This window comes from Actinosynnema sp. ALI-1.44, assembly GCF_001984155.1.
Classification (GTDB): Bacteria; Actinomycetota; Actinomycetes; order Mycobacteriales; family Pseudonocardiaceae; genus Kibdelosporangium.
Genome location: NZ_MTQO01000040.1, coordinates 56,803 through 114,473, shown reverse-complemented (window position 1 = coordinate 114,473; position 57,671 = coordinate 56,803). Strand labels below are relative to the sequence as shown.

General features: G+C 67.9%; 49 protein-coding genes (1 of these 49 running past the window's edge). 28 read left to right on the top strand and 21 right to left on the bottom strand.

The window, feature by feature from the left end:
- Positions 1-223 precede the first annotated feature (223 nt).
- Together ALI144C_RS14575 and ALI144C_RS14570 are read right to left on the bottom strand one after the other, a co-directional pair.
- Entirely contained in the window at positions 224-1,711 is a 1,488-nt protein-coding gene (locus tag ALI144C_RS14575; protein ID WP_076987624.1) for an FAD-dependent monooxygenase, read from the bottom strand.
- On the bottom strand, positions 1,708-2,304 hold the full coding sequence (locus tag ALI144C_RS14570; RefSeq protein WP_076987747.1) for a TetR/AcrR family transcriptional regulator: 597 nt from the start codon (positions 2,302-2,304) through the stop codon (positions 1,708-1,710). The genes ALI144C_RS14575 and ALI144C_RS14570 overlap by 4 nt, the downstream gene beginning before the upstream one ends.
- Before the next feature lie 110 nt (positions 2,305-2,414).
- Between ALI144C_RS14570 and ALI144C_RS14565 the strand changes: the two genes are divergently transcribed.
- From ALI144C_RS14565 to ALI144C_RS14535, 7 genes are all read left to right on the top strand, one after another.
- The gene (locus tag ALI144C_RS14565) at positions 2,415-3,530 is read left to right on the top strand and encodes an acyl-CoA dehydrogenase family protein (RefSeq protein WP_076987623.1); all 1,116 of its coding nucleotides are present in this window, start codon (positions 2,415-2,417) and stop codon (positions 3,528-3,530) included.
- Positions 3,530-4,546, top strand: coding sequence for a s-methyl-5-thioribose-1-phosphate isomerase (locus tag ALI144C_RS14560; protein WP_076987622.1), 1,017 nt, complete (start codon positions 3,530-3,532; stop codon positions 4,544-4,546). Before ALI144C_RS14565 ends, ALI144C_RS14560 begins: the two co-directional genes overlap by 1 nt.
- Positions 4,543-5,256, top strand: coding sequence for an acireductone synthase (mtnC, locus tag ALI144C_RS14555; protein WP_076987621.1), 714 nt, complete (start codon positions 4,543-4,545; stop codon positions 5,254-5,256). The genes ALI144C_RS14560 and mtnC overlap by 4 nt, the downstream gene beginning before the upstream one ends.
- Complete coding sequence (gene mtnB / locus ALI144C_RS14550) at positions 5,253-5,843, top strand: methylthioribulose 1-phosphate dehydratase (RefSeq protein WP_076987620.1); 591 nt, start codon at positions 5,253-5,255, stop codon at positions 5,841-5,843. Before mtnC ends, mtnB begins: the two co-directional genes overlap by 4 nt.
- Positions 5,840-6,415 carry a 1,2-dihydroxy-3-keto-5-methylthiopentene dioxygenase gene (locus tag ALI144C_RS14545; RefSeq protein WP_076987619.1) on the top strand — a complete coding sequence of 192 codons (576 nt, stop codon included), beginning with the start codon at positions 5,840-5,842 and terminating at the stop codon, positions 6,413-6,415. The genes mtnB and ALI144C_RS14545 overlap by 4 nt, the downstream gene beginning before the upstream one ends.
- A 155-nt stretch (positions 6,416-6,570) precedes the next feature.
- Positions 6,571-9,405: a glycosyl hydrolase gene (locus ALI144C_RS14540; protein WP_076987618.1), complete on the top strand. Its 2,835-nt coding sequence runs from the start codon at positions 6,571-6,573 to the stop codon at positions 9,403-9,405.
- A 65-nt stretch (positions 9,406-9,470) separates the two neighbouring features.
- Entirely contained in the window at positions 9,471-10,079 is a 609-nt protein-coding gene (locus tag ALI144C_RS14535) for a ScbR family autoregulator-binding transcription factor (protein WP_076987617.1), read from the top strand.
- Here ALI144C_RS14535 and ALI144C_RS14530 read toward each other — a convergent pair.
- A complete protein-coding gene (locus ALI144C_RS14530; RefSeq protein ID WP_076987616.1) occupies positions 10,016-10,657 on the bottom strand; it encodes a TetR/AcrR family transcriptional regulator in 642 nt (213 codons plus the stop codon). The two genes, ALI144C_RS14535 and ALI144C_RS14530, sit on opposite strands and share 64 nt — an antisense overlap.
- Entirely contained in the window at positions 10,617-11,405 is a 789-nt protein-coding gene (locus ALI144C_RS14525) for an AfsR/SARP family transcriptional regulator (RefSeq protein WP_076987615.1), read from the bottom strand. Before ALI144C_RS14525 ends, ALI144C_RS14530 begins: the two co-directional genes overlap by 41 nt.
- A 145-nt stretch (positions 11,406-11,550) precedes the next feature.
- Here ALI144C_RS14525 and ALI144C_RS14520 point away from each other — a divergent pair, with 145 nt between their 5' ends.
- From ALI144C_RS14520 to ALI144C_RS14510, 3 genes are all read left to right on the top strand, one after another.
- Entirely contained in the window at positions 11,551-12,063 is a 513-nt protein-coding gene (locus ALI144C_RS14520; protein WP_076987614.1) for a phosphoribosyltransferase, read from the top strand.
- 123 nt (positions 12,064-12,186) lie between these two features.
- Positions 12,187-12,657, top strand: coding sequence for a nucleoside deaminase (locus tag ALI144C_RS14515; RefSeq protein ID WP_076987746.1), 471 nt, complete (start codon positions 12,187-12,189; stop codon positions 12,655-12,657).
- Positions 12,654-13,631 (top strand): isopenicillin N synthase family dioxygenase, encoded by a 978-nt coding sequence (locus tag ALI144C_RS14510; protein ID WP_076987613.1) that lies wholly within the window; start codon positions 12,654-12,656, stop codon positions 13,629-13,631. The genes ALI144C_RS14515 and ALI144C_RS14510 overlap by 4 nt, the downstream gene beginning before the upstream one ends.
- A gap of 16 nt (positions 13,632-13,647) precedes the next feature.
- Here ALI144C_RS14510 and ALI144C_RS14505 read toward each other — a convergent pair whose 3' ends face one another.
- Positions 13,648-14,766, bottom strand: coding sequence for an amidohydrolase family protein (locus ALI144C_RS14505; RefSeq protein ID WP_076987612.1), 1,119 nt, complete (start codon positions 14,764-14,766; stop codon positions 13,648-13,650).
- Positions 14,767-14,826: 60 nt separating this feature from the next.
- On the opposite strand from ALI144C_RS14505, the gene ALI144C_RS14500 reads away from it, so the two are divergent.
- From ALI144C_RS14500 to ALI144C_RS14490, 3 genes are all read left to right on the top strand, one after another.
- The gene (locus ALI144C_RS14500; protein ID WP_083753024.1) at positions 14,827-16,107 is read left to right on the top strand and encodes a glutamine synthetase family protein; all 1,281 of its coding nucleotides are present in this window, start codon (positions 14,827-14,829) and stop codon (positions 16,105-16,107) included.
- A gap of 122 nt (positions 16,108-16,229) precedes the next feature.
- Positions 16,230-17,999, top strand: coding sequence for an AMP-dependent synthetase/ligase (locus tag ALI144C_RS14495; protein ID WP_076987611.1), 1,770 nt, complete (start codon positions 16,230-16,232; stop codon positions 17,997-17,999).
- Between the two features lie 318 nt (positions 18,000-18,317).
- On the top strand, positions 18,318-19,886 hold the full coding sequence (locus ALI144C_RS14490) for a TROVE domain-containing protein (protein WP_083753023.1): 1,569 nt from the start codon (positions 18,318-18,320) through the stop codon (positions 19,884-19,886).
- Between the two features lie 39 nt (positions 19,887-19,925).
- Here ALI144C_RS14490 and ALI144C_RS14485 read toward each other — a convergent pair whose 3' ends face one another.
- Genes ALI144C_RS14485 through ALI144C_RS14475 form a run of 3 tightly spaced genes read right to left on the bottom strand, consistent with a single transcriptional unit; the run spans position 19,926 to position 23,468 of the window.
- Positions 19,926-21,275 carry an 8-oxoguanine deaminase gene (locus tag ALI144C_RS14485; protein ID WP_076987609.1) on the bottom strand — a complete coding sequence of 450 codons (1,350 nt, stop codon included), beginning with the start codon at positions 21,273-21,275 and terminating at the stop codon, positions 19,926-19,928.
- A 10-nt stretch (positions 21,276-21,285) separates the two neighbouring features.
- Positions 21,286-22,314 carry an LLM class F420-dependent oxidoreductase gene (locus tag ALI144C_RS14480; protein WP_076987608.1) on the bottom strand — a complete coding sequence of 343 codons (1,029 nt, stop codon included), beginning with the start codon at positions 22,312-22,314 and terminating at the stop codon, positions 21,286-21,288.
- Complete coding sequence (locus tag ALI144C_RS14475) at positions 22,311-23,468, bottom strand: CaiB/BaiF CoA transferase family protein (protein WP_076987607.1); 1,158 nt, start codon at positions 23,466-23,468, stop codon at positions 22,311-22,313. The genes ALI144C_RS14480 and ALI144C_RS14475 overlap by 4 nt, the downstream gene beginning before the upstream one ends.
- An 83-nt stretch (positions 23,469-23,551) precedes the next feature.
- Between ALI144C_RS14475 and ALI144C_RS14470 the strand changes: the two genes are divergently transcribed.
- From ALI144C_RS14470 to ALI144C_RS14460, 3 genes are all read left to right on the top strand, one after another.
- Entirely contained in the window at positions 23,552-24,634 is a 1,083-nt protein-coding gene (locus ALI144C_RS14470) for an alcohol dehydrogenase catalytic domain-containing protein (protein WP_076987606.1), read from the top strand.
- Positions 24,635-24,852: 218 nt separating this feature from the next.
- Positions 24,853-26,223 (top strand): WS/DGAT/MGAT family O-acyltransferase, encoded by a 1,371-nt coding sequence (locus ALI144C_RS14465; RefSeq protein ID WP_076987744.1) that lies wholly within the window; start codon positions 24,853-24,855, stop codon positions 26,221-26,223.
- A 117-nt stretch (positions 26,224-26,340) separates the two neighbouring features.
- A complete protein-coding gene (locus tag ALI144C_RS14460) occupies positions 26,341-29,904 on the top strand; it encodes a S8 family serine peptidase (protein WP_143230643.1) in 3,564 nt (1,187 codons plus the stop codon).
- Between the two features lie 40 nt (positions 29,905-29,944).
- Here ALI144C_RS14460 and ALI144C_RS14455 read toward each other — a convergent pair whose 3' ends face one another.
- The 6 genes from ALI144C_RS14455 to ALI144C_RS14430 form a co-directional block, all read right to left on the bottom strand.
- Positions 29,945-31,141, bottom strand: coding sequence for an acyl-CoA dehydrogenase family protein (locus tag ALI144C_RS14455; RefSeq protein ID WP_076987604.1), 1,197 nt, complete (start codon positions 31,139-31,141; stop codon positions 29,945-29,947).
- Positions 31,138-32,424 (bottom strand): acyl-CoA dehydrogenase family protein, encoded by a 1,287-nt coding sequence (locus ALI144C_RS14450; RefSeq protein WP_076987743.1) that lies wholly within the window; start codon positions 32,422-32,424, stop codon positions 31,138-31,140. Before ALI144C_RS14450 ends, ALI144C_RS14455 begins: the two co-directional genes overlap by 4 nt.
- Positions 32,425-32,574: 150 nt before the next feature.
- Positions 32,575-34,263, bottom strand: coding sequence for a 3-oxosteroid 1-dehydrogenase (gene kstD / locus ALI144C_RS14445; RefSeq protein ID WP_076987603.1), 1,689 nt, complete (start codon positions 34,261-34,263; stop codon positions 32,575-32,577).
- Positions 34,264-34,342: 79 nt separating this feature from the next.
- Positions 34,343-35,392, bottom strand: a complete 1,050-nt coding sequence (locus tag ALI144C_RS14440; RefSeq protein WP_076987602.1) for an alpha/beta fold hydrolase — start codon at positions 35,390-35,392, stop codon at positions 34,343-34,345.
- Between the two features lie 85 nt (positions 35,393-35,477).
- Positions 35,478-37,016 (bottom strand): succinic semialdehyde dehydrogenase, encoded by a 1,539-nt coding sequence (locus ALI144C_RS14435; RefSeq protein WP_076987601.1) that lies wholly within the window; start codon positions 37,014-37,016, stop codon positions 35,478-35,480.
- On the bottom strand, positions 37,013-37,873 hold the full coding sequence (locus ALI144C_RS14430; RefSeq protein ID WP_076987600.1) for an SDR family oxidoreductase: 861 nt from the start codon (positions 37,871-37,873) through the stop codon (positions 37,013-37,015). The genes ALI144C_RS14435 and ALI144C_RS14430 overlap by 4 nt, the downstream gene beginning before the upstream one ends.
- A 62-nt stretch (positions 37,874-37,935) precedes the next feature.
- Here ALI144C_RS14430 and ALI144C_RS14425 point away from each other — a divergent pair, with 62 nt between their 5' ends.
- From ALI144C_RS14425 to ALI144C_RS14405, 6 genes are all read left to right on the top strand, one after another.
- Entirely contained in the window at positions 37,936-38,568 is a 633-nt protein-coding gene (locus tag ALI144C_RS14425) for a TetR/AcrR family transcriptional regulator (RefSeq protein ID WP_237774141.1), read from the top strand.
- Positions 38,569-38,645: 77 nt separating this feature from the next.
- Positions 38,646-38,987 carry a twin-arginine translocation signal domain-containing protein gene (locus tag ALI144C_RS59025; protein ID WP_441297559.1) on the top strand — a complete coding sequence of 114 codons (342 nt, stop codon included), beginning with the start codon at positions 38,646-38,648 and terminating at the stop codon, positions 38,985-38,987.
- Positions 38,876-39,115 carry an alpha/beta fold hydrolase gene (locus tag ALI144C_RS59020; protein WP_441297558.1) on the top strand — a complete coding sequence of 80 codons (240 nt, stop codon included), beginning with the start codon at positions 38,876-38,878 and terminating at the stop codon, positions 39,113-39,115. Before ALI144C_RS59025 ends, ALI144C_RS59020 begins: the two co-directional genes overlap by 112 nt.
- Before the next feature lie 47 nt (positions 39,116-39,162).
- A complete protein-coding gene (locus ALI144C_RS58665; RefSeq protein WP_143230642.1) occupies positions 39,163-39,348 on the top strand; it encodes an alpha/beta fold hydrolase in 186 nt (61 codons plus the stop codon).
- Positions 39,349-39,450: 102 nt separating this feature from the next.
- Complete coding sequence (locus ALI144C_RS14410) at positions 39,451-40,779, top strand: FAD-binding protein (protein WP_076987597.1); 1,329 nt, start codon at positions 39,451-39,453, stop codon at positions 40,777-40,779.
- A gap of 3 nt (positions 40,780-40,782) precedes the next feature.
- On the top strand, positions 40,783-42,015 hold the full coding sequence (locus ALI144C_RS14405) for an SAM-dependent methyltransferase (protein ID WP_076987741.1): 1,233 nt from the start codon (positions 40,783-40,785) through the stop codon (positions 42,013-42,015).
- Positions 42,016-43,031: 1,016 nt separating this feature from the next.
- On the opposite strand, the gene ALI144C_RS14400 is transcribed toward ALI144C_RS14405, so the two are convergent.
- From ALI144C_RS14400 to ALI144C_RS14385, 4 genes are all read right to left on the bottom strand, one after another.
- Positions 43,032-44,195 carry an acyl-CoA dehydrogenase family protein gene (locus tag ALI144C_RS14400; protein WP_076987596.1) on the bottom strand — a complete coding sequence of 388 codons (1,164 nt, stop codon included), beginning with the start codon at positions 44,193-44,195 and terminating at the stop codon, positions 43,032-43,034.
- A complete protein-coding gene (locus ALI144C_RS14395) occupies positions 44,192-46,144 on the bottom strand; it encodes an acetyl/propionyl/methylcrotonyl-CoA carboxylase subunit alpha (protein WP_076987740.1) in 1,953 nt (650 codons plus the stop codon). Before ALI144C_RS14395 ends, ALI144C_RS14400 begins: the two co-directional genes overlap by 4 nt.
- A 5-nt stretch (positions 46,145-46,149) precedes the next feature.
- Positions 46,150-47,763, bottom strand: a complete 1,614-nt coding sequence (locus ALI144C_RS14390) for a carboxyl transferase domain-containing protein (RefSeq protein ID WP_076987595.1) — start codon at positions 47,761-47,763, stop codon at positions 46,150-46,152.
- A 127-nt stretch (positions 47,764-47,890) separates the two neighbouring features.
- The gene (locus ALI144C_RS14385) at positions 47,891-48,679 is read right to left on the bottom strand and encodes an SGNH/GDSL hydrolase family protein (protein WP_076987594.1); all 789 of its coding nucleotides are present in this window, start codon (positions 48,677-48,679) and stop codon (positions 47,891-47,893) included.
- A 151-nt stretch (positions 48,680-48,830) separates the two neighbouring features.
- Here ALI144C_RS14385 and ALI144C_RS14380 point away from each other — a divergent pair, with 151 nt between their 5' ends.
- Complete coding sequence (locus ALI144C_RS14380; RefSeq protein ID WP_076987739.1) at positions 48,831-49,433, top strand: SACE_7040 family transcriptional regulator; 603 nt, start codon at positions 48,831-48,833, stop codon at positions 49,431-49,433.
- A gap of 43 nt (positions 49,434-49,476) precedes the next feature.
- Positions 49,477-50,295: an SAM-dependent methyltransferase gene (locus ALI144C_RS14375; protein WP_076987593.1), complete on the top strand. Its 819-nt coding sequence runs from the start codon at positions 49,477-49,479 to the stop codon at positions 50,293-50,295.
- A 136-nt stretch (positions 50,296-50,431) separates the two neighbouring features.
- Here ALI144C_RS14375 and ALI144C_RS55440 read toward each other — a convergent pair whose 3' ends face one another.
- A complete protein-coding gene (locus ALI144C_RS55440; protein ID WP_168211250.1) occupies positions 50,432-50,596 on the bottom strand; it encodes a hypothetical protein in 165 nt (54 codons plus the stop codon).
- Positions 50,597-50,692: 96 nt separating this feature from the next.
- Between ALI144C_RS55440 and ALI144C_RS14365 the strand changes: the two genes are divergently transcribed.
- Together ALI144C_RS14365 and ALI144C_RS14360 are read left to right on the top strand one after the other, a co-directional pair.
- Positions 50,693-52,831 carry a GGDEF domain-containing protein gene (locus ALI144C_RS14365; protein ID WP_076987591.1) on the top strand — a complete coding sequence of 713 codons (2,139 nt, stop codon included), beginning with the start codon at positions 50,693-50,695 and terminating at the stop codon, positions 52,829-52,831.
- A 93-nt stretch (positions 52,832-52,924) separates the two neighbouring features.
- On the top strand, positions 52,925-53,410 hold the full coding sequence (locus ALI144C_RS14360; protein ID WP_076987590.1) for a hypothetical protein: 486 nt from the start codon (positions 52,925-52,927) through the stop codon (positions 53,408-53,410).
- Between the two features lie 94 nt (positions 53,411-53,504).
- On the opposite strand, the gene metX is transcribed toward ALI144C_RS14360, so the two are convergent.
- Both metX and ALI144C_RS56670 read right to left on the bottom strand, forming a co-directional pair.
- Entirely contained in the window at positions 53,505-54,575 is a 1,071-nt protein-coding gene (metX, locus tag ALI144C_RS14355) for a homoserine O-acetyltransferase MetX (RefSeq protein WP_076987589.1), read from the bottom strand.
- On the bottom strand, positions 54,572-55,873 hold the full coding sequence (locus ALI144C_RS56670) for a bifunctional o-acetylhomoserine/o-acetylserine sulfhydrylase (RefSeq protein WP_076987588.1): 1,302 nt from the start codon (positions 55,871-55,873) through the stop codon (positions 54,572-54,574). Before ALI144C_RS56670 ends, metX begins: the two co-directional genes overlap by 4 nt.
- Before the next feature lie 111 nt (positions 55,874-55,984).
- Between ALI144C_RS56670 and rdmE the strand changes: the two genes are divergently transcribed.
- Together rdmE and ALI144C_RS14340 are read left to right on the top strand one after the other, a co-directional pair.
- Complete coding sequence (gene rdmE, locus ALI144C_RS14345; protein WP_076987587.1) at positions 55,985-57,505, top strand: aklavinone 12-hydroxylase RdmE; 1,521 nt, start codon at positions 55,985-55,987, stop codon at positions 57,503-57,505.
- 10 nt (positions 57,506-57,515) lie between these two features.
- A protein-coding gene (locus tag ALI144C_RS14340; protein ID WP_076987738.1) for an SGNH/GDSL hydrolase family protein crosses the window boundary here: on the top strand, positions 57,516-57,671 show its beginning. Its footprint extends 717 nt past the window's final position; 156 of the gene's 873 nt are visible here — the first part of the coding sequence; it begins with the start codon at positions 57,516-57,518; its stop codon lies beyond the right edge, outside the window.

Here is a 57,671-nt window from a genome sequence, read left to right as displayed (position 1 = left end):
CTGTGGAGATCGTGGTGTCACAGCCAAACCCTTCATGGGGATCGTGGCGAGAAACTGCCCACGAAGCACATCCGGGCGGGGCTGCGATGACAATCACACAACTGGCCTATTCCGCTCAGTCCACATTGGTCTGTTCGGCGTAGCGACCGGGATCGTGACGCGCCGGGGATCTCAATCTGGCAACAGCCGCTCCACCCGGGCACGCACGGTGACCGACTGAGTGCTATTTCGTAGCGGTCTCCAGGATTCGCGGACTGCCGAACCACGCGGCCAATTCCTCACGAAGTCCACTCAGGACACCGTCACCCGCCCACGCGACATACCCGTCAGGACGGACAAGAAGCACATCCGCATGCGCATACGTGGATTCGAGCTCGACCACGTCCACCCGATCGGCCCATTGGGCCGCGATGCCCTCGAGTGCGGGGTTCCGGGCGAGATCCAGCAACAGCGGGCGCGCTGGGGACAGCAGGGCCGCGGCGCCGTGGTCCGGCAGGAACCGGCCCACCAGTGGGTGGTTCGTGCCCGTTGGGTAGCGGATGTCCGCCCCGGCCATGGTTTCCGCGATGTGCGTCGCGACGTCCGCACTGGCCATCAGCTCGGTGAAGAACGTCCGCAGTGCGGTCACTTCCGGCCCCGGCCTGGTCATCGCCGCCTGGGCCTGCGTGTGCAGGACGACTCGTTCGGCGGCTGGGCGGCGTTCGGTCTCGTAGGTGTCGAGCAGGCCGTCCGGTGCCCAGCCGTGCACGTGTCCGGCAAGTTTCCAGCCGAGATTTGCCGCATCCTGCAATCCCAGGTTCAGCCCGGGGCCGCCGATCGCGGAGTGCACGTGCGCCGCGTCACCGATCAGGAAGACGCGGCCGTCCCGGTAGCGCTCGGCGATCCTGGTGTTGCCACCGGAGGTCCGGCGCAGCTGGTGCGGGCCCGCCGAGTCCGGCGGCTCGACGAGCACGTCGGCACCGAGCACCCTGCGGACGCTCTCGCGCATCTCGGCCAGTGTCATCGGAACGTCGTCAGCGGGTTCCCACTCGAGGGTCGTCACCATCGGCTTGCCGGGTTCCAGTTCGATGTGGACGAAACCACCGCGTTCGGTCCGGACGAACTCCCACGGCGGGATCCGGCCGTGTCCCGGTACCTCCAGGGCCCCGTCGACGAGGCCGGGCAACGACACGTGCGCGACTCGGGTCACCCCCTTGTCGGTGTGGACACCGGGAAAGTCGATCCCGGCGAGCTTGCGGACCGTGCTGCGGCCGCCGTCGGCGCCGACGAGGAACTCGGCACCGAGTGAGTACTCGCCTTGCGGCCCAAGCACTCGCACATCGACACCGGATTCGTCCTGTGCGAACCCGGTGACCTCGTGGCCACGCCTGATCTCCACACCGAGTTCCAGCGCCCGCTCCTCGAGCACCTGCTCGATCCGGTGTTGCGGGACGGGAAGAATGGTCAGCGGGTGATCAGGGACCGCACTGAGGTCCAACGGCAGCATGCTGAACAGGAAATGGGGTGTCCTAAAGGGAGTGTCACCGCCGCCGAGCCGCTTGTGCAGACCGCGGTGGTGCAGCAGCCGCACCACCTGGCCGACCATGCCGTTGGCCCTGAGTTCACCGCTTCGTTCAGTCAGTCTCTCCAGCACGACCGGACGTACCCCGGACAGTGCCAGCTCGCACGCGAGCATCAGGCCGTTCGGCCCCGCTCCTGCGATCACGATCATGGTTCTCCTCCTCGGACCAGATATCCGAGCGCTTCACGGATCAACGGCCCCAGCGCAACCGGCGGATCGGCGTTTATCCACTGGGTCTGTGCGACGGCACGCGCCGCGGCGACCGAACCGGCGACCACGCTCGGATACATGTCGCGGTCGACGTCCATGCCGAGGCGGTCGGCGATCGCCTCGGCGAGCGCACGCGTCATCACCGCGTCGGCCTTGAGGAACTCGGCCGCCAACGACGGCGAACTGACGAACCTCCGGACGCCCTCGGTCCACTCCGCGCTGGGAGGTGTTTCCGTGCCTTCGACGTTGTAGATGGCGAGCACCGCGTGCTCGATCGACTCCCAGAACGGCTCGTCCGGCGGGCGTCCCCGCAGGATGTCCCCGATCTGCACGATCCGGTCGACCTCACGCCAGACGATCGCCTCGTACTTGCTGGCGAAGTAGTTGTTGAACGTTCGCGGCGACACACCCGCTGCCGCCGCGATGTCCTCCACCAGCACGTTTTCCAGGCCGCGTTCGGCAGCGAGCCGCACGGCTTCCCAGCTGAGCGCCTCCCGCGTGGCCCGTTTCTTGCGCTCTCTCAACCCTGACACCACCCGAGCCTGCCAGAAAGGTGCGCAGTCCGCAAGTTTTCGCGTCACGCAAGTTCTGTCAGGTGGACAGGCGGGACACGCGCGTGCCCAGGCCCAGTACCGTTTCGGCCATGACGGACTGGATCGGCTTGGCCGAGGAAGTCGCCGCGCGGCTGAAGGCGGACGCGGTCGAGCGGGACCGGGCGAACCGGCCGCCTGCCGCCGAGGTGGAGCTGCTGCGCTCGTCCGGCCTGCTGGCCGCCGACGACACCGCGACCGACGCGGTGACCAGGATCATCTCGGCGGCGGACGCGTCGATCGGCCACCTGATCGGCTACCACTACCTCCACCTGTGGCGCGCGCAGCTGTTCGACAACCCCGCCGCCGCCCAGCGGATGCGCGCGGACGCGAACTGGTTCTGGTCGGGTGTGAGCAACCCGCTGGACGCCGCACTCCAGCTGACCCCGAACGGCGACGGCTACACCGTCAACGGCCGCAAGACGTTCGCCACCGGCGCCAGCGTCGCCGACCGGCTGGTGGTCTCGGCGACCAGGGTGGACAACGGCGACAAGCTGACGTTCACCGTCGACGCCAAGGCGCCCGGCATCTCGTACCCGTCCGACTGGGACAACACCGGCCAGCGGCTGACCGCGAGCGGTGGCATCGTGTTCGACGACGTCGAGGTCGACGGCCAGGACGTGCTCGGCGCCCAGCCCGCCGATTCCATCAGACTTTCCCTTGCAGCGCTTGGCTTTCAACTCGCTCTGACGCAGATCCACGTGGGTATCGCGGCCGGGGCGCTCGCCGAGGCCGCCGAGTACACCCGTGGCCAGGCGAGGCCGTGGATCCTGTCCGGTGTGGAATCGGCGTCGACCGACCCGTACATCCTCGCCGGATACGGGGAACTCGTCGCGTCACTCGAAGCGGCCGCGACCCTGGCCGACCGGGCGTCGGACTCGTTGCGCCAGTCGGTGGCGGCGGGCGCGGAGCTGACCGCCGAGCAACGGGCCAGTACAGCGGTGACCATCTCGTCGGCCAAGGTGTTCTCCACCCGCGTCGCCAACGAGACCACAACCAAGATCTTCGAGTTCATGGGCGCACGCGCGACCGCGACCAAGTACGGCTACGACCGGTTCTGGCGCAACGCGAGGACGCTCACGCTGCACGACCCCGTGGTCTACAAGGCACGCGAGATCGGCGCGTACTTCCTCACGGGCGAGCACCCGCCGTTCACGGGATACAGCTGATGACGACCCCGGTACTCGCGGACAGCGTCAAGCTCACCGTCGACGGTGTGCAGATCCTGGACCGCCGCAGCTTCCCGTTCGCGCGGGAGTGGGTGCTGTGCCGCACCTCCACCGAAGTGGCCAAGGCCATCGAGGACATGGTCACCCAGTCCTCCGGCCCCTACTTCGCCGCGCTGTACGGCATGGTCCTCGCCGCCCGCGAAGCCGCCGGGTTACGCCCGCACGCCGCCTTCGCGTACATGGAACAAGCGGGCGTACGCCTGACCAACGCCCGCCGCACGAACAACCACTTACGCAAGGCCGTGCACGCCGTCTTGTCCACGGTGTCCGGTTCCGGCGAATCGCTGGTTTCCTCGGCCATGGCGGGTGCACAGGCCGGAGACGACCTCTACCGCGGCCGCAGCCGCGCACTGGGCACGGCCGCCGCTGCGCTGCTGCCCGACGACGGCGGCGTGATGACGCACTGCTGGGCCGACCTGTACCTGGTGGACCTGGTGTCCGCGGCTCAGCGAGACGGCAAACGCCTGCGCTTCTTCTGCACCGAGACCCGTCCGTACCTGCAAGGCGCCCGGCTGACGGCGGAGACACTGGCGGAGATGGGCGTGGACACCACGTTGATCTCCGACGGGATGGGCGCGGCGGTGCTGCAGTCCGGCGAAGTGGACGCGCTGGTGACCGCGGCCGACCGGGTCACGATGGCGGGTGACGTGGTCAACAAGGTCGGCACCCTGGGGCTGGCGGTGGCCGCGGCGGCGTTCAACGTGCCGTTCCACGCCATGGTGCAGGCCCCCGACCAGGAGGCGCGGACCGCCGACGACGTCCCGATCGAGTACCGGCCGGGTGAGGACGTCCTGCACACCCTGGGCATCCGCACAGCGAGTGAGAAGGTGCGCGGCCTCTACCCCGCGTTCGACGTGACACCACCGCGGTTCGTCACCACGATCGTGACCGACCGGGGTCCGTTCGAGCCGCACCGGATCGCCGAGTACTACCACGAAGGAGAGCAGAACCAGTGACCGCGCTGACCGCACGGTGGGTCGTCGTCGACATCGAAGGCACCCTCACCCCGACCAGCCAGGTGCACGTCGTGCTGTACGACTACGCGCGTCCCCGCCTCGGCCCGTGGATCGACGCGAACGGCGACGATCCCGTTGTCGTCGAGGCCGTCGCCCAGATCCGTCTGCTCGGCGAACTGCCCGACTCGGCGGGAACGCCGGACATCGTCGAGGTCCTGCACGGCTGGATGGACGCGGACCAGAAGATCGCGCCGCTCAAGACCCTGCAGGGCCTGATCTGGCAGCGCGGGTACGCCGAGGGCGACCTGGTCACCGAGCTGTTCCCGGACGTCACCCCGGCTCTGCGCGCGTGGCACGACAAGGGCCTCGACCTGGCGGTGTTCTCGTCCGGCTCGGTCGCGGGCCAGGTGGCGGCGTTCTCCCGGACGTCGGACGGCGACATCACCACCCTGTTCTCGCAGCACTTCGACACCGTGAACGCGGGCCCGAAGCGGGAGGCCCCGTCCTACCGCGCGATCGCGTCCGCGCTGGACGCGTCACCGGAGCGGATCGTGTTCCTCTCCGACGTCCCGGCGGAGTTGGACGCGGCGGCGGAGGACGGCTGGCAGACGGTGGGGCTGGCCAGGCCGGGCGAGCCGTTCGGCGACGCGGACTTCGGCAGCCACCTGGCGGTCAAGTCGTTCGCGGAGATCACGGTGGACCTGGCGTGAACCTGGGAGAAGCCGGGGCGCTGCTGGCGGCGGAGTGCGCCAGGTACACGGCGCTCGGCTGGATGCGCGGAACCTCGGGGAACCTCTCGGTACGGCTGGGCGACGACCCGCTGCGCCTCGCGGTGACGGCCAGTGGCCTGGACAAGGGCGAACTGACGGCGTCGGACGTCGTGGAGATCGACGAGAGGGGCGCCCCGGTCCACCCCGACTCACCGACCCCGTCAGCCGAGGCGGGCCTGCACGGCAGGATCGCGGCGGTGTCCGGTGCGGGTGCGGTGGTGCACGTGCACGTCCTGGCGCCGGTCCTGGCGGCCGAACGCTGGCCGGGCGGCGTGCAACTGCGGGACCTGGAAATGCTGAAGGGCTTCGGACGTGCGGCGCACGACGACCTCGTGACAATCCCGGTAGTGCCCAACAGCCAGGACATGGTGGCCCTCGGCGACGCGTTCGAAGCGGGTTACCGCGCGGACACCCCAGCCCTCATCGTGGCGAGGCACGGCCTCTACGTGTGGGGCGATGACCTGCACCATGCCAGACACCGGACAGAGTGCCTGGAATGGCTGACGAGGTTCATAATCGAGTCATGACGCTGCTGACCGTATGGCCCGACACGGACGCATCGACGGTGCTGGTCCGCACCGAGGACGCGGAGGAGATCCAGGGCGAGCTCAAGCAGCTCGGTGTCCGCTTCGACCGCTGGCCGGTCGTGACGGGCCTCCCGGCCGAGCCCACCTCGGAAGAGGTGTTGGCCGCGTACAGCACCTACGTCGAGAGGGTGAACTCGTCGGAGGGCTACACATATGTGGACGCCCTGCACATGACGCCCATCGACACTCCGGAGTGGACAGCGAAAGCAGCGGAGGCACGCACGAAGTTCCTGGCAGAGCACACCCACGATGACGACGAGGACAGGTTCTTCGCCCGTGGTGCGGGCGTGTTCTACCTGCACGTGAACGGCAAGGTGTACGGAATCCTCTGCGAGGCAGGCGACTTGCTGAGCGTCCCCGCGAACACCACACACTGGTTCGACATGGGCACCCGACCGGACTACGTGGCGATCCGCTTCTTCCACGACGACGAAGGCTGGATCGGAAACTTCACCGGGAACACCCTCGCGAACGACTTCCCCAGCTTCGACGAACTCACAGCAGACCGCTGACATCTCCTCGTGAGCGGTTACCGGGTTCCAACCCCGGTAACCACTCACGACAGCACTGCGCTCTCTTGACACGGGACATGTCCGCAAGGTCCCATTGAAGCTCGGGTGAGAGCGCTCTCCCGGCCCCCTGCACTCTTCCGCCACGAGGAGAGTCAATGCTCCCTGCAAAGAAGCAGATCCTGACCGCCGCCTTCGCGGTGCTCACGCTCGCTGTCGGCCTCGTTCTGTTCACCGGCAACAACACCGCCAACGCGACCACGGTGGGCGCGGGCGGCTACCTGGACACCCTGCCCGGTCCAGGCCCGACCGGCTGCGGCTCCATCGGCAACAACGCCAGAACATTCGTCACCTCGAACGCCCCGCCAGGCGGTGTCCCCACCAACGACTGGTGGTCGTCTCTGCTCTGGAAACGCAACGACTGCGCCGGATCGGACAATCTCGCAGCGCATCCGTTGTCCCTCAAGGCAACCACGTCCGGTCTGGGAGTCGACTACCCGACCACGCCGACGATCACCGGATCCGCGACGACCACGGGCGAGTACCACTTCGAGCACTCCACCGACTTCACCATCGGCGTGGAAGGTCTGACCTCCACAGCCATGGTCGACGGCTGGAGCGACTGGACAGTCACGGCGGCGTGGATCAACGCGGGCCGGTCGCTGAAAACAACCATCGGCCACGGACTTCCGTTCGTCCACGCACAGGCGACCGGCGGGAACGCCGTGTTGAGCTTCCCATCCGCGCCCACGATCTGGTCCAACACCGGAAAAACCCTCGGTGTCACGATCAACGGCCACGACTACGCGCTGTTCGCCCCGACCGGCGCGACGTGGACGGTCTCCGGCGCCACGATCAGCTCGACGCTCGCCGGGCGCGGCTACTTCTCGGCCGCGGTGCTCCCCACGACCCCGCAGTCGAGCAACACCGACCGAACCAACCTGCTGAACGCCTTCGCGCCCTACGCGTATTCGTTCATCACCGGAACCAATGTCTCGTGGGCGTTCAACGAAGCCACCAGCAGGCTCACCACGACGTACACCTTCACCACCCAGCCACGAGAAGGCGCAGCCACAGGCACCGTCACCGCCCTGTACCCCCACCAGTGGAAGTACCTCGCGGGCGGCACTCCGATCGGGAACACGTACATCTCGCCACGCGGTCAGATGCGCGTGCTCACCAACGTGACGTCCTTCCAGACGAACATGGTCTACCGAGGTGTCCTGCCGGAGCTGCCGGCTGTCGGGATGACCGGTGCCGACCTGACCACGCTGAACAACGAGCTGAACGCGGCTGGTTCGGGCGACCCGTTGGCGGGGTTCGGCGATGACACCTACTGGACAGGCAAAGGTCTCGGCCGGGCGGCGCGGCTGGCCGAGATCGCCGACCTGGTCGGCAACACGGCCGTTCGCGACCGGATGCTGTCGTCGATCCGGACTCGGCTGACCGACTGGTTCACGGCCACGCCGGGCAAGACCGCGCGGGTCTTCGGCTACAACTCCAGTTGGGGCACGCTGATCGGCTACCCCGCGTCGTTCGGGTCCGACCAGGAGCTCAACGACCACCACTTCCACTACGGCTACTTCATCGCCGCCGCGGCCACGCTCGCGAAGTACGACCCCACGTGGGCGTCACCCGGCCAGTACGGCGGGATGGTCGACGTGCTCATCCGGGACGCCAACAACTACGACCGCAACGACACCCGGTTCCCGTTCCTGCGGGACTTCGACATCTACGCCGGGCACGACTGGGCGTCCGGGCACGCGAACTTCTTCGCGGGCAACAACCAGGAGTCCTCGTCCGAGGGGATGAACTTCGACTCGGCGCTCATCCAGTTCGGGCAGGCCACGGGAAACAGGACCGTCAGGGACGCGGGCATCTACCAGTACGTCACCCAGGCCGCGGCGATCGCGGAGTACTGGCACGACAACACCGGCGCAAACTTCCCCGCAGCGTTCCCGCACAACACCGTCGGCATGGTGTGGGGCAACGGCGGAGCGTACGCGACGTGGTTCTCCGGCGAGCCGGAGATGATCCACGGCATCAACATGCTGCCGATCACCGGCGCTTCGCTGTACCTCGGGTACAACCCCGGCTACATCAACTCGAACCTGCGGGAGATGCGGACCGTCAAACCGTCCGCGCCCGCTGTGTGGCGCGACATCATCTGGGAGTTCCAGGCGCTGTCGCAACCGGACGCCGCGCTCCAGGCGTGGCGGACCACGAGCTACACACCCGAGGAAGGTGAAAGCAGGGCGCACACGTTCCACTGGCTGCGCAACCTGTCCGCACTGGGCCAAGTGGACATCGGCGTCACCGCCAACACCCCCCTCTATGCTGTGTTCACGAAGAACGGCGCGCGGACGTACGTCGCGGCCAACCGCGGCACGACGCCGCTCACGGTGACGTTCTCCACCGGAACGACCCTCACTGTCCAACCTGGACGTACGGCGACCACCGGGGTGATCACGTGGCAGGGCGGTAGCGGACCTGGCACGCCACCCGGGGGCGGTGGGAGCAGCACGTTCTTCGTCAACACGAACGCCCTGTCGACCACTGCGGGCACAAGCGGGTCGAGCGCCACGATCTCGTCCGCCGGTGGCGCGAACTGGGACGGCACCCCGCACAATCCGGTGACGTACACCGTCTGCGGATTCACCGGCACTTACGACTCGTCCAAGCCGACCCAGTTCACCTTGGGCGTCGACGCGGGCTCAGCGGTCGGCGCCGGTGTGCAGGCACGGATCTCCTACGCTCCAACAGGGTCCGCCTACACCCGCACGGAGACGTACAGCTATTTCGCGACCGACCCGGTGAACGGCTGGGAGATCTACACCCAGGCCGCCGGTCAACGGGCCACCACGGGAACGCTCCAGTCGATGAGCAACGGCTGCGTCCGGCTTGAGGTGTGGAACGCGATCGGCAACGCGGCGACGTCGCTGCGTGTCAACGACGGGCAGTCGAAGCTCGTCATCCCGTTCACCCCGGCCTGACCCCGGCAGGAAAATACCTACCTACCGGTTTGTTTCGCCGGGCACCCGGCCGTAGACTCGGTCGGGTGCCGAAACAGGAACGGGCGGAGCGGACGCGGACCGCGATCCTCGACGCGGCCGCCGCGGTGTTCGACCGCCATGGCTTCGTCGGCGCGAGCCTGTCCGACATCCTGGCCGAGGCCGGTGTCACCAAGGGCGCGCTGTACTTCCACTTCACCTCGAAGGAGGAGCTCGCGCACGCGTTGGTCGACGAGCAGTTCACCATCTGGCCGTTGGCTGGCGATGCGGGCAAACCCGGCCTGCAGACCGTGATCGACCTGACCCAGACGATGGCGCGCAACCTCAGGGAGAACGTCCGGGTGCGGGCGAGCGTCCGGCTGGTGATCGAGCAGGGCACGTTCAGCAACCCCGCCCCGCAGTCCTACCTGAGGTGGATCGACTTGATCCGTGACCAGCTCGACCACGCGCAGGAACGCGGTGACGTGCGCAAGGAGCTGAACACGTCGGAGATCGCCAACTTCGTGGTCGGCGCGTTCACCGGGCTGCAGACCGCGGCGCAGGTGCTGACCGACCGGGCGGACCTGCCCGAGCGGGTCGCGACCATGTGGCGCTACGTCCTGCCGTCGCTGGTCCCGCCGCGTCGGCTGAGCCGGTTCACACCGGAAGGGTCGTGACCGACCAGGCTCGGCAGCACCAGCTCCCACGGCGCGGCGAGGTCGTCCCGGCGGATTCCGTTCCACCGCAACGTCTCCACCCCCAGGCACAGCCCGACGAGCACGGTCGCGGCCATCCCGGCCCGCTCGGGTGACTCCTTGCCGAGCAGCCATTCGGTCGCGGCCAGCCACGACGTGCAGAAGTCGGCCGTGCCACCGGTGTCGTGACTGATCCGCAGGCTGGCTCGGACGATCGTGTCCTCGCGCAGCCAGCGCACGACCTGGTGGTGCAGGTCGATGACGGACTGGATCGGCGACGGCCCGGCCGACAGGCCTGCCACCAGGATGTCCAGCATTTCGACGGCTTCGCACTGCACCGCGTCCGAGAGCGTGTCCTTCGAGGGGAAGTGGAAGTACAACGCCCCTTTGGTCACGCCTGCGGCCGAGCTGATGTCCGCCATGGTCGCGCGCACGAAACCGACCCGGTCGAACAGCTCCGCCGCGGCCGCGATCAGCTGCCGCCTGGTCTGCTCGGAGCGCTGCTGCCTGACCACGCCCTCACCCGACGCGTTCGAGCCGCGGCTCCCCCAGCGCGGCATCGGAGTTGAGGATCGCCTGCTGCAGCCGCCGCAGCCCGAGCGACGGTTCCAGGCCGAGTTCCTCGATCAACGCCTTGCGCACCGTGCGGTAGACGCTCATCGCCTGAGCCCGCCTGCCACTGCGGTACAGCGCGACCATGAGGTGCGCGTGCAGGCCCTCGTGGGTGCGGTGCCTGGCGACCAGCCCGGTCAGCTCGCCGGCGAGTTCGTGGTGCCTGCCCAGCCGGAGGTCCGCGTCGATCCGCCGGTCCAGCGCGGACAGCCGGGCCTCGTTGAGCCGCTGCACCTCGCCCCGGAGCAACGGTCCAAGCTGGACGTCCACGAGCGCCGGCCCGCGCCACAGACCGAGCGCCGCGCGGAAGGTGTCCGCGGCGGCCTCGTACTCCCTGGCCTGGTGGGCCCGGTGGCCCGCGGCGGTGAGCCGTTCGAACTCGCGGACGTCGACCGAGGAGACGTTGAGGACGTAACCGCCGGGCCGGGTGGCGAGGATCCGCTTGGCGTCGGCGTTGGTGCCACCGGTGGCGGCGGCGATCATGGTTCGCAGGTTGAGGACGTACGTCTGCAGCGTGGTGCTGGCGCTGCGGGGGACCTTGCTGCCCCAGAGTTCCTCGTTGAGCTCGCCGATCGGCACGACCTCGTCGGCGTGGACGGCGAGCATCGCGAGCAGTTTGCGGGTCTTCGCGGCCGTCGGCATGACCCGGGCCGCGCCCGAGCGGGCCTCCAGCGGCCCCAAAACGCCGATCTCCATCAGCTTCCTCCGTCCGTCGGGGTGGCGGTGTCACCATATAAAACCAACCGACCGGTATGCAAGAAGAAAAAGACCGGTCGGTATTTTCTCGGCGGATCGACCCGCTGACCAGGCAGGATCCATCGGCAGGCTACGCTCGGCAACCATGACGGAGCAGCGCGAAGTACTCACCTGGGAGCTTTTCGGCACCGCCAGCCGCGAACTGGCCGAGCGGATCGCCGCGGACGGCTACCAGCCCGACCTGATCCTCTCCATCGCACGCGGCGGCCTGTTCGCAGCCGGGGCGTTGGGGTACGCGTTGAACGTCAAGAACCTGCACGTGATGAACGTGGAGTTCTACACCGGGGTGAACGAGCGCCTGGACATGCCGGTGATGCTTCCCCCGGTGCCGAACGTGGTCGACCTGACGGGCGCTCGCGTCCTGGTGGCCGACGATGTGGCCGACACGGGTGCGACCTTGAAGCTGGTCCGGGATTTTTGTTCCGATCACGTGGCCGAGGTGCGGTGTGCGGTGGTTTACGAGAAGCCGCATTCGACGGTCAAGAGCGATTACGTCTGGCGGTACACCGATCGGTGGATCAACTTTCCCTGGTCCACGTTGCCTCCCGTCGCCGGGGCGGCTCAGACCCAGGCCGAGAACGCTGTGTTGGACGCTTAGGGTTTGGTTTTGACGCGGCTCCACGACCGGTGACTGAGCGTTACCGACGCGCAGCTCGTTACTGTTGTTCGGCTGGGTGGTCAAGCTCTTGCCAGGCCGCTGTCGAGGCACGACAGTGTGACCATGCACGCGAGCCGCGAGTTGATCGAGGCGAAACAGATGCTGGCTGTGGCGCGGCAGGAGGCGCTGCGCGGCAAGGCTGGTGGCGGGGTTCCCATTGGCGCCGCTCTGTATGGCCCTGATGGGGAGTTACTCGGCAGTGGGCACAACCGGCGGGTGCAGGATAGTGACCCGTCGATGCACGCGGAGACCGCCGCTTTTCGCAACGCAGGCCGCAGGCCGCACTACCGCGACACGGTCATGGTGACCACGCTTTCGCCTTGCTGGTACTGCAGTGGGCTCGTTCGTCAGTTCAACATCGACCGGGTGGTCATCGGGGAGGCCACCACGTTCTCCGGTGGGCATGACTGGCTTGCCGCGCACGGTGTTCAGGTGACCATTGTGGACGACCGGGACTGCGTCGAGATGATGACCGAGTTCATCGCGGAGCATCCCGACTTGTGGTTCGAGGATATCGGGGAGGAGCGCTCATGACCGTCCCACTCATCGATCTTGAGCCGTGGTTCCACGGTTCGCTCAAGGACCGCGTCCACGTCGCCGACCAGATCGACCGCGCGTTGCAGGATTCCGGCTTCCTGCTGATCACCGGGCACGGTGTGCCGCGGTCGCTGCGTGACGACACCCGTAAGCAGGCGCGGCGGTTCTTCAGGTTGTCCGGGGAGGCCAAGCAGCGGTACGCCGTCTCTGTCGGTGGGCGCGGGTGGTTGCCGCCTGGTGTCGAGGCGAACTCGTACGCCGAGGGTGTGGAGTCTCCGCCGGACCTCAAGGAGTCCTATTCGGTGGGCTCCGACACCCCGGTCGGGGATCCCGCGGTCGACAACTTCTGGTTCGCCCCCAACGTGTGGCCGGACGAGGTCCCGTTCCTCGAATCCACCTCCGTGGAGTACATGGCCAGGATGCGGGCGTTGTCCGATGAGCTGCTGACGGTCTTCGCGGTCGCGTTGCGGCTGCCGGAGAGCCACTTCACCAGGCACACCGGCAACCCCACCTACACCTTCAACATCAACTGGTATCCGCCGCTGACCGTCGTCGGCCACCCCGAGGACGGCCAGTTCCGGATCGGCCCGCACACCGACTTCGGCACGGTCACCGTGCTGGACAGGGAGGCCGGTGTCGGCGGGCTCCAGGTGTTCACCAAGGACGGCCGGTGGGAGAACGCGCCCTACCACCCGGATGCCTTCACCGTGAACATCGGCGACCTGATGGCGCGGTGGACCGGCGACCGGTGGCGTTCCACGCGGCACCGGTGGCGTTCCACGCGGCACCGGGTGCTCCCGCCGCACGCGAGCGCACCCGACGAGGACCTGGTGTCGTTGATCTTCTTCTACGAGACGGACCACGACGCGCGCATCTCCCCGCTCGGCCCGCCGATCGGCAAAGCCGACTACCCGGAGGTGATCGCGGCGGAGTACCTCAAGGAGAAGCTCGACGCCATCTCCGTCACCTGACGTGGACGGGGGTCATCTACGCGGTCTGGCGGAAACCGCCGTCGCCCAGCCCGTAGACGCGGGTGGCGTTCCCGGAGCCGACCATGTCGGCCAGCCGGTCCGCGTCCGCCGCGGTCCACGAACCCGCCGACACCCCGGCCTCCAGCACCGCCGACACTCCCCTGCGGAACAACGTCGCGGACAGGTAGTAGAGCTCGGAAAGGCCGAACGCGTCCGACGAGAACAGGAACTTCCCGAACGGCGCCAACTCCAGGGTCTCCTCGATCAGGACACGGGAGCGGTCGCCCAGGTTGTGCGTGGCGAGCCCGACGTCCACGTAGACGTTGCCGAACACCTGAGCCAGATACCCGGCATGCCGGTGGAACGGGTAGTTGTGCAGCAGCATGACCGGTACGCCGGTGGGTTCGACCGCCCGGAGCAACGGCATCAGCAGCAACGGATCGCCGGACTTCATGTCCACGTCCGAGTCGCCGAGGCCGACGTGGAACTGGATCGGCAGGCCGCGGTCGACCGCGCACCAGATCAGGAACCGTTGCAGCACGGGGTCCGCCATCCGCCTGCCGCCGGACAACCAGCGCCAAGCGGCGCTGACGACGTCGCTTGTGGACGGACGGACCGGATCGAGGTCCAGGCCCACCCGGTACGCGGCGATCGACTTCACCCCGACCGCCCGCTCGGTCCGCTGCCGCAACGCTGCCTGGAAGGCGTCGGCGAACCCGGTCGCGTCGACCTGGCCGTACAGGTCCTCGGCGACCTGCTCCAGGCGCACGATCTCGTATGTCGACCCGTCGATCGAGGCCGCGAGGGATTCGGGCGTCGAGATCGGTTCCGGCACATACCCGGTGTCGACGCACAACGCGGACAACCCGGCCGCAGCCATGAACCTGGCGTCCACCTCCGCGTACCCCAAGGAGGCGCGGCGGGCGAGATACTCGTCCACCGGAGCGTGCGCGGGCAGGTCCAGCACGGGCGCACACCAGCGCCGCACGGCCAGTCCGATGCGCGAGTCGAAGGCGCTGACCGACGGGCCCGATGCTTCGGTCAGCAGTGCCTGGAACTCGTCCTCGGCCAGGTCGCGCTGGACGAGACCGTGGCAGTGGTGGTCGATCAGCCGCAGGTTTGCCCCATCTGCCATCGCGCACTCCGCTCAGCGACGAGATCATGGACGGTACTTCTGGACACGTTAGGGGATGGCATGGATTCCGCGAACCTGACCGCGCGTGGTGTGCTCGCGGTGGCGGTCACCTGGGTCGACAACAGCGGTGTGACCAGGGTGAAGGGAGCCCCGGTCAGCATGCTGGCGAACGCGGTGGCCAACGGGATCGGCGCGTCCCCGTCGTTCGACCGGTTCGTGTTCGACGACTCGAGCACCGGCGGCCCGGTCGGCGACCTGCGGCTCAAACCAGACGTCAGCAAGCTGACCGTGCTCGCCGCACAGCCGGGCTGGGCGTGGGCACCCGCGGTCCGCTACGACCAGGATGGCAACGTCCATCCGGGTGATTCGCGTGGCCTGCTGATCCGCGTGGCCGACGAACTCGCCGAACAAGGTGTCACGACACGGGCCGCGTTCGAGGTCGAGTGGTGCGTGTCCAAGGGCGACGGCGACGAGTTCGTCCCCGCCTGCTCCGGCCCGGCGTACGGCATGATCAGGCTGACCGAACTCGGCGGCTACCTGCACGACGTGTTGGACGCGTTGGCAACACAGGGAATCCACGTCGAGCAGATCCACCCGGAGTACGCGGCGGGCCAGTACGAACTCTCGGTCGCGCACCAGGATCCTGTGACGGCCGCCGACAACCTCGTGCTCGTCCGCGAGACGATCCGCGCGGTCGCCCTCAACCACGGCCTGCGCGCGACGTTCGCGCCGAAGGTGCTGGCCGGTGGTGTCGGCAACGGCTGTCACGTGCACCTGAGCGCATGGCGTGACGGCCGCAACCTGTTGTGCGGCGGGGACGGCGCGTTCGGGCTCACAGCGGACGGCGCGTCGTTCATCGGCGGGATCCTGGACCGGTTGCCCGCGTTGCTGGCGCTCGGCGCTCCTTCGGTGGCCAGCTACCTGCGGCTGATCCCGTCGCATTGGGCAGGCGCGTTCGCGGCGTGGGGCTTGGAGAACCGGGAGGCGGCGTTGCGGTTCATCAAGGCGGGGTCGCCGAACGTCGAGATCAAGTGCTTCGACGGTTCGGCCAACCCGTACCTGGCGTTGGCCGGGTTGCTGGTCGCGGGCGGCGCCGGGATCACCGAGGGCGCGAGCCTGCCCGAGCCGGTCGACGTCGACCCGGCGACGCTGGCTGATTCGATTCCGTTGCCGAACCACCTTGGCGCGGCTGTCGAGGCGTTCGAGGCCGATCCGGCGTTGCTCGCCACGTTCGGCACCGAACTCGTCGACGCGATCACCAGTGTCCGGCAGAGTGAGATCCGGATGCTCGACGGCCTCACCCCGGAGGAGATCGTTACCCGGAGCCGCTGGAGTTACTGACAAGTATGGAGTTGGCGGCCGCTTTGTTCTAGTTTGCAGGTCCGGGCGGACGCAAAGGAGCGACGGTGGGCAGAGCCGACGAGGTAGAGCGCGCTATCCATGGCCAGACGATCGCGACCATCATGCGGCGGAACGCGACCGAGTTCGGAGACAAACCGGCGTTGAGCAAGGGGTGGAGTCCCGGCGAGGTCACCACGCTGACGTGGGCCCAGTTCCGCGAACAGGTCGCCGCGCTGGCGCACGGACTTGCGGAGCTCGGGCTCGGTTCCGGGGACCGGATGCTGATCATGGCGTCACGCCGACCGGAACACTGGATCGTCGACCTCGGCGCGATGCACCTCAGTGCGGTCTCGTGCACGGCGTACGACACGTTGTCCAGTGAACAGATCGCTTTCGTCGCCAAGCACAGCGCCGCGCCGGTCGTGGTCGTCGAGGGCGCGGGCGAGATCTCTCGCTGGGCTCCTGTTCTGGACAGCCTGCCGGATCTGCGCAAGGTCGTGGTGATCGACGAATCCGCGATCCCCGACGGCGACGACCGCTACGTGTCGTACCGGGAGGTCTTCGAGAAGGGCACGGCGAAGCACGCCGCGGACCCCGAGGCCTTCGAACGGCTCACCGACGCGATCACGCAGGACCAGCCGGTGTGCATGATCTACACGTCCGGGACCACCGGTGACCCCAAGGGCGTCGTGATCAGCCACCGCAACGTGTTGTCCGAGATGGCTTCGGTGGACCTCGTGCACCCGCTGCCGATGTTCGGCAGGTCTGTCGCGTACTTGCCGTTGGCGCACATCGCCGAACGCGTGCTCGGGATCTACATGCCGGTGTACGCGGCCGCGCACGTGACCGCGGTGCCTGACCACACCCAGCTCGTTTCGGCCTTGCACGGTGTCCGGCCGTTCGGCTTGTTCGGTGTGCCGCGGGTCTGGGAGAAGATGACCGCCGCGATGCAGGGCGGTCTTGGCGCCTTGCCTGAGGAACAACGCGCCGGCGTGCAGATGGCGAGGGACGCCGCGTCGGAGGTGTGGCGGCTGGGCAGCGAGGGCAAACCCGTGCCGGAGGACCTTGCCGCACGAGCCAAGGCGCTTGACGAGAAAGCCTTGCTGCCCATCAGGACGATGCTGGGCCTCGACCAGATGCACCGGGGCGGCAACAGCGGCGCCGCGCCCATTCCGACATCGGTGTTGGACTTCCTCGCCAGCCTCGGCATCCGCGTGTACGAGCTGTGGGGCCTGAGCGAGACCACCGGCGCGGTGACCGAGAACCTCCCGGACCGCTACCGGGTCGGCTCGGTCGGCGCGCCGTTGCCGGGTATCGAGGTCAAGCTCGGCGAGGACAACGAGCTGCTTGTCCGCGGGCCGATGGTGTTCATGGGGTACTTGCAGCCGGACGGCTCGATCAAGCCGGACGTGGACGAGGACGGCTGGTACGCCACCGGTGACGTCGGCCGGATCGACGAGGACGGGTACGTCTACATCACCGACCGCAAGAAGGAACTCATCATCACCTCCGGCGGCAAGAACATCGCGCCTGCCAAGGTCGAGGGACTGCTGCGGGCGCATCCCCTGATCAGCCAGGCGGTCGCGATCGGTGACAGGCGGCCGTTCGTCACCGCGTTGATCGTGCTGGACGACGAAGCCGCGCCGCTCTGGGCGCAGGCAAGGGGAATTCCCACCGAGAACCTGGCCGAGCAGCCCGCTGTGCTCCAGGAGATCGAGAAGCTCGTGCAGGAGGCCAACTCGGTGCTGGCCAACGTCGAACAGATCAAGAAATACACGGTCCTGCCGCAGACGTGGACGCCGGAATCCGGCGAGGTGACGCCGACGCTGAAGCTCAAGCGCCGGGTGATCACCGACCGGTACTCCGCCGCGATCGAGTCGCTGTACCAGTAAATCGGTGGATCACGCGCACCGGGAGTTGTTAGGCTCACGCCAGCATCTCCCGGTGCGAAGCCCGCAGTTCCTTCGCTCGAAACGAATCCACAACCGCGGGCGATCTGATCTCGGGAGTCACAACTCCAGATGTGGTGCCCGGTGCGAAGGGAACGGTTACTTCCACTGATAATGGGCGGGTCGCGGGTTCGAGTCCCGCCGACGGCTCTCGTGCCGTCGTAGCTCAGATGGACAGAGCAGCTTGTACTGTCCCCGAGTTCGATCTCGGGCCCACATCCGGTTTTCGTGTGCACTCCCTCGTGAACACCGAGGTCCATCGTGTCCAAGTTCAACACGTCCGCGACGAAGCCCCAGGCCCATTCCCCTGTCACCACGAAGAAGAAGCCGTCGACGCGCACGTTCGAGGGCGGCTCGGGCTACGAGCGCGACGTGAAGTCCGCGCTGTTCCTTCTCGCTGTCTCCAACATGGTCGGCGAGAAGACGTTCTACGAGTCGGCGGACGACCGCGACGACCGTTACGCGACCCTGGTCAGGCGCGCGACGATCGCGGATCCAGAGTGGACGGCGCGACTGCTGGCGTGGCTGCGTTCGGAGGCGAACATGCGGTCCGCTTCCCTCGTCGGCGCCGCGGAGTTCACCAAGGCGCGACTCGATGCGAACCTCGACGGCATGTCACGACAGGTCGTCGGTTCGGTACTGCGACGCGCGGACGAGCCGGGCGAGATGCTCGCGTACTGGACGTCGAAGTACAGCAGGACGATCCCGAAGCCGGTCAAGCGTGGCGTGGCGGATGCCGTGCTGCGCCTGTACAACGAGCGCTCGCTGGTGAAGTACGACACCGACTCCAAGGGATTCCGGTTCGCGGACGTCATCGACCTCGTGCACCCCAAGACGAAGCAGGAATGGCAGGGCGCGCTGTTCACGCACGCGCTCGACCGTCGGCACAAGCGTGACAACCCGATCCCGGAATCGCTGCGTGTGCTCAACGCCAATGCCGCGCTGCGGGCCGGGATGTCACAGGCCGATACCCCGGTGACGTTCGTCGAGGCGGACGCGCTGCGTGACGCGGGCATGACGTGGGAGGACACCCTGTCCCAGTTAGGGTCCAAGGTGGACAAGGCGCGGCTGTGGGAGGCGAACATCCCGTCGATGGGTTACATGGCTTTGCTGCGTAACCTGCGGAACTTCGACGAGGCGGGCGTGTCGGACGAGGTCGCCGCGAAGGTGGCGGCGCGGTTGGCCGACCCCGAGCAGGTGGCGAAGTCCAGGCAGTTCCCGTTCCGGTTCCTGTCGGCGTACGAGTCCGCGCCCAACCTCCGGTGGGGCAAGGCATTGGACGACGCATTGCGCGCTTCGCTCCGCAACCTGCCGTCGTTGCCTGGGCGTTCGCTGATCCTCATCGACACTTCGGCGTCGATGACCAGCGTGGGCTACTCCAAGCGGTCCAGCGTCACCCCGGCGAAGGCGGCGGCGGTGTTCGGTGTCGCGCTCGGCGCCAAGGGCGAGGATGTCGACGTCGTCGGCTTCGCCAGCGGCACGTTCCACCACAAGATCCGCAAGGGCGGATCGATCCTGCGGGAGGTCGAGCGGTTCCTGCGTCGCATCGGCGAGGTCGGACACGGCACAGACATCGCTGGAGCGTTGCGGAGTTCCTACCGCAGGCATGATCGAGTGTTCATCATCTCGGACATGCAGACGATCCAGGGTGACGTCTCCGAGGCCGTCAAGAGGAACGTCCCGATCTACGGGTTCAACCTCGGCGGGTACGCCCCAGCGGCGTACGCGACGGGAGCGGACAACCGGCACGAGTTCGGTGGACTGACGGACGCGACGTTCCGCATGATCCCGTTGCTCGAAGCCGCGAGAAACGCCGATTGGCCCTTCTGAACCTCGTGAGTGTTCAGTCCGGTTAGAACCGCTTGGGTTCTAACCACTCACAAGTCTTGAGCAGGCGGTTTGTAGGGCCTGGGTGAGGGTTGGTTCGTCGGCGGTGAGCAGGCGGTTGTTCTCGACCACCTGCTCACCGCCGACGAGCAACAGTTCCAGCGGCGGCACACGCCCGAACACCAGCGCGGCGACCGGGTCCACGATTCCCGCGTGGGCGAGCGTGTCCAGCCGCCACACCGCGAGGTCGGCCTGCTTGCCCGGTTCGATCGAGCCGATGTGGTCCTGACGTCCCAGGCAGCGGGCGCCGCCGATGGTGCCGATCCGCAAGGCCTGCCGCGCGGTCAACGAGTCCGCCCCGCCACGCTGCCGTGCGGTCAGCAACGCTTGACGCAGTTCTTCGGCCAGTCCCCCGGACTCGTTGGACGCCACCCCGTCGACTCCCAGCCCGACGGGCGCACCGGCGTCCAGCAGCGCCCTGACCGGTGCCATTCCGGCGGCCACCCGGGCGTTCGAGCTCGGGCAGTGCGCGATTCCGGTGCCTGTCCTCGCCATCAACGGGATCTCGTCGCCGTCGAGGTGCACGCCGTGCGCCAGCCACACGTCGTCGCCCAGCCAGCCTAGGCTTTCGGCGTACTCGACCGGGGTCTTGCCGAATTCCCGCTGGCACTGCTCCTGCTCGTCCTTGGTCTCGGCGAGGTGCGTGTGCAGCCGGACACCGTGCCGGCGCGCGATCTCGGCGGCTCCGCGCATCAGGTCGAGGCTGGCCGAGAAGGGCGAACACGGGCCGACGGCGACCTGGATCCTCGCGTCCGGCGCGGGGTCGTGGTACTCGCCGATCGCCTGCTCGGTGTGCTCGAGCGCGGCGGATGTCGTCTCCACGATGGAGTCCGGCGGCAGACCGCCGTCGGACTCGCCGCGGTCCATCGAGCCGCGCACGGCGTGCAGCCGGATCCCGATCCGCCGCCCGGCGTCGACCAACGCCCCGAAGACGTCCCCGCCGTCACGGGGGAAGACGTAGTGGTGGTCGGCCGCGGTCGTGCAGCCGGACAACGCCAGCATGCCCAGCCCGGCGGCGGAGGTCGCCGCCACGATGTCCGCGTCGATCCCGGCCCACACCGGGTAGAGCGCGGTCAACCAGCCGAACAGGTCCTCTTGTTGGGCGTAACCCCGCGTGGCCCATTGGTAGAGGTGGTGGTGCGTGTTCACCAAACCCGGTGTGACCAGGCATCCGGACGCGTCGACCCGATTGAGGTCCGCGTACTCGGCGGGCACGGCACCGGACCCGACCGCGGCGATCCGCCCGTCCACAATGGCCAGATAACCGTCGGCGTGTTCCGTGTCGTGCCCGTCGACTGTCGCGATGTAAGCGCCCGTGATGACAGTATTCACGGAGTCCAGGCTAGGACACCCACTCCTTGACCTGCTCGACGAGTTTGGCCGGGTTCTCGCCGATCGGGGTCACGTTCAACGTGGTCACCCCGGCCTCCTTGAACGCCTGGATGCGCTCCTTGACGTAGCTCTCCGGCCCGACCAGGTTCATCAGCTCGACGAACTCGGCCGGAACGGCCGCGGCGGCCTCTTCCTTCTTGCCCGACAGGTAGAGCTCCTGGATCTTCTCCGCCTCGGCCTCGTAGCCGTACCGCTTGGCCAGGTCGTTGTAGAAGTTGCGGCCCTTCGCGCCCATCCCGCCGACGTACAGCGCGATGTACGGGCGCGAGGCGTCCCGCAGGTCCTCGAGCCCCTCGCCGATCGACAGCATGCCGCCCGCGACGATCTCCAACTCGCCCAGCGCCGGGTCGCGCTTGGCCTTGCCCTTGGCCAGCGCGTCGCCCCAGACGTCATCGGCCTTCTCCGGGATGAACAGCGTCGGCAGCCAGCCGTCGGCGACCTCGGCGGTCAGCTGGACGTTCTTGTCGCCGAGGGACGCGACGTAGATCGGGATCTCCGGGCGGACCGGGTGCGTCAGGATCTTCAGCGGCTTGCCCAGGCCGGTGCCCTGGCCCTCGGGCAGCGGGATCGGGTAGTTGCCCTCGTTGGTGATGATCTCGCGGCGCCAGATCCGGCGGCAGATGTCGATGACCTCACGGGTGCGGCCGAGCGGCTTGTCGTACGGCACGCCGTGCCAGCCCTCGATGACCTGCGGGCCGGACGCGCCGAGCCCGAGAATCGCACGGCCCTCGGACACCGCGTCGAGACCGGCCGCGGTCTGGGCGATCAACGCGGGCGTACGCGTGTAGATCGGCAGGATCGCCGAGCCGATCTGGACCCGCTCGGTCTTCGCGGCGACGTAACCCATCAGCGTCGGCGAGTCGAAGCCGTACGCCTCGGCGAACCAGACCTGGTCCAGCCCGGCGTTCTCCAGGCTGACGACCTGGTCGATCAGCTCCTTGGGGTTGCCCGCGTACATCACCTGCGTGCTGATCTTCATGAGTTGTCCCGTTCCTGTACGGCGCCGTGTGCCAGCAGCTCGTCGATGTCCTGGAATCCCCAGTCGGCCAGCGCGTTCCTGGTGTGCTGACCGGGCAGAGCGGGTGGGGTGCGCAGCTCGGCCGGTGTTTCGGTGAACCTCGGCGCGGGCGCGGGCTGGACCAGCCCACCGCGCTCGACGAGCGTGCCGCGTGCGGCGATGTGCGGGTGGTCGGCTGCCTCGGTGAGCGACAGGATCGGCGCGACGCAGGCGTCCGTCCCCTCGAACACCGCTGCCCACTCGGCACGAGTCCGGGTGGCGAACACCTCGGCGAACCGCTTGCGCAGCTCCGGCCAGCGCGGGATCTCGAACTGGGTGGGCAGGCCGTCCTCGCCGTCGATGCCGAGCAGCCGCACGAACTCCTTGTAGAACTGCGGCTCCAACGGGCCGACGGCCATGTACTCGCCGTCCGACGTCTCGTACACGTCATAGAACGGTGCGCCCGTGTCCAGCAGGTTCACGCCACGCTGCGGCTGCCAGACGCCAGCCGACGCGAGGCCGTAGATCATGGTCGCGAGATGCGCCGCGCCGTCGACGATCGCGGCGTCCACCACCTGGCCCTTGCCGGTCTGCTCGGCGTGCCGCAACGCCGAGAGGACGCCGACGGCCAGGTACAGCGAGCCGCCGCCGAAGTCACCGACGAGGTTGAGGGGCACCTGCGGCGGGCCGTCGGCCCGGCCGATGGCGTGCAGGACGCCGGTGATGCCGATGTAGGCGATGTCGTGGCCCGCGGAGTGCGCGAGCGGCCCTTCCTGGCCCCACCCGGTCATCCGGCCGTAGACGAGCCGGGGATTGCGCTCCCAGCACTGCTCAGGGCCGATGCCGAGGCGTTCGGCGACGCCGGGCCGGAAGCCCTCGATCAGCACGTGCGCCTGCTCGGCCAGCCGCAGCACGACCTCGGCACCGCGGTCGTTCTTCAGATCGACCATGACCGAGCGTTTGTTGCGGTTGAGCAGGTCGCGGTCGGGCGGACCCGCGACCGGAATCGAGCCGGGCCGGTCGATCCTGACCACGTCGGCACCCAGGTCGGCCAGGTGCATCGCGCAGAACGGGGCCGGGCCGATCCCGGCGAGCTCGACCACGCGGACACCCGCGAGCGGTCCCGTGCTCACCATCGACCACCTCCTACTCGCCAGTAATTTATCGCATACCTAACACCGTACGGAAAATTGTGAACCACGCCATGGAGAATGGCCGCATGGTGAACGCGGCTGTAGCAGCAGGACCCGACGCGGACATCCAGGTCCGCGAGATCGAACTGCCCGCCCCCGGCCCACGCGACGTTCGTGTGCGGGTCGCGGCCGCGGGTGTGTGCCACTCGGACCTCTCCATGATCAACGGCACGTTCGCGCCCCAGTTCCCGCTCGTGCTCGGGCACGAGGCGGCCGGGACGATCGCCGAGGTCGGTTCGGAGGTCACGCGTGTGGCGGTCGGCGACCGGGTGGTGGTGAACTGGGCGCCCGCGTGCAGGCACTGCTGGTTCTGCCTCAACCAGCAGCCGTGGCTGTGCACGGCCGTGGAAGGCATGTCGAGCCTGCCTCGCGGCACGATCGACGGAGATCCGCTGCACGTCACCCTGGGTGTGGGTGGGTTCGCCGAAGAGGTCGTGGTCGATCAGGCCGGTGTCGTGCCGTTGTCGGACGGTGTGCCGTTGGACGTTGCGGCACTGCTGGGCTGTGCGGTCGTGACGGGCATAGGCGCGGTCCGCAACACCGCCGGAGTGCGGTCGGGTGAATCCGTTGTGGTCATCGGGCTGGGTGGCGTGGGCCTGTCGGCGATCATCGGCGCACGGCTGGCCGGTGCCGCGCCGATCATCGCGGTGGATGTCGCGCCGGAGAAGGAGAAACTCGCCCGGGACGCGGGCGCGACGCACTTCATCCTCGCGCACGACAAGCTGGCCAAGGAAATCCGGGGGCTGACCGGCGGGCGGGGTGTCGACCACGCGCTCGAATGCGTCGGCAACTCGAAGACGATCCGGACCGCATGGCAGACGACGCGGCGCGGCGGCAGGGCGACGATCGTCGGCGCGGGCCGCAAGGACGACCAGGTCAGTTTCAGCGCGTTGGAGCTCTACCACTTCGCCAGGACCCTCGGTGTCTCGGTGTACGGCTCCGGCGATCCCGACCGGGACATCCCGGCACTGGCCACCCAGATCGAACTCGGCAGGCTGGACCTCGAACCGCTTGTGTCACACCGGATCGGACTGGACGGCGTGGCCGACGCGTTCGAGCGGATGAAGACCGGCACCGGCGCGCGGTCACTGCTCGTGTTCAAATCCTGAGCCAGGCCAGACAAGTATGCGCGAAGGCCCGCATCTCGCGCTCGTCCCGTGTCGGGATGCGGCCTTCCGGCGTGAGCACGGGTGGAGTGGATCAGTTCGGCGAGGAACATTCCGCGAGTCCACGGCCGAGGATCTCCCGTTATCCGATCTTCCTGGCTACCGTCCGTGGCGGTAATCTCGGCAGGTCCCACCGGGAACAGGAGGCGCCGATGGCCCGGATACCGCTCATGCCCGTCCAGGACTCGATGTTCCTGCTCGCCGAATCGCGCGAACATCCGATGCACGTGGGCGGTCTGCAGCTGTACTCGCTGCCCGACGACGCGGGCCCGGACTACCTCAGCCAGATCTACCACTCCCTGGTCGCCGACGAGCAGAGCGTGCAGCCGCTGTTCCGGCGCAGGCCAAGGCGTCCGGTCAGCAGCCTCGGCCAGTGGTCGTGGGCGTCGGACTACCTGCTGGACATGGAGTACCACGTGCGGCTGACGGCGTTGCCGCGGCCGGGGCGTGTGCGTGAGCTGCTGGAGCTGACCTCACGGCTGCACGGGTCGCTGCTGGACCGGCACCGTCCACTGTGGGAGTTCTCGCTGATCGAAGGCCTGGAAGGCAACAGGTTCGCCACGTACTCCAAGGTGCACCACGCGCTGATGGACGGCGTGTCGTCGCTGATCCTGGCCAGCCGCGCGTTGTCGACGAATCCCGATGACCGGGACATGCCGCCGGTCTGGGCCGTGCCGCCGATGCAGCGACCGGACAAACCCGGCGGCGGTCCGTTGGAACTGCTGGAAAACCTCCGCGCCTCGGCAACGGACATCGCGGGCGTACTGCCCGCGCTGGTACGCAGCGCCAACACGGCGTTACGCGAGCAGGCCAGCGTGTTGCCGTTCCAGGCACCAAGGTCGATCTTCAACGTGCAGATCACGGGCGCTCGCCGGTTCGCCGCGCAGCGCTGGCCGGTCGACCGCGTGAAGGCGATCCGCCGGGCGACCGGCGCGACGCTCAACGACGTCGTACTCGCGATGTGCTCCGGCGCGCTGCGGCGCTACCTGCTCGAACTCGGTGCGCTGCCAGACCGCCCGTTGATCTCCATGGTCCCGGTTTCTTTACGTGCCAAGCAGAAGCGCAGCGAGGCCAGCGGCAACTCGGTCGGCGCGATCCTGGTCAACCTCGGGACGCACCTGGAGGACCCGGCCCAGCGCTTCACCCAGATCCAGCAGTCCGCGCAGATCGCCAAGCGCTCACTCGCCGAACTGAGCCCACTGCAGATCCTGGCGCTGTCCGGGCTGACCATGGCACCGCTGGCGTTCGCGCCGCTGCCCGGGTTCGTGCGGATGACCCCGCCGCCGTTCAACCTGATCATCTCCAACGTGCCGGGCTCCCCGAAACCGTTGTACTGGAACGGCGCCAAACTGGACGGCATGTACCCGTTGTCGATCCCGTACGACGGGCAGGCGCTGAACATCACCATCACCAGCTACGCGGACCAACTGCAGTTCGGCCTCACCGGCTGCCGCCGCAACGTGCCGCACCTGCAGCGACTGCTCGGCCACCTCGATGATTCACTGGCGGAACTGGAGAAGGCCGTTCTCTAGCAGTACAAGAAGGCAGTCCGATTAATCCGGGACGGCTGAACCAGGGGCAACCCACCTGCGCTCTCAGGAGTGCTGTGGACGGAGGAACACCCTCAGACACAGCACAAGGGGCGAATCGTGCACAGACGACTAGTTGGCCATACGGCGGTCGTCGCCGTGCTGGCCAGCGGTTTGTCGGTTCTGCCCGCTGCCGCGGATCCAGTCGCGCCAGCGGGGAAGGCGGAACCGTCCAAAACCGTCACGCTGATCACCGGCGACAAGGTCACCGTGACCAGACAGAACGGCACCTGGGATGCCAGAATCGAACCGGCCGAACGGGCAGGCGAACGCGTCAGCTTCATCAAGTCCGTGACTGCCAAGGGCGTCACGGTCATCCCGTCGACTGTCCTGCCGCAGATCCAGTCGGGCAAGCTGGATCGCGCGTTGTTCGACGTGACGAAGCTGATCGACCTCGGCTACGACGACGCCCACACGTCCGAGATCCCGCTGCTGGTGGAGTCACCGGCGGCGAAGACGCTCGGCAAGCTCACGCGAGACCTACCACGAGCGAGGATGTCCGCTGTGGCCGTGCCGAAGCAGCAGGCACGCGAACAGGTCACCACCACCTCAGGCAGGATCTGGCTCAACGGCAAGGCCTTCCCCACTCTGGACCAGAGCGTCCCACAGGTCGGTGGACCGGTCGCGTGGCAGGCCGGGCAGACCGGCGTCGGGGCGAAGATCGCCGTCCTGGACACCGGCTACGACGCCAACCACCCCGATCTCGCCGGGATCGTCAAGGGTGAGAAGGACTTCACCGGCGAGGGCATCAAGGACACCAACGGTCACGGCACCCATGTGGCATCGACGGCCGCTGGCCGTGGCGGCAGGTACACAGGCGTCGCCAAGGGAGCCGATCTGGTGATCGGCAAGGTCTGCGCGGCGAGTGGGTGCCCGTTCGACGCGATCCTGGAAGGCATGCAGTGGGCCGCCGACAGCGGCGCGAAAGTCGTGAACATGAGCCTGGGGGCCGGTGCGAGCGACGGAACCGGCCCGCTCGACACCGCCATCAACCGGATCTCGGCCGAGAAGGGCACGCTGTTCGTTGTCGCTTCGGGCAACTACGGCCCATCCACGCGCGTCGGCACACCCGCGGCAGCGGATGCGGCACTGGCCGTGGCCAGTGTGAGCAAGCAGGACAAGTACAGCGCGTTCAGCCAGCCCGGCCCGCGGGTCAAGGACAACGCCCTCAAACCGGACATCGCGGCGCCCGGTGAGGAGATCGTCGCCGCGCGAGCCGAGGGCACGCTGGCGAACGAGGCCGTCGACGAGCACTACGCCAAGCTGACCGGAACGTCCATGGCGACACCGCACGTCGCGGGCGCGGCGGCGATCCTGGCCGCACAGCACCCGGACTGGACAGGTCAGCAGATCAAGGCCGCCCTGATGGCCAGTGCCAAGCCGGTGGACGCGACGGTGTTCCAGCAGGGTGCGGGACGGCTTGACGTCGGCCGAGCGGTGAAGCAAACGCTTGTCCCCAGTGTGGGCAGCCTGAGCCTCGGCACGGTCAGGTTCCCGCACACGCAGCCGCTCGAAGGCAAGCCGATCACGTACCGAAACAGCGGCACCACGGCGATCACGTTGCGGCTGAGCACCGATGTCGCGGCGTTCAAGGTGAGCGCGACGGAGGTCACCGTGCCCGCCAACGGCGAAGCCACTGTGACAGTCTCGTTCGACCACACCAGCGTGCCGCTCGGCGTGCACAGCGGGAGGCTGACGGCCACGGGCGGTGACGCCGTCGTCCAGACGCCGGTCAGCGCGTACAAGGAGCCCGAGAGTTACGACCTCACGGCGAAGTTCATCGACCGCGACGGCAATGACCCGCAGCAGCGCTTGATGAGCTACGCCATCTGGATCCGCCTGGACGCCGGTGACGACGCCTTCGACACACTGGTGAACAACCAGACCGCCCGCCTGCCCAAGGGCCGGTACGCCGTGGCGGGCTCGATCCAGACACCGATCCCCGGCGAGGTCGTCCCGTCGGTCACGAGTGCCGCCGAGCCGACGATCGACCTGACCAAGGACACGACGGTCACGTTGGACGCCCGCAAGGGCGAGAAGGTCACGGTGCGGACCGACGAGAAGGACGCCCGGATGACGCCCAGCACAACGGGGATGACAGTCACCACCGGTCCCGGCGGATTCGGCGTCGGCTACTACAGCCTGAAGACCGACGACGACTACGTCGTGCCGGGAACGGGAAACCACCCGCATTTCACGTACTTCGACCGGATCAGGATGGAACGACCGGCGGTCCGGCTGGTGGTCGGCAAACCCGAGTCGTTCGAGGTCCCGGTCGAGTGGATCACGGCCTCACCCACGACGACGGACACGCGTGCGTTGATCGCCGTAGACGTCGGGCACGCCACGCCCGCCGAGATCGCTGCCCGTGACCTCAAGGGCAAGCTGGCGGTGTTCACGCTGAACAACGTGGAAGGCGTGGAGTACAACGCACGGGTACAGGCGCTCGCTGACGCGGGCGCGAACGCGGCGCTGTTCCACTTCTCCGGTGCCACGATCCGGATCACGGGGCCGACACCGATCCCGGTCGCGGTGACGATCCGCTCGGAAGGCGCGCGGTTGGCCAAGCTGGGCACGGCGTCGGTGACGCTGACTGGCAACCCGCCAAGCCCGTACCACTACGAACTGGCATACCCGAGTCACGGCAGCATGCCCGCCACTGTGGACTACCGGGCCAGTGCCCGCGATCTGGCGACCGTCCGAACGACCTACCGGGCGAACAGCGACAGCCAGAAGGGGTACGTCGACATGCAGGCCATCGACCGCTCGGTCTTGTTGGACGGCTCGATCGACACGACCGAGATCCCGTTGCCGCTGGAGCGGACGGAGTACTTCTCCCCGGTGTCGTGGCTGACCGGGTTCGTCACGTTCGCACCGGGCGGTGAGCCGATCGAGTACCTCGGCACGCGCACGTTCAAGCCGGGCGAGACGACCACCGTGGACTGGGGAAAATCAGTGGTGGGACCGGGGATCACCGGCGCGGACAGCAGGTTCCGGCCGTCCCGGCTGGTGGCGCGGTCCGGTGACGCGATCACAGCGAAGCTGCCGTTGTTCTCCGACTCGGCGGGGCACGCCGGGTTCTCGTGGTCCGACTTCGGGGACACGGGTGACACCGTGCTGTACTCCGGCGGCAAGGAGATCGGCCGCAGCGGCCAGCCCGGCGAGGGGCGTTTCACCGTCCCGGCGGCGGCTGCGGACTACCGGTTGACCGCCCAGGTCCAGCGCAACCACCCGGCGTGGCCGTTGTCCACATCGGTCAGTGCCGAGTGGGCGTTCCGCTCCGCGCACACCACAGCCGAAACGCCACTGCCGTTGCTGACGGTCGCCTTCGACCCGAAGGTGGACCTGACCAACCACGCCGCGGCGGGCGCGGTGGCAGCGATTCCGGTGCGGGTCGACCGCCAGACCGGTGCCCAGGGTGGCAAAGCCGAGCCACGCAAGGTCGAAGCGTCCTTCGACGACGGGAAGACCTGGCGTGCCGTGCCGCTGGTACGCGTCAACGACAAGTGGTGGGTGATGGTTCAGAACCCGAAGTCCGGGTTCGTGTCGTTGCGCGCCAACGCGTCCGACGGTGACGGCAACACGGTGACCCAGACGGTCGTCCGGGCCTACCGCGTGAAGTGACTGGAAGGTGTGCGCGCGGACACGAACGCGCGCACACCTGTTACTTCAGTTCGCCGGAACTCTTGCCCAGCAACCTGCGAGCGACGATCAACTGCTGGATCTGCTGGGTGCCCTCGAAGATGTCGAGGATCTTGGAGTCCCGCGCCCACTTCTCCAGCAGGGTGTGCTCGGAGTAGCCGATGGAGCCGCAGAGTTCGACGCACTTGAGGGTCAGCTCGGTGACGACCCGGCCCGCTTTCGCCTTGGCCTCGGAGGCTTCCAGCGAGTTCGGCTTCGAGTTGTCCGCCATCCACGCGGCCTTCAGCGTCAACAGGTTGGCCGCTTCCCAGTCCGCTTCGAGACCGAGGTAGGTCGCCGCAGCCGCGTGCTGCTGGTTGGCGGGCTTGTCGTAGTCTACTTCGACACCGGCTTCGGCGAGGAGCTTGGCCGTCTCCTCCAGCGCCGCCCGTGCCAGGCCGATCGCCATGGCGGCGACCAGGGGCCGGGTGTTGTCGAACGTCTGCATGACGCCCGCGAAGCCCTGGCTGATGTCCGGGTCGCCGAGCAGGTTCGCCGCGGGCACCCGGCAGTCGGTGAACTGGATGACCGCCGTGTCCGACGCGCGGATGCCGAGCTTGTTCTCCAGCCGGACCACTTCCATGCCCGGCGTGCCCTTCTCCACGACGAACGACTTGATCGCCGCGCGGCCGAGCGACTTGTCCAAGGTGGCCCACACGACCACGGCGTCGGACCGTTCACCGGCGGTGACGAAGATCTTCTCGCCGTTGATGATGTAGTCGTCGCCGTCCTTGATGGCGGTGGTCTTGATGTTGGCCGAGTCCGAGCCGGTGTCCGGTTCGGTGATCGCCATCGACGCCCAGAGCTTGCCGAAGCGGGCCAGCTGCTCCTCGTTGGCCACCGACGCGATCGCCGCGTTGCCCAGCCCCTGGCGCGGCATCGACAGCAGGAAGCCCACGTCACCCCAGCACAGCTCGATCGCACCGAGCACAATGGACATGTTGGCGCCGTTGCGGACCTGGTTGGACTTCTCCGTGCGCCGCACCGATCCGGCACCGGCGCCGCCCTCGCCGGACGAGTTCATGCCGTCCAGCAGGGCCGCGAAGATGTCGAGTTCCTTGGGGTACTCGTGCTCGGCGATGTCGTACTTGCGCGAGTTCGGCCGGAAGATCTCGGCAGCGGCCTGGTGCGCCTGGTTGACCAACGCACCGAACTTCTTCGGGATCTCGAGGTTGATCACAGCAGCACCGCCCCTTCCATCAGGCCGACGGCTCGCAAGTCGCGATACCACCGCTCCACCGGATGCTCCTTGACGAATCCGTGCCCGCCGAGCAGTTGCACGCCGTCACTGCCGATCACCATTCCCTTGTCCGCGCAGAGTTTGCGCGCCAGTCCGACCTCGCGGGCGAACGGCAGGCCCTGTTCGGCACGGGAGGCGGCGCGGTACGTCACCAGCCGCATGCCGTCGAGCTCGATGCCGATGTCGGCGACCTTGAACGCGACGCTCTGCCGGTGGCTGACCGGCTCGCCGAACGCGACCCGCTCGTTGACGTACGGAATGACGTAGTCGAGCACGGCCTGCGCGGTGCCGACTGCCAGCGCGCACCAGCCAAGCCGGGACAGCCGCACGCAGTCGGCGTAGACGTCCTTCGAACCTCCGCCGAGCAGAGCCGTACGCGCAACCGTGACGTTGTCGAGCACGAGACGTCCCATGGCGGCCGCACGTAACCCCATCGCGGGTTCGGCTTCGATCTGCACGTCGGTGGACTCGACGATGAACAGCGCGGGCGAACCGTCCAGTGCGGCCGCGACGACGAACAGTTCGGCCTCGGCGGCTCTGGGAACGAGGGATTTCACGCCTTCGAGGCGATAGCCCTCCGGTGTCCGGCGCGCGACCGTCTTCAGTTCGAAGGGGTCGAACAGCGGCCGCGGCTCCAGGATCGCGAGCGCTGCGGCGGGCACGTTCTCCCCGACGAACGCGGGCAGATAGGTCCCCTGCTGGTCGCCGTCGCCCCACAGCACAAGGGCGTTGCTCACGGCCGAAGGCGCGAGGCACGCGACGGCCAGACCCATGTCGCCGTGTGCCAGTGCTTCCGCGATCAGCGCACCGGACACAGTGGAGCGCTCGCTGCCCGCCCCGCCGAGGTCCTCCGGCACACCGAGCACGGTGAGCCCCAGCTCAGCGGCGGTGCCGAGCAGTTCGGCGGGCGCCTTGCACGCCGTGTCGGCTTCGGCGGCGGCCGGTCGCAGCTGCTCGGCGGCGAACTCGGCGACCGTGTCCCGGATCATCTGCTGGTCTTCGTCCGGCGTCAGGTCGAACAGGCCGCGCTCGGGCGCGGACGGCAACCGGGCCGGCTTGCCGATGGTGCTGACGGCCTTGAACGACCTGGTCGCGGCGCCGAGCGTGCGGAAGCCCGTTCTGGTCGCGTGGAAGATCCCGCGCTCGATGGGCTTCTCCAGGCCGAACCGGCGCACGAGCCGCGCGCCTGCGATCCGGTTGAGCACGGCGAGCGCGATCCCCATCGCATCTCGCTTGTGCCGGTCCACCATGTCACCAACTCCTCGCATCCGAGTCTTAGCTACTGTAGAGTAGGTAAGGCCCGGACGCGAGGGTGCAGAAGGTCACGCAGACCACATGGAACCATAGAAGATCAGGTCAAAGCCTGGAGATGGTCAGACGGCGGTGGCGGCGACGTAGCCGAAGGTCATCGCCGGGCCGATCGTCGCCCCGGCTCCGGTGTAACTGGTGCCCATCACGGCGGCGCTCGCGTTGCCCGCCGCGAACAGGCCGTCGATCACCGATCCGTCCGCGCGCAGTACGCGGGCGCTCGCGTCGGTCCGCATCCCGCCCTTGGTGCCGAGATCGCCGGGAACGATCTTGAACGCATAGTACGGCGGCAGCCAGAGCGACGCGAGACTCGATGACGGCAGCACAGCGGGATCGGTGTAGTAGTGGTCGTAAACGCTGTCACCGCGCCGGAAATCCCGATCCCGCCCGGTCAGCGCGAACCCGCTGAACCGGGTGATCGTCGCCCGGAGCGTCGCGGGCGGAACACCGATCGCGGCGGCCAGCGCGTCGATCGTCGGCGCCTTCACCACCGCCCCGGAGTCGTACCAGGACTGCGGGAACGGCAGCAGCGGCGCGACGTCCTTGAACAGGTAGCGGTTGCGGTAGTTCTGGTCGACGATCAGCCACGCGGGAACCATCGCCTTGTCGTACATGACATGCACGACGTCGCCGTACGGCGCCGCTTCGTTGACGAACCGCTGCCCGGTCTGGTTGATCATCAACCCGCCCGGCAGCGTGCGCTCGGCGAGGCAGAAGTAGGGCTGATCCGGCAACGGGATCGCCGGGCCCCACCACGCGTCGTCCATCAGGTCCAGCGCGGCACCGAGCCGTTGTCCGGCCAGGATCCCGTCGCCGGTGTTCTCCTTGGCGCCGACCGACCACCCGGTGGGCTGCCGTTGGTACTGAACACGCATGGGCGCGTTGTGCTCGAACCCACCGGAGCCGACGATCACCCCACGGGCAGCCCGGAGCAGGCCCTGCGGGGTCAGGACCCCTTTCACCACACCGTTCTCGACGTGGAGGTCGAGCAGCGGGGTGTTCAGCAGGACAGGGACGCCCGCTTGCAGCAGGCCCGCCCGGAGGCCGCCTGCGAGCGCCTGGCCCATGGTCAACGGCTTCTTCCCGGCCAGCGCGGCGGCAGTTCCGCGGGCGACGCACTCGGCGGCGACCGCGAACCCCTTGGCGTTGACAGCGGCCAGGTTCAGCCACTTGTAGTCGGCGCTGAACACCACCAAGCCCGGTGGTGTCGGGAGGTAACTCGGATTGAGCCTGGCCAGTTCGGCACCGAGGAGGTTGCCGTCCAGCATGTCCGGCTCGATCGAGCGGCCGTTCGGCATGCCGCCGGGCAGTTCCGGGTAGTAGTCGCTGTACCCCTCCATCCAGCGGAACCGCAGGGGACTGTGGGCCATCACGAAGTCCAGCATCGCCGGGCCGTGCTTGAGAAACGCCTGCTGACGCGCCAGCGGAACGGTGGCACCGACGACCGCCGACATGTACGCGGCGGCTTTCTCAGGTGTGTCGGGAACTCCGGCTGCGCGGATCACGCTGTTGTTGGGGATCCAGATGCCCGCTCCAGAGCGGGCCGCCGAGCCGCCGTAAGTCGGGGCCTTCTCGATCACGACGGTTCGCAGACCTCGTTTCGCCGCTGTCAGCGCGGCTGTCATTCCCGCCGCGCCTGCTCCGACCACGACCACGTCGTAGTCGGCTCGGATCGCCGCTGATGCTCGTTCGGGTGTGGCGAGGACAGCCAGTCCGGCGCCTGCGAGCACACTTCGTCGTGTCACTCCAGCCATGCGACGAATGTAGAACTCGTTTCAGTCTTTGTTCAATCCATCGGATGGCCCAGCGTGTTCCATCAGTGGAACTTGTTCTTTATACCGGGTTTGACCGCTCGACATGGGCCGTGAGGAAGGAGTCGATCACCTTCCACGTCGTGTCCCTCGCGCCGCGACCGGTCAGGACTCCGAGGTGACCACCGGGGCACACCTCGAACCGGACCTCCGGCGCCTTGTCCAGCAGCCGCGTCAGCCTGCGGACCGCGGGCTCCGGTGCGATCCCGTCCGTCGCACCGGCTATCACCAGTACCGGCACCTTGATGTCCGCCAACGAGATCAGCCTGCCCTCGACGTCCACCACGCCGTCGTGCAGGTCGTTGCCGCGGAAGAAGCGGTGGTAGATCTGGCCGAATGTCCGGCCGGGGTAGGCGACCATGTTGTCCATGAAGCGGTCGACCGCCTCGATCTGCGCCAGGAACTCCTTGTCGTCGAGGTGGGTGAGCAGCGCCAGCGGCTTGGTCACGTACTTGTCCACCGAGCTCAGCTGGAACGCCCACCTCACCAACTGCCTCGGCGCGCCGCCGAGCAGGCGGTAGGGCGCGGTCAGCACCCAGCCACCGGTCAGCTCGACCAACGGCCGTGCGGGCGCGACCAGCGGGATCGCGGTGAAGTCGATCGGGCTCGCCACCGTGGTCAGCGACGCGATCGGCAGGTCTGCCTGGTCGGCCGTGGTCAGCAGGGACAGGATGCCGCCGAGGCACCACGCCACGACGTGCACCGGGCGTCCGCCCGCGTCCTTGCTGACCGCGCGGATGGCTCGCGGCAGGACCTCGTCGATCCAGTGCTCGATGCCGAGGCCGCGGTCGGAGAAGCTGACCGAGCCGTAGTCCACCAGGTACGTCGGCCTGCCCTGTTCGACCAGGTGTTCGGCCATGCTGCAGCCACGGCGCAGGTCGAAGCACAGCGCGGGCGCGGCCAACGGCGGCACGAGCAGGACCGGGTCACCGGACGACTCCCCGGTCATCCGGTAGACCCAGCGGTTGGGGCCGTGGTCCACCAGGACTCGGGGCGTCGGCCGCAGATCGGCGACGCCGCCGTTGAAGACCTTGTCCAGGACGTTCGACGCTGCCGCCGAGACACTCACCATGTGTCAATTATGGGCCGACAGATCCATGTGGCGCGCACGATGGACAGTGTGACCTGTTCGGCCATCCCGACGGGTGGGATCGGCGTCACCGGATGCCGGTCTTCCGCACGACCCGGAGCAGCGCCCGCATTCCCTTGACGTACACCGCGAACGGCAGCCACTTCGGCGGTGTGGACAACGGAACGCGTTGCACCGAAACGTTCTGTGCCTCGGTGTACTTCAGCAGCCCTTCGATCCCGTTGCGCCGACCGACACCGGAGTCCTTCATGCCACCCATCGGCGCGTCCGCGCTGCCGAACCCGACCACGTGCCCGTCGTTGACATTCACCGTGCCTGCCTTGAGCAGCGCGGCAACCTGTTCCGCGTGCGGAACGGACTTGCTGTAGACGCTGGCGTTCAGCCCGTAGGAGGTGGCGTTCGCGCGATCGATCGCTTCCTGGTCGTCCAGCACGCGGTAGACCGACACGACCGGGCCGAACGTTTCGTTGTCGTAGCAGAGCATTTCCGGCGTGACGCCCGTCAACACCGTTGGCTCGTAGAAGAACGGGCCCAGCTCTGGCCGCGGTCTGCCGCCCGCCAGCACGGTCGCACCCTTGGCACGCGCGTCGTCGACGTGCCGGGTCACTGTCTCCAGTTGCCGTTGCGAGGTCAGGGAACCCATGTCCGCGCTGTAGTCGAACGCCGCCGCCAGCTTCATCTTGGCGACCTCGTCGACGAAGCGCCGCGTGAACTCGTCGTACACGTCGGTGTGCACGAACAAGCGCTCGGGCGACATGCAGAGCTGGCCGGAGTTGGAGAAACACGTCTGCACGGCCCCGGCCGCGGCTTTCGGGACGCTGGCGTCCGCCAGCACCAGCAAGGGGTTCTTGCCGCCGAGCTCAAGCGAACAACCGACAAGGCGACGCCCGGCGCGGGCCGCGATCTCCCTGCCCGTGCGTGTCGAACCGGTGAAGCCGATGTAGTCGGCGGTGTCCACGACGGCGGTCCCGACGACCGGACCGTCGCCGATCACCACGCGCAGCAGTCCTTCCGGCAGTCCGGCCTGGTACAGCAGTTCGACGCCGTACAGGGTGCACAGCGCGGTCTGGGTGTCGGGCTTGAGCACCACCGCGTTCCCGGCGATCAACGCCGGGATCAGGTCGGTGAACGCCAACGCGAACGGGTAGTTCCACGGCGTGATGATCCCGACGACGCCCTTGGGCGCACGCAGTTCGACGGTCTTGACCAGTCCGGGGACCATTCCTTCGCGGCGCTGCGGGGTGAGCAGTTTCGGCGCCTTGCGGGCGTAGTAACCGACGGTGACCAGCGGCGCGGACACCTCCAGAAAGGCGTCCCGCCGCGATTTCCCCGTCTCGGCCTGCAGGATGTCGAGCAGCTCGTCGGTGTGGGCGAGCAGCAGGGCGTGGAACCGTTCGAAGATCGCGATCCGGTCGGCGACCGCGACGTCCGCCCACAACCGCTGCGCCTGCCGCGCGGCTTCGACGGCGTCGACCACGTCCTGCGGCGTGGACAGCGGCACCTTGGCCAGCGTGCCGCCGCCGAAGACGTCCACCGTGCCCACGGTGTCCGCCGAGGTGGCTGAGACCCGGTCACCCAGCCTGGCGACCAACGCGTCGGTGATCATTTCTTCATCCCGTGCGCCTCGTCGGCCGCGGGCGCGCTCGCCGCGGCGCGTGATTCGTATTCGGCCCGCTCCGCCGAGTGCGCCGCGTCGGCGAGGACCCGGTCGCCTTTGAGCGTGCGGACCATCCACTCGCCGAAGGCACGCGGCATCAACCGGCCGATCCGGTTGAGCGTGCCGACCGACTTCGGCACGTAGACCTCGAACCTCGGGGTGCGCAGCGCGTCCACTGTGGCCGCGGCGACCTGCTCCGGGGTGACGGTCTTGACCGGGCCGTCGTTGCTGATGCCTGCGGTGAGCTCGGTCCGCACGATCGACGGCATCACCAGCGTCGTCTCCACGCCCGAGCCCCGCAGCTCCAGTCGCACGGCCTCGGTCAACCCGACGACACCGTGCTTGGTCGCGCAGTACGTCGCCGCACCCGGGAAACCGCTCTTGCCCGCGACGGACGCGACGTTGACGATGTGACCGGTCGCGCGCGGGCGCATGCGCCTGATCGCCTCGCGGGTGCCGTGGATGACACCGTGCAGGTTGATCTCCAGCTGGTGCATGGTGGAGACGTCGTCCTCGTCCTCGAACCGGCCGAGCGGCATGATCCCGGCGTTGTTGATCAGGACGTCGATCGGGCCGCGGCGGCTCTCCACCTCATCGAGGAACTTGGTGAACCCGGCCGGGTCGGTGACGTCGAGCTGTAGGGCGAGCGCGCCGAGCCGGGCGGCTGTCGCCTCGGCCGTCGTGAGGTCGAGATCCCCGATCACGACCTTGGCTCCGGCTCTGACCAGCGCCTCGACCATGGCGGCGCCGATCCCGCGCGCACCGCCCGTGACCACCACGACCTTGCCTGAGAGCGAACGCGCCACGCCGCACCTCCGGATCGCCGGACAACTCAACTAACATACACACTTGCAGGTATTGTTGCCCCATGCCGGCGACCAGAACCTCGAAAACCGGCCGTACGCAGGAGGAACGCAGCGCGGCGATGCGCTCGCGACTGCTTGACGCGACCATCGACTGCCTCGTCGAATACGGCTACTCAGGAACGACGACAACTCGAGTCGCCGAACGAGCGGGCGTGACCCGGGGAGCGCAGGTCCACCACTTCCCCACCAAAGCCGACCTGGTGACCGCGGCCGTCCGGGACATCGCCCAGCGCCGCGCCCTGCTGGCGGACGCGAGAATGGACGAGCTGGCGACCTCGGCCGATCCGGTCGGCGACACGCTCGACCTGCTGTGGGAGATCCACCAGGGCCCGATCTTCGCCGCGAGCACGGAGCTGCTGCTCGCCGCGCGGACGGACACCCGGCTGCGCGCCCTGGTCTCCTCGGTCGAGCCGGAGATCAGCGACGTGCTCGTGACGTTCGGCAACCGCCTCTTCGGCCCGAAAGCCGACACCACCCAGTTCCGGCACTACGCGTACACCGCGATGGACACCATCCGCGGCCTGCTGGTCGGCTCGTGGGCGTACCCCGACGACTCCCAGCTCGACGCCCGGTGGCAGCGCGCCAAGGCCTGTCTGCGCCTGATCGCCCCGCCGGAGCTGGCCGCCGCCCGCTAGCGGGCTAGGCTGGCCCTACCCCCGCTTCAAGGGTGGACATGATGGTTCGGGGGCCAGTCTGACTCCAGGCTTGGGGCATGCCCAGCACTCGTCGGAACTTCCTCGCGTCGGCAACGGCCGGGGTCGCGTCACTCGGTGTCGCCGGTCCGGCGTACGCCGCCGAACGGACCAGCCCGCCCAAGATCAGTCCACTGAGATCAGGACGTACGTCGGCACGTTCGACGCCGTCGCCGCCGGGCCCCGAAACGGCAGGAAGGTCCTGCTCCTGCACGGCTTTCCCGGGCTCGGGATCGAGTGGGAGGAACAGCTGCTCGCGCTGGCCGCCGCCGGTTACCGGGCGGTCGCGCCGGACCAGCGGGGTTACTCGCCGGGTGTGCGGCCGTCGGAGATCGCGGACTACGGGCTGGATTACGGCGTGAACGACGTCGTCGCGATCGCGGACGCGTTGGGGTGGTACAAGTTCGACCTTGTCGGGCACGACTGGGGCGCTTGTGTGGCGTGGGTCGCGGCAGCGCGCTACGAGTACCGCGTGCGACGGCGGCGTTGAACTGGTACCGGGCCAACGACTTCACGGGGTATGAACAGATTGTCCGGGTGCCTGTGTTGTTCGTCGCCAGTGACGACGATCCGTTCGTGGCTCCTTACGGCGTAGAGCGGACCCACCGATGGGTGAAAGGCCCGTATCGCCTGGAGGTGCTCCATGGCGCCGGCCACAACGTGCCGGAGGTTCTCGCCGGGGCCACATCCGCGCTCCTGCTCGACCACCTGCGTGAGTACTGAGTCCTAGGTGGACGCCCGGATGGGCGTTTTGTCTCCTCACGGCCCGACGTTGTCCGAAAATCACAATGCTGGGTCGTGCGCACAGGCCTAGCATCGGTTGGTATGGGCAACCAACAGGCCCTGGTGGGCCACGATCGGGCTGCGGCGACGTTACGAGCTCAGTACGCGGCACTGCCCCAGGGGACTCCGGTCCGGCTGGCGAAGTCCACGTCGAACCTGTTCCGGTTCCGCGACCCGGCCACCCGAACGCTGGACGTCAGCCGGTTCGCCGGTGTGCTGAACGTCGACGCCGAGCAGCGGACCGCGGACGTCGGCGGGATGACCACGTACGAGGACCTGGTCGACGCCACCTTGCCGTACGGTCTGATGCCGCTGGTCGTCCCGCAGCTGAAGACGATCACGCTCGGCGGTGCCGTGGCCGGGCTGGGTATCGAGTCGACGTCGTTCCGCAACGGCCTGCCACACGAATCCGTGCTGGAGATGGAAATCCTCACCGGCGACGGCCGGATCACCCGGCTCGAGCGAGGCGACGAGCAGTTCCGCGCGTTCCCCAACTCGTACGGCACGTTCGGTTACGCGCTGCGCCTGAAGATCGAACTGGAACCGGTGAAGCCATACGTCGAGCTGCGGCACGTCCGCTTCGACGACCCGGCGGAGATCGCCGGGCACACCGACGCGAATTTCCTGGACGGCACGGTCTTCGGGCCGGGCGAGCAGTATCTGACCATAGGTCGTTTTGTCGACAAACCGACACACCGTCCGAGTGACTACACCGGGTCGGAGATCTTCTACAAGTCCATCCGGGAGCGTTCGGCCGACCTGCTGACCATCCGGGACTACCTCTGGCGCTGGGACACCGACTGGTTCTGGTGCTCCCGCGCGTTCGGCGCCCAGATCCCCTGGGTGCGCAGGCTGTGGCCGAAGCAGTACCTGCGCTCGGACGTGTACCGCAAGATGGTCGCGCTGGACAGGAAGTACGGCCTGAGCAGGCGGGCCAGGCAGCTCAAAGGCGCCCCGGACCGCGAGCCGGTGATCCAGGACGTGGAGATCCCGCTGGCCAGGTTGGGCGAGTTCCTCGAGTTCTTCCACCGGGACATCGGCATCAGCCCGGTCTGGCTCTGTCCGGTGAAGCTGCGCGACGCGACGACGTGGCCGCTGTACCCGATGGATCCGGACACGCTGTACGTGAACGTCGGGTTCTGGGCAACGGTGCCATTCGCACCAGGGCAGCGCCCGGGACACCACAACCGCCTCATCGAGCAGGTCGTCACCGACCTCGGCGGCCACAAGTCGTTGTACTCCGAGTCCTTCTACTCGCGGGAGGACTTCTGGCGGTTGTACAACGGTGAGCGCTATCGCGAGATGAAACTCCAGTTCGATCCGGACGGTCGGCTGCCCGACCTCTACGACAAGTGCGTGCGGGGTAGTTAGATGATGCGAATCGCGGAAGCCATCTACGAGGTGACCGGCCCAGACGTGCCGGTCGAGTTCGTCGCCTACGACGGCAGCCGGGCAGGTGCCCAGGATGCGCAAGTGCGTGTGGACGTGAAGTCACCACTGGCCCTGTCGCACATCGCCAGTTCGCCCAACAGCCTGGGCCTGGTGCGGGCCTACGTGACCGGCGCGCTGGAGATCGTCGGCGACATGTACACGGCACTGGCCTCCATCCCGGAGGTGCGGTTCCGGGAGATCCCGGCCTCGCTGCGGGTGAAACTGGCAGCGAAACTCGCCGGGGCGAGACTGCTGTGGCCGACGAAACCCCCGGCACAGGAAAGAAGGCTGGGCGGGGAACGCCACTCGAGAATGCGGGACGCGGAAGCGATCTCCCACCACTACGACGTGTCGAACAAGTTCTACGAATGGGTACTGGGCCCGTCGATGGCGTACACGTGCGCGGTGTACGAGACCGAGAACTCGACACTGGAAGAAGCCCAGTACGCCAAACACGACCTGGTGGCACGAAAACTGGCACTCCGGCCGGGGATGCGCCTGCTCGACGTGGGCTGCGGCTGGGGCGGGATGGTGATCCACGCGGCGAAGCACTACGGAGTGCAGGCGCTGGGCGTGACCCTGTCGGCGAACCAGGCGGAATGGGCGCAGAAGCGGATAGCGCAGGAAGGCCTGGGCGACCTGGCGGAAGTACGCCACCTGGACTACCGGGCGGTGAAGGAGACGAGCTTCGACGCGATCAGCTCCATAGGCCTGACGGAGCACATCGGTGAAGCGAACCTGGAATCCTACTTCGACCTGCTCTACAGCAAACTGAAGACGGGTGGGCGGATCCTGAACCACTGCATCACCCGCCCGGACAACCTCCGAAACGCCCAAACCCGCAGCTTCATCAACAGATACGTCTTCCCCGACGGAGAACTCCTCGGACCAGGAAGAATCCTGTCCCAGATGCACGACACCGGCTTCGAGGTCCGGCACGAGGAAAACCTCAGAGAGCACTACGCCCGAACACTGGCAGGCTGGTGCGACAACTTGGAACGCAACTGGGAAGAAGCCGTCAACGAAGTCGGCCCCCACACAGCCCGCGTCTGGCGCCTGTACATGGCGGGGTCGAGGCTTGGCTTCGACCGCAACTGGATCCAACTGCACCAGGTACTCGGCGTGAAAACCGACAGCCGAGGCCACTCGGGAATGCCACTGCGCCCGGACTGGTGAACCGGCTGGCGACAAGGGCGCTCACTCCACGCGGAATGAGCGCCCTTGGCCTTGCAAGCACCAGACACCCCATGAACCTGCCCGGCCGAAGCCAACTGGCTCACGCAACCACAGATCGAGGCAGCCGCGTACAAAGCACAAGGCAACCGCAGCCCGAACCGGCTCGCGGGCAAGCACAGAGCAACCGAAGACCGGCCCCCGATAAGCTCGCGTGCAAACGCAACCCCCAGCAGGCTTGCGCGCAAGCGCAGGGGGTTCACGGCCCTGCGCGCCAGCGCAGAGTGGTGCTTCGGGGGTGTCTCCTGCCCGTCGGCCTGGGCGAAGCCAACCACGGGCTGTCAAGAGGTCGGCCTACCCGAAGAGCCCCAGCGACAGCCAAACCGATCCTCTTGATAGTCCGTGGTTCCCTGGGGCAGGTCGACGGGCAGGGGACGCCCGCGCCCTGAAACCCCGGGACATGAAAAGTATGCGCCGGGAGCAACACGGCGCGAAGACCTCCTGCTCAGAGGTCTGCCTCCCGGCGAGGGACCCCTTCTTTTTGTCTTTTCAGACCCGGGATCTCCAGTTCCGGGTCGGGTGACCACGCCTTACTCCTGGTCAAGGCTCGGATGCGGCGGGGGAAAAGATAGCCCCTCGCCGGGTGGCAGACCTCAAAGCAGGAGATGGGATGGGTGTACTCCCTGCCCACAGCCGAGATCCTGTTGTGTGTACCCGAGGCGAGGGCGCCTCCTGCCCGTCGACCTGCCCCAGGGAACCACGGACTATCAAGAGGATCGGTATGGCTGTCGCCGTGGCTCCTGTGCAGGCCGACCTCTTGACAGTCCATGGTTGGCTTCGCCCAGGCCGACGGGCAGGAGACACCCCCGAAGCCCCACTCTGCGCTTGCGCGCAAGCCGTTGCGGGTTGCTCTGCGCTTGCGCGGCCGCAAACCCCCTGCGCTTGCACGCAAGCCGCCTGTCCTGCGCATCGCGCTTCTCCCACAGGGCCGCCGCACAGCCGTCACCTGCTTGAGTGGATCACTGCCAGGGGCGGGAGAGGCCGAGGTCGCGGGCGATGAGCATGCGCTGGACTTCGCTTGTACCTTCGCCGATTTCCAGGATCTTGGCGTCTCGGTAGAAGCGGCCGACGGGGAATTCGTTCATGAACCCGTAGCCGCCGAAGATCTGCGTGGCGTCCCGTGCGTTGTCCATGGCGGTTTCGGACGAGACGAGTTTGGCGATCGCGGCCTGGCGTTTGAAGGGCTGGTTGCGCAGCATCCTCGCGGCCGCGTCGTAGTACGCCAGCCTGGCCACGTGCGTCCGGGCTTCCATGTCCGCGATCTTGAACTGGATCGACTGGTATTCACCGATCTTGTGGCCGAATGCCTCTCGCTCACCCGCGTACCGGACGCATTCGTCGACGCAGCCCTGCGCGAGGCCGACGGACAGCGCGGCGATCGCTACCCTGCCCTCGTCCAATGTAGACAGGAACTGCGCGTAGCCGCGTCCCTCCTGGCCGAGCAGGTTCGATGTCGGCACAACGCAATCCGCGAACGACAACTCCCTCGTGTCGGATGCGCTCCACCCGACCTTGGAGTACTTCTTCGACACCGCGAAGCCCGGCGTTCCCGACGGCACGATGATCGCGGAGATCTGCTTGCGGCCATCTCGCTCACCTGTCACCGCCGTCACGGTCACCAGGCGTGTGATGTCTGTGCCCGAGTTGGTGATGAACGCCTTCGTGCCGTTGATCACCCATGAGTCGCCGTCACGGCGGGCCGTTGTCCTGGTCGCTCCCGCGTCGGAGCCGCCACCGGGTTCGGTCAGGCCGAACGCGCCCAGCGCCTCGCCCGCCACCAGGGCGGGCAGCCACTTCTCCTTCTGCTCTTCCGAACCGAAGCGGTAGATCGGCATCGCCCCGAGGGACACACCGGCTTCCAGGGTGATGGCGACCGACGAGTCGACCCGCGCCAACTCCTCCAACGCCAGGCACAGCGTGAAGTAGTCCCCACCCATCCCGCCGACCGATTCGGGGAACGGCAGCCCGAACAGGCCCATCCGCCCCATCTTCGCCACGATGTCGTACGGGAACTCGCCACGCTCGTAGTAGTCACCGATGACCGGCGCGACCTCTTCCCGTGCGAACTCCTGCAATGTCTTGCGCAGCGCCTCGTGTTCTTCCTCGAGCCTGAAGTCGATCATGCCTGCGTCTCCTCTGGGGTCACCAGGGCGAGTGGTTGGTTCAGCGCGACCTGTTGGCCCGCTTGCACATGCAGCTCGGTCAGCACGCCGTCCACCGGTGCGGCGATCGTGTGTTCCATCTTCATCGCCTCGACGACCAGCAGCGGCGCTCCCGCCGTCACCCGGTCGCCGACGGACGCCTTCACCACGAGCACAGTGCCCGGCATGGGGCTGGTGATCGGCCCGCCGTCCGTGCTCGACCCGGTCGACTCCTCCAGCAGCGAGTGTTCGGCGACCGACCACGTGAAGCCGTCCGAGGCGAGCCACCTCACCGAGTCCAGCTTCGCGAGCCGGTACCGGTACGTCCGTCCGTCGTACGTCAACCGCAGCACCGAACCGTCCAGCGACGCGGCGGCCGCGACCGGTGGACCACCGTCGACGGACACCGAATCACCGACCACCCGAACGGTCACCTGGCGGTCGCCGGAGTCGAACCGGACCGTGAACCCGGCCGGGCCGCCGATCCGCCAGCCAGACGGAACGTCCCACGGGTCCACCACGGGCCCGTGCGGGTGCAACGCGATCAGCTCGTCCAACGCGGCGGCCGCGAACACGTGATCCGGAGTGGACTGCTCGAAGGGCTTCCGTCGCGACACCAACTGGGTGTCCAACCGCCCGGCCACGACATCCGGATCGGCCAGCAGCTCACGCAGGTAGGCCACGTTCGTCCCCACGCCGAGCAACGCCATGTCGGCCAATGCCGACGAAAGGCGCCCGAGCGCCTCCGTGCGGGACGGCGCCCACGCGATGACCTTCGCGAGCATCGGGTCGTAGTCCGAGCCGACGACGGTACCGACCCGAACCCCCGAGTCGACCCGGACATCAGCGGGTTCCACGACGTCCAGCACGACCCCGCCGGTCGGCAGGAAGTCACGCGACGGGTCCTCGGCGTAGACCCGGGCCTCCACCGCGTGCCCGTTCAGCGGCACCGACGTCATCGTGAGCGGTTCGCCCGCAGCCACCCGCAGCTGCCATTCGACCAGGTCAAGCCCGGTCACCAACTCGGTCACGGGGTGTTCGACCTGCAGCCGCGTGTTCATCTCCATGAAGAAGAACTCGTCCGGCCGGTCCGCGGACAGGATGCACTCCACCGTCCCCGCGCCCGTGTACCCGACCGCGCGCGCCGCGTCGACGGCCGACGCGCCCATCCGGGCGCGCATCTCTTCGGACAGCAGCGGCGAAGGCGCCTCTTCGATGATCTTCTGGTGCCGCCGTTGCAGGCTGCACTCGCGCTCACCGAGGTGGATGACGTTGCCGTGCTTGTCGCCCAGAACCTGGATCTCGATGTGCCTCGGCCGTTGGACGAACCGTTCGATCAGCAGTGTGTCGTCGCCGAAGGAGCCACGGGCCTCACGGCGAGCCGACTCGATCGCCGCGGGGAGTTCGGCGGCCTCCCCGACCAGGCGCATCCCCTTGCCACCACCACCCGCGGACGGCTTGAGCAGCACGGGAAAGCCGATCTCCCCGGCCGCCGCGACGAGGTCGGCGTCGGTCATGCCCGGCTCGGTGCGGCCAGGCACCACCGGCACGCCCGCGGCCATCACGGTCTGCTTGGCGCGGATCTTGTCGCCCATCGCCTCGATCGCGCCGACCGGCGGCCCGACGAACACCAGGCCCGCTTCCTCGCAGGCCCGCGCGAAGTCGACGTTCTCGGCCAGGAAGCCGTACCCGGGGTGGATCGCCTCGGCGCCCGTCGACACCGCCGCATCGATGATCCTGGGGATCGACAGGTAGCTGTCCCGCGCGGCGGCCGGTCCGATCCGGACGGCCGTGTCGGCTTCGAGCACGTGCCGCGCGTCGGCGTCCGCGTCGCTGTAGACGGCGACCGAGCGCACGCCCATACGGGCAAGGGTCCGGGTGATCCGGACGGCGATCTCGCCTCGGTTGGCGATCAGAACTCGCTGGAACATCCCCATCACATCCGAAAAACGCCGTAGCCGACTTCTTCGAGTTCCGCGTTCGCGGCGACCGACAGCGCCAGGCCGAGCACGGTCCTGGTGTCGCCGGGGGCGATCACGCCGTCGTCCCACAACCGCGCGGTCGAGTAGTACGGGTTGCCCTGGTCCTCGTACTGCCGGCGGATCGGGTCCTTGAACGACTCCTCGTCGCCGGCCGACCACTCGCCGCCGCCCGCTTCGATCTGGTCACGGCGGACGGTCGCGAGCACGGAAGCGGCCTGCTCGCCACCCATCACCGAGATCCGGGCGTTCGGCCACATCCACAGGAACCGCGGCGAGTACGCCCGGCCGCACATCGAGTAGTTGCCCGCGCCGAAGGACCCGCCGATCACCACGGTGAACTTCGGCACCCGCGCACACGCCACCGCGGTGACCATCTTGGCACCGTGCTTGGCGATGCCGCCTGCCTCGTAGTCCTTGCCGACCATGAACCCGGTGATGTTCTGCAGGAACACCAACGGGATCCGGCGCTTGTCGCACAGCTCGATGAAGTGCGCGCCCTTGAGCGCGGACTCTCCGAACAGGACACCGTTGTTGGCGATGATGCCGACCGGGTGGCCGTGGATCCGGGCGAAGCCGGTGACCAGGGTCGTTCCGTACTCCCGTTTGAACTCGCGGAACCGGCTGCCGTCCACCACACGGGCGATGACTTCGCGGACGTCGTACGGCGTCCGGGAGTCGGTCGGCACGACACCGGTCAGCTGCTCCGGGTCGACGGCGGGCTCTTCGACGGGCGCGACGTCCCAAGGTTTGGGACCGCGGGGCCCCAATGTGGACACGATCGACCGCACGATCCGCAGCGCGTGCGGGTCGTCCTCGGCCAGGTGGTCGGTCACGCCGGACACGCGCGAGTGCACGTCCCCACCGCCGAGCTCCTCGGCCGTGACGACCTCGCCGGTCGCGGCCTTCACCAGCGGCGGGCCACCGAGGAAGATCGTGCCCTGGTCGCGCACGATGACGGCCTCGTCGCTCATCGCCGGGACGTACGCGCCACCGGCGGTGCACGAGCCGAGCACGGCGGCGATCTGCGGGATGCCCCGGGCGGACATGGTCGCCTGGTTGAAGAAGATCCGGCCGAAGTGCTCGCGGTCCGGGAAGACCTCGTCCTGCTTGGGCAGGAACGCGCCGCCCGAGTCGACCAGGTAGACGCACGGGAGGTTGTTGTGCAGCGCGACTTCCTGTGCGCGCAGGTGCTTCTTCACGGTCATCGGGTAGTACGTGCCGCCCTTGACCGTGGCGTCGTTGGCGACGATCACGCATTCCCGGCCCGACACCCGCCCGACGCCGGTGATGATGCCCGCGGCAGGCGCTTCGCCGGAGTACATGCCGTCCGCCGCCAGCGGGGACAGCTCGAGGAACGGCGAACCGGGGTCGAGCAGCGAGTCCACCCGGTCACGGGGCAGCAGCTTGCCGCGCTCGACGTGCCTCCTGCGGGCTTTCTCCGGGCCGCCCTCGCGCGCCTTGGCGAGACGTTCCCGCAGGTCGTCGACCAGTTCGGTGTGCTCCTTGACGTAGCGCTGGTAGGCCGGATCCGACGGGTCCGCCTGGCTGCGCAGCACGGGCGCGTCCATCTGACTCCCTGTTAGTCAGCGTTAACCACTGGCCCAATGTTAGCGCTGACTAACCACCCCGTCCACCTGTCTGCCCTCGTGAGTGTTCTGGCCGGTTGGCACCGGCCAGAACACTCACGACAGGCACTCAGCCGGTGACGGCGTTCAGTGCGGGGAGGTAGCCCCTGGACTGACCGTTCTTGTTCGGGTGGTACGACTCGTCGACCGGCCACGTGAGGCTGTTGAGCCACAGGTCGCCCGAGCAGATCTCGTGCCCGGTCCACGCGGAGCGGATGTCGACGAACCGGAAGCCCGCGGCGGCGGCGCGCTGGGCGGTCACCTCGGCCAGCACGTCGGCACCGCTGTTGATGGCCGATCGCTTGGTGTCCGACAGCCCCACGCTGCACGAACCCGGCACCTTGTAGAACCGCGGGTAGCCGAGGACGACCACACGCGCGGACGGCGACTTCTGCTTGATCGCCTTGTAGACGTTGTCCAACCGGCCCGGCAGCGTGTTGCGGGCGAAGGTCTTGCCCTGCTCCACGCGGTTGACGCACGTGGAGTCGCCGTTGAGCGTGCAGGTGGTGATCACGTCGACGAAGCCGGCGTCGTTGCCGCCGATCGAGATGGTCACCAGCGAGGTGCTCGCCGACAACGAGTTGATCTGGCTGTTGAGCACGTCCGCCGTGACGGCGCCGGAGCACGCCGCGAACTGGAAGGACGCGGGCCTGTGGGAGTTCGCCCACAGCTGTGGGTACGCGCCGGTGCTGCGTTTGCAGCCGCCGCCGCTGTACGGGCCGCCGGTGCCGACACCGGACGAATAGGAATCACCGAGCGCCACGTAGTTCTCGGCAGCCGCGTTGGCGGGTGCGGACAGCGTGGTCAGGCCGACGGCGGTAGCCGCAAGGCATAACAGAACACGGAACGGTCGCCTCATAGTGCCCTCCGCGTGAAGAGGTCCCTCATGGCAGGGATGGGGTTTCATCATCAGCGCTCATACCCGACCACGGAAGCATCCGGTGAATTGTTAACCCGACCGTATGTATCCGTCGGGTGTTAGTACTCGCTAACGTCACCGAGTTAGCATGATGATCGTGTCGTCCCAACCGGTGTCCCCCGCCGCACCGCTGAGCCGCCGCGACCAGATCCTCGCCGCGGCCGCGGAACTGTTCGCACGACACGGGTTCCACGGTGTCGGCATCGACGACATCGGCGCGGCCGTCGGCATCTCCGGCCCCGCCCTGTACCGGCATTTCCGCAGCAAGGACGCGATGCTGGGGGAAATGCTGACGTCCATCAGCGAGATGCTGCTCGACGGCGGGCAGGCCATCGCCCAGCGGCACGGCGAGCTCTCCGACGCGGGCGGCCTGCTCGGCGAACTGGTCGGCTTCCAAGTGGACTTCGCACTGGACAACCCGGCGCTGATCACCGTCCAGGAGCGCAACCTCGGCAACCTGACCGATCCGGACCGCCGCCGGGTCCGGGGGCTGCAGCGCCGGTACGTCGAGGTGTGGGTGCAGGCCATTCAGGACGTGGTGCGCGGGATCGACGAACCGTCCGCCCGCGCGGCGGCGCACGCGGTGTTCGGCCTGATCAACTCCACCCCGCACAGCAGGCACATCGACCGGGCGGAGATGGCCGCCTTGCTGCGGCGGATGGCTGTTGCGGCGCTCCTAGGGCAACGGGAGTAGTATTTCGCCGCTTTACTCAACACGCGATGAAACAGGTTTCTCGATGACCGGCGAGCCCCGTTGGATTCCAGAGAACCTCGATCCCACGCGCCCTTCGCCTGCGCGGATCTACGACTACGCGCTGGGTGGCGGGCACAACCTGGCCAGCGATCGCGCCGTGTTCGAGCAGGTGGTGAAGATCCAGCCGAACACGCGGCAGATGGCGTGGAACAACCGGGCGTTCATGCGCAGGGCCGTCATCTTCATGGTCGAGTCGGGCATCCGGCAGTTCCTCGACCTGGGTTCGGGCATCCCGACGGTCGGGAACGTGCACGAGATCGCGGGCAAGGCCGATCCGGCGTGCCGCGTGGTCTACGTCGACGTCGAGGAGATGGCGATCGCGCACAGCAGGCTGCTGCTGGACGGCGTGCCGAACACCGGAGTCGTCGAAGCGGACTTCGCCCGTCCGGGTGACGTTCTCGACCACCCGGAGACCAGGCGGTTACTCGACTTCGACGCGCCGCTCGGCCTGCTCGCGGTGGCTTCCGCGCACCACGTCCCGGCCGAGGTCGACGTGTACGACGCCTTCGCCCGGTACCGCGCGGCGCTCGTACCGGGCGGGGCGCTGGCGATCAGCCACCTCACCGACGACTTCGAGCGCGTCCAGGCGAAGCAGATGGTCGAGACAGTGCAGGCCGTCGCGCACAACCCGGTGTGCCTGCGCACCCGCTCGGAGATCATGGACCTGTTCGGCGACTTCGAGCTCGTCGAGCCGGGCCTGGTGCCCCCGTCGAAGTGGCGACCGGACATTTCGCACACGAGCGGCAGCGGCGAAGAGGACGGGCTGTGGGCGGGTGTCGGAATCAGGAATCGGCGGTCATGACTCCGGAACGAACAAATTCCCCACCACACGCGACGCATTATGGACGCCGTCTCACCCAATAGAAGTAACGGACGCTACCCTCAGCGACTGTCTGCGCGGATCTACTCGCCCGAATGGGCCGGGTGGGTGCGCCCGTCTACCGGACGAGCACTCCGCTGAGTAGCCTGACCATCACCAGAACGGACCGAGAGGTGTGCAGCAGCCGTGGATCGATCGAGTAGCCCGTCTCGTCGACGCCGACGATTGCCCATACGGCGGTAATCCCACAGCCGAGCGTGTCCGATATCTGCGAGTAGCTCACCGAAAATCCCAGGAATACCCGTTGCCCCGACCGCAAGAGGTGCGTTGTGATTCCGACACAGGGCTCAACACCTGCGCACCCGCAGGACAACGCCCCGTGACCGCGCCGGTCCCCCTTGACCCGGAGCGCGCCCGCAGGCGTGCCGAGGTCGCCAGGGCGTGGGCGCACGTGATCGGCCGGACCGCCTACGTCCCCATGACGGCCGACGAGATGGAACAGTTCCTGTTGGATCAGGTGAACACCCTGGCGAACGCGCTGACCGCCGAGCTGTTCGATCCGTCTGTGGCGATCACCGTGGGCAGTGCGTTGGTGCACAACGACTTCACCGGCCCCGAGAGCCTGCAGTGCACGGTCGAGAAGCTGGCGAGCGCACTGCTGTTCGACACGGACGCCCACAACGACCGCGAGCTGGCCGAGAAGGTGGTCGGACTGGTGTCCAACCTGGCCACGGGTTACTCGAACGCGATGCGGCTGCGCACGCTGGACCAGCAGGAGCACATCAAGCAGGCGCTGCTGAAGTCCAAGCGGGAGGCCGAACGGCGCGAGCGGGCCGCGAACGACCGGTTCGAGGAGGTCTTCCACGCCTCCGCGATCGGCATGGCGCTGACCGACATGGCGGGCAACCTCGTGCAGACCAACTCGGCCCTCGCGCACATCCTGGAGTGCCCGGAGCCGGAACTGGCCAACCGCAACGTGCGCGAGCTGTTCCCGCCGGAGGACGCCGACGACGTGGTGATCTCGTACCGCGAGGTGACCGAGGGCATCATGCCGCGGATCAGGGAACGCCGCCGGATGGTCCGCCACGACGGCACCATCGCGTGGGTCTACCTCGTGATCTCGTTGTTGCGTGACGTGAACGGCGAGCCCGCGTACCACGTCACGATGGTCGAGAACCTCAGTGAGCTGCAGGCCTTGCAGAACCAGCTCGGTCACCAGTCGGTGCGCGACATGCTCACCGGCGTCGCGAACCGCCAGCACTTCCAGTCCAAACTGGACGCCGTGCTCGAGGGCGCGGGCCCCGGGACGTCGATCACGCTGCTGCACGTCGGCATCGACTCGTTCTCGGTGATCAACAACGGCCTCGGCCACCTCGCCGGTGACCGGATGCTGCAGGTGGTCGCCAACGAGCTGCGCGGGATCGTCGAGAACTACAACGCGGTGGTCGGCCGGGTCGGCGGCGACGAGTTCGCGATCCTGCTGGAGAACTCCCCGGACGTGCCGCACTACCAGACGCTGATCGACCAGATCAACGAACGGCTGGCCGAGCCGACGTTCATCGGCGAGACGGGCGTGGCGGTGTGCGTGAGCATCGGTGTCGCCCAGCACGTCGGCCGGGCGCACGGCAGGCTGGACCTGTTGCGTGCGGCGAACTCCACGATGCGACGCGCCAAGGCCGTCGGCAAGCGCCAGTGGGAGGCGCACAACGTCCACGAGGACCACGAGCAGAAGGAGCTCTTCGCCCTGACCGCGGCCATGCCCGGCGCGTGGGAGATGGGTGAGCTCGACTGCGAGTACCAGCGGGTGGTCGACCTGGCGGACGAGCGCGTGACGGCGCTGGAGGTGCTGCTGCGCTGGAACCACCCCACCGAGGGCGTGATCGGCCACGACCGGTGCCGCGAGATGGCCGAGAGCACCGGCATGTCCCTGACGATCGGACCGTGGGCGGCGATGCGGGCAGTCAACGAGGTGGTCGACCGCGGCATCGGTGACCTGGTGCTGAGGTTCCGGCTGACCGAGATGCAGTCGTCCGACGGCAACCTGGCAGCGGTGCTGAACAGGATGCTCGGCACGAGCGGCCTGTCGCCCAGCCGGCTGGAGATCGCGCTCGACGCACGGGCGGTGGTCGCCAACCGCGGCGAGGCGCAGTCGAACCTCCAGGCGATCCGGGACAACGGGGTGGTCGTCGGGCTGCACGAGTTCACCGGCAGCCAGACCGAGTTCGCGGTCGTGGACGACGAACGGATCCAGTCGGTGATCCTGGCGGGTTCGCTCGTGCGCAACCGGCCAGACCTACGCAAACCGGACTCCCTGCTGACCAGGGTCACTCGGGGAATGATCAGCAACCTCAGGCAGTCAGGCGCGGTGGTGAGCGCGGCAGACCTGGCGACGCCGCAGGCCGCAGCGTGGTGGCACGCACTCGGGGTGACCCGCGGTCAGGGCGATTTCGCCGGAGTTCCGGGGGATCTGGAGAGTGTGCTCCCTGAACGCACGGCCCCGTCAGTGAACGGGGCCTGAAGTTACCGGCGCCAATGGTAGATCATCCAACCGGGTGACGGATCACATGCCCGGTCTTGTCATCCGGCACGCCCGCTGTTGGAAGATGTCCTAGTGGACCCGAACTCCGAGCAACCGCAAGGCCTCATCGAAGCGGCAAGCCAGGCGCTGGCGTCGATGCACGCAGGCGAGGACACGCTGGCGGTGGAGCGGATGACAGCCTTCGCCGAGGACAGGGGCCGCGAAGAAGCGACCGACCTGATGCTGATGCTGTTCCGCGAATGCAGCGGGATGGTGGCGGCACTGGGCAGCGGCGGCACAGCGCCGGTGAAGATGCAGGTCTACGACGACGAGGGCAAGGAAGTCCCGATCGACGAGGCGGACCCACCCGTACGCACAGCTGTCCGCACCCTGCTCGCCGAAGTGCACGGCGACACGGAGGCCGCGAAGGACCAGATCGAGATAGCACTGGCGAACGCCGCACCAGCCGAGATGGCCATGGTGATGATGCAGGCGTTGCGGTGGACGATCAAACTCGCCGCCGAGTGCACAAGCCGGGAACTGGCCGTGTCCGAATGGATCACCGCAGCCCTTGGCTGAGCGCCAGGCCAGCGCACAAGCGCAGAAAGCCTTCGGGGTGTCCCCCGCCCAGAGGTCTGCCTCCCGGCGAGGGGGAAGTCCGGAAGGACCCGGACTACCCCAGCAACTCCTTGACGAAAGCAGAAACCTGACCGGTTTCGATCAGAAAAGCATCATGCCCGTGGGGAGAATTCACCACCCGAACCTCCCCAGCCCCCGGAATACCCTGAGCCAGCTCGATTTGCTGGGACAACGGATACAACCGGTCGCTGTCGATACCGGCAACGACGGTCCGGGCCCGCACACGGCTCAAAGCCGCGGGGACACCGCCCCTGCCCCTGCCGACGTCGTGGGAGTTCATCGCCTGGGTGAGCACGACGTAGCTGCCCGCGTCGAACCGCCGGACCAGCTTCGCGGCCAGGTAGTCCAAATAGGACTCTACGGCGAATCGGCCGTCGTCCTGCACGGTACGGCCGAAGCGGGTGGCCATTTCGGGTTCGCTTCGGTATGTCACGTGCGCGATCTGCCTGGCGATCCCCAGGCCGGTCGCCGGACCTGACGAGCGGGCGTGGTAGTCCCCGCCTAGCCATTCCGGGTCGTTGCGGATCGCCGCCAGTTGGGGCGCCGTCCACGCGATCTGTTCGGCGGATGCCGCCGCTGGACAGGCGAGCAGCAACAAGGTGGACACTCGCGTGGGGTGTGTCACCGCCCATTCGATCGCCCGCATGCCGCCCATCGACCCGCCGAGCACCGCGGCCCATGACGGGATTCCCAGCTCGTCGGCGAAAAGCGCCTCGGCGGCGACCTGGTCACGCACGGTCAGCGCCGGGAATCTGCTTCCCCAGGCTTTCCCGTCGGCCGCGATGCTGGACGGCCCGGTGCTGCCCTGGCACCCGCCGAGGACGTTCGGCACCACGACGAAGTAGTGGTTGGTGTCGAGCGCTTTGCCCGGGCCGATCAGCCCGTCCCACCAGCCGGGTTCGCCCGGCCCGGCCACGTGGCTGTCGCCTGTCAGCGCGTGCAGCACCAGGACCGCGTTGGACTTCGAGGCGTTGGGCAGGCCCCATGTCTCGTACGCGATCCGCACGTCCGGCAGCAGGTCGCCGGATTCCAGTTCGAGCGGCTGCCGGAGGGAGACCCAGCGCCGACGTCCCGCCGGGTCTCCCTCGTGCCAGCCACCGGTCACGTGTCGGCCTTCGCCGCGCGGAAGCCGGCCTCCAGGTCCGCCTTGAGGTCGTCGAGCGCCTCGATTCCCACCGACAGCCGAACCAGGCCCGGCGTCACACCGGCCACCAGTTGCTCGTCCGGGGTGAGCTGGCTGTGCGTCGTGCTCGCCGGGTGCACGATCAGGCTGCGCACGTCGCCGATGTTCACCAGTTGCGAGAACAGTTCCGTGCCGTCCACAAAGGCCCTTCCAGCTTCGACGCCACCGCGGAGCTCGAAGGACACTACCGCACCCGCGCCGCGCGGCAGGTACTTCCGCGCCGCCGCGTACCACTTGCTGCTCGGCAGGCCCGCGTAGTGCACGGCCAGCACCTCGTCGCGCTGCTCCAGCCATTCGGCCAGCGCCTGCGCGTTGGCCACGTGCCGCTCCAGGCGCAGTGACAGCGTCTCGATTCCCTGGATGACGAGGAAGCTGGTCAGCGGGGCGATCGCCGCGCCGGTGTCGCGGAGCAGTTGGACGCGGAGCTTCGCGGCGAAGGCGCCGTGGCCGAGCACCGGCCAGTACCGCAGGCCGTGGTAGCTCGGGTCCGGCTCGTGGAAGTCCGGGAACCGCTCCGCGTTGGCGCCGAAGTCGAACTTGCCGCCGTCGACGACCACACCGGCGATCGCGGTGCCGTGCCCGCCGAGGTACTTCGTGGCCGAGTGGATCACGATGTCCGCGCCGTGCTCGATCGGCCGCAGCAGGTACGGCGTCGGCACGGTGTTGTCCACGATCAGCGGAACGCCGACCTCGTGCGCGACGGCCGCGACAGCTTCGATGTCGAGGACGTGGCTGCGTGGGTTCGCGAGCGACTCGGCGAACAACAGCTTGGTGTTGGGCCTGGCCGCTGCCCGCCATTCGTCGATGTCGTCCGGGTCGTCGACGAACGTGACCTCGATGCCCAGCTTGGGCAACGTGTAGTGGAAGAGGTTGTAGGTGCCGCCGTACAGCGAAGCACTGGACACCAGGTGGTCACCGGACCGTGCCAGGGTGAGGATCGCGGCTGTCTCAGCGGCCTGCCCGGACGCGAACGCCACCGCCGCGACACCGCCTTCGAGCGCGGCGACCCGCTGTTCGAGGACGTCCTGCGTGGGGTTGTTGATCCGGGTGTAGATGTTGCCCGGCTCGGCGAGGCTGAACAGGTCCGCGCCGTGCTGCGTGTCCCGGAACACGTACGAAGTCGTTTGGTAGATGGGAGTCGCGCGGGCGCCCGTGGCCGGGTCGGGGGCCGCACCGGAGTGGATCTGCTTGGTCTCGAAGGACCAGCCGTCGCTTGCCATGCCTGCAGAAGCTAGCCAGGGCCGAATGGCCCCACCACACCGTCCACCTGCTGGAATCTTCACGAAAAATAAGTCTTGCTAACTGGCTCTCTTAGTTCTTAAGATACTTACATGACCGATGTAATCGTGGTGGGCGCCGGACTCGGCGGCTCGTCGACAGCGATGTTCCTGGCGAGGCACGGCGTGGATGTGCTGCTCGTCGAGCGGCACGCGGGCACGTCGCCGCATCCCCGCGCGGTGGGCCAGCACCAGCGGACCATGGAGTTCCTGCATATCGGCGGGGTGGCGGACGAGATCCGTGCGGTCGGCCCCCCGCCGTCCGAGTTCAGGATCAAAGTGGCCGAGAGCCTGCGCGGCCGTGTGCTGCACACCATCATGGAGAACTTCGAAGACGGGCTCGGCGCGATGGAACAGCTCAGCCCGGCGGGCTGGGGATCGGCCTCCCAGGACCAGACCGAGCCGATCATGGTGGCGCAGGCCAAGAAGCACGGTGCGACTGTGCGGTACGCGACCGAGCTGGTGTCGTTCGAACAGGACGCCGACGGCGTCACCGCGCAACTGCTCGACGTGGAATCCGGCCGCGCCGAGGAAGTCCGCGCCAAGTACCTCGTCGGCGCGGACGGCAACCGCAGCCCGGTCCGCGAGCGGCTCGGCATCGCCCGAACCGGCTTCGGCGGCCTGTCCAACCACATCGGCATCGTGTTCGACGCCGACCTGTCCGGCATCCTGCCCGACGGCGAACAGTGGCTCTACTACTTGCAGAACCCGGCGTTCACCGGCGCGTACATCGGCGTGAACAAGCCGAACCGGCACATCTTCTCGATCGAGTACCACCCGGAGAAGGGCGAGTCCTTCGCCGAGTACCCGGTTGAGCGGATCGTCGAACTGATGCGGATCGGTCTCGACTCACCCGACCTGGATCCCGAGATCATCTGGACGGGCCCGTGGGAGCTGGCCGCGCGGGTCGCCGAGAAGTGGCGCGACGGCAGGGTTTTCCTGGTCGGCGACGCCGCGAAGGTCACACCGCCGACCGGTGCGCTCGGCGGGAACGCGGCCGTGTGCGACGGCTTCGACCTGGCGTGGAAGCTCGCCGCCGTGCTGACCGGCGAGGCCGGACCGGGCCTGCTGGACACCTACGAGGCGGAACGCAAGTTCGCCGCGGAACTCGTGGTCAACGAGTCGATGGCCAACTACGTGCTGCGCATGGCGCCCCACCTGGCCGGACCGGACATCCCCGAGGCGGTCGGGCCGCTCGAGGTCGTGCTCGGCGTGCGGCACACGTCCAGCGCGGTGATCGCCGAACCGAACGACGGGTCGCCGACGATGGACCCGTTCAAGCTCAACGGTGAACCGGGATTCCGCGCACCGCACGTCGTTCTGCCGTCCGGAGAGACCACAGTGGACGTCTGGGGTGCCGGGTGGGCGTTGCTCGGCGGCCCGGACGGCGGCTGGGACGAGATCGACATGGGGACCCTGCGGTACCGGTCGCTCGGCGAGCACCACGACCGGTTCGGGGTCGGCCGCGAAGGCGCGAGCCTGCTCCGGCCGGACGGGGTGGTGGCGTGGCGGACCACGTCGAAAGCCGACGAGGCCACGCTGAAGGACGTGCTTCGACGGGTGTTGTCTTGTTAGTTTGTCCAGCATGCGTGTCTTCGTGCTGGTGGTGACGCTGCTCGGATTACTCGTGGCTCCGGCGGCGGCAGAGCCCCCGCACGGTCTGTACCGCTCGTACGTCGCGCTCGGCGACTCCTACACGGCAGGACCCGGCATCCCGAACCAGGTCGGGCAGCCAGCCGGA

What these genes read in the sequence shown, in the direction of transcription:
- ALI144C_RS14560 (WP_076987622.1), top strand. Translation starts at nt 3,530, where the DNA reads ATGACGACCCCGGTACTCGCGGACAGCGTCAAGCTCACCGTCGACGGT.
- kstD (WP_076987603.1), bottom strand. Translation starts at nt 34,263, where the DNA reads ATGGCTGGAGTGACACGACGAAGTGTGCTCGCAGGCGCCGGACTGGCT.
- ALI144C_RS14380 (WP_076987739.1), top strand. Translation starts at nt 48,831, where the DNA reads ATGATCGTGTCGTCCCAACCGGTGTCCCCCGCCGCACCGCTGAGCCGC.
- ALI144C_RS14480 (WP_076987608.1), bottom strand. Translation starts at nt 22,314, where the DNA reads ATGAAGATCAGCACGCAGGTGATGTACGCGGGCAACCCCAAGGAGCTG.
- ALI144C_RS14505 (WP_076987612.1), bottom strand. Translation starts at nt 14,766, where the DNA reads ATGGCAGATGGGGCAAACCTGCGGCTGATCGACCACCACTGCCACGGT.
- ALI144C_RS14440 (WP_076987602.1), bottom strand. Translation starts at nt 35,392, where the DNA reads ATGGTGAGTGTCTCGGCGGCAGCGTCGAACGTCCTGGACAAGGTCTTC.
- ALI144C_RS14385 (WP_076987594.1), bottom strand. Translation starts at nt 48,679, where the DNA reads ATGAGGCGACCGTTCCGTGTTCTGTTATGCCTTGCGGCTACCGCCGTC.
- ALI144C_RS14575 (WP_076987624.1), bottom strand. Translation starts at nt 1,711, where the DNA reads ATGATCGTGATCGCAGGAGCGGGGCCGAACGGCCTGATGCTCGCGTGC.
- ALI144C_RS14475 (WP_076987607.1), bottom strand. Translation starts at nt 23,468, where the DNA reads ATGGTGAGCACGGGACCGCTCGCGGGTGTCCGCGTGGTCGAGCTCGCC.
- ALI144C_RS14540 (WP_076987618.1), top strand. Translation starts at nt 6,571, where the DNA reads ATGCTCCCTGCAAAGAAGCAGATCCTGACCGCCGCCTTCGCGGTGCTC.
- ALI144C_RS14395 (WP_076987740.1), bottom strand. Translation starts at nt 46,144, where the DNA reads ATGTTCCAGCGAGTTCTGATCGCCAACCGAGGCGAGATCGCCGTCCGG.
- ALI144C_RS14500 (WP_083753024.1), top strand. Translation starts at nt 14,827, where the DNA reads ATGGATTCCGCGAACCTGACCGCGCGTGGTGTGCTCGCGGTGGCGGTC.
- ALI144C_RS14520 (WP_076987614.1), top strand. Translation starts at nt 11,551, where the DNA reads ATGACGGAGCAGCGCGAAGTACTCACCTGGGAGCTTTTCGGCACCGCC.
- ALI144C_RS56670 (WP_076987588.1), bottom strand. Translation starts at nt 55,873, where the DNA reads ATGGCAAGCGACGGCTGGTCCTTCGAGACCAAGCAGATCCACTCCGGT.
- ALI144C_RS14425 (WP_237774141.1), top strand. Translation starts at nt 37,936, where the DNA reads ATGCCGGCGACCAGAACCTCGAAAACCGGCCGTACGCAGGAGGAACGC.
- ALI144C_RS14410 (WP_076987597.1), top strand. Translation starts at nt 39,451, where the DNA reads ATGGGCAACCAACAGGCCCTGGTGGGCCACGATCGGGCTGCGGCGACG.
- ALI144C_RS14565 (WP_076987623.1), top strand. Translation starts at nt 2,415, where the DNA reads ATGACGGACTGGATCGGCTTGGCCGAGGAAGTCGCCGCGCGGCTGAAG.
- ALI144C_RS14525 (WP_076987615.1), bottom strand. Translation starts at nt 11,405, where the DNA reads ATGGAGATCGGCGTTTTGGGGCCGCTGGAGGCCCGCTCGGGCGCGGCC.
- ALI144C_RS59025 (WP_441297559.1), top strand. Translation starts at nt 38,646, where the DNA reads ATGCCCAGCACTCGTCGGAACTTCCTCGCGTCGGCAACGGCCGGGGTC.
- ALI144C_RS14495 (WP_076987611.1), top strand. Translation starts at nt 16,230, where the DNA reads ATGCGGCGGAACGCGACCGAGTTCGGAGACAAACCGGCGTTGAGCAAG.
- ALI144C_RS14515 (WP_076987746.1), top strand. Translation starts at nt 12,187, where the DNA reads ATGCACGCGAGCCGCGAGTTGATCGAGGCGAAACAGATGCTGGCTGTG.
- ALI144C_RS14375 (WP_076987593.1), top strand. Translation starts at nt 49,477, where the DNA reads ATGACCGGCGAGCCCCGTTGGATTCCAGAGAACCTCGATCCCACGCGC.
- ALI144C_RS14405 (WP_076987741.1), top strand. Translation starts at nt 40,783, where the DNA reads ATGCGAATCGCGGAAGCCATCTACGAGGTGACCGGCCCAGACGTGCCG.
- ALI144C_RS14450 (WP_076987743.1), bottom strand. Translation starts at nt 32,424, where the DNA reads ATGGGGATCGCGCTCGCCGTGCTCAACCGGATCGCAGGCGCGCGGCTC.
- ALI144C_RS14470 (WP_076987606.1), top strand. Translation starts at nt 23,552, where the DNA reads ATGGTGAACGCGGCTGTAGCAGCAGGACCCGACGCGGACATCCAGGTC.
- ALI144C_RS14400 (WP_076987596.1), bottom strand. Translation starts at nt 44,195, where the DNA reads ATGATCGACTTCAGGCTCGAGGAAGAACACGAGGCGCTGCGCAAGACA.
- ALI144C_RS14510 (WP_076987613.1), top strand. Translation starts at nt 12,654, where the DNA reads ATGACCGTCCCACTCATCGATCTTGAGCCGTGGTTCCACGGTTCGCTC.
- ALI144C_RS14530 (WP_076987616.1), bottom strand. Translation starts at nt 10,657, where the DNA reads ATGCCGCGCTGGGGGAGCCGCGGCTCGAACGCGTCGGGTGAGGGCGTG.
- ALI144C_RS14545 (WP_076987619.1), top strand. Translation starts at nt 5,840, where the DNA reads ATGACGCTGCTGACCGTATGGCCCGACACGGACGCATCGACGGTGCTG.
- rdmE (WP_076987587.1), top strand. Translation starts at nt 55,985, where the DNA reads ATGACCGATGTAATCGTGGTGGGCGCCGGACTCGGCGGCTCGTCGACA.
- ALI144C_RS14390 (WP_076987595.1), bottom strand. Translation starts at nt 47,763, where the DNA reads ATGGACGCGCCCGTGCTGCGCAGCCAGGCGGACCCGTCGGATCCGGCC.
- ALI144C_RS14435 (WP_076987601.1), bottom strand. Translation starts at nt 37,016, where the DNA reads ATGATCACCGACGCGTTGGTCGCCAGGCTGGGTGACCGGGTCTCAGCC.